Annotated in this window: 53 protein-coding genes and 1 riboswitch (1 of these 54 cut by a window edge); of the genes, 19 read left to right on the forward strand and 34 right to left on the reverse strand. The window is 43.0% G+C overall.

The window, feature by feature from the left end; genetic code table 11:
• Positions 1–839 (reverse strand): hypothetical protein (locus G511_RS24575; protein ID WP_036552416.1); only part of this gene is annotated, 839 nt, incomplete at its 3' end.
• 245 nt (positions 840–1,084) lie between these two features.
• Positions 1,085–1,214: riboswitch (TPP riboswitch) on the forward strand.
• A 55-nt stretch (positions 1,215–1,269) separates the two neighbouring features.
• Here G511_RS24575 and G511_RS0117925 point away from each other — a divergent pair.
• Entirely contained in the window at positions 1,270–3,321 is a 2,052-nt protein-coding gene (locus G511_RS0117925; protein WP_028470866.1) for a TonB-dependent receptor, read from the forward strand.
• Positions 3,322–3,378: 57 nt separating this feature from the next.
• Here G511_RS0117925 and G511_RS0117930 read toward each other — a convergent pair whose 3' ends face one another.
• From G511_RS0117930 to G511_RS0117955, 6 genes are all read right to left on the reverse strand, one after another.
• A complete protein-coding gene (locus tag G511_RS0117930; RefSeq protein ID WP_028470867.1) occupies positions 3,379–4,560 on the reverse strand; it encodes a thiolase family protein in 1,182 nt (393 codons plus the stop codon).
• A 78-nt stretch (positions 4,561–4,638) separates the two neighbouring features.
• Positions 4,639–5,565 (reverse strand): branched-chain amino acid ABC transporter permease, encoded by a 927-nt coding sequence (locus G511_RS0117935; RefSeq protein WP_028470868.1) that lies wholly within the window; start codon positions 5,563–5,565, stop codon positions 4,639–4,641.
• Between the two features lie 13 nt (positions 5,566–5,578).
• Entirely contained in the window at positions 5,579–6,466 is an 888-nt protein-coding gene (locus G511_RS0117940) for a branched-chain amino acid ABC transporter permease (RefSeq protein WP_028470869.1), read from the reverse strand.
• 117 nt (positions 6,467–6,583) lie between these two features.
• Entirely contained in the window at positions 6,584–7,786 is a 1,203-nt protein-coding gene (locus G511_RS0117945) for an ABC transporter substrate-binding protein (RefSeq protein WP_028470870.1), read from the reverse strand.
• 63 nt (positions 7,787–7,849) lie between these two features.
• Entirely contained in the window at positions 7,850–8,563 is a 714-nt protein-coding gene (locus tag G511_RS0117950; RefSeq protein WP_028470871.1) for an ABC transporter ATP-binding protein, read from the reverse strand.
• Positions 8,560–9,327, reverse strand: coding sequence for an ABC transporter ATP-binding protein (locus tag G511_RS0117955; RefSeq protein WP_028470872.1), 768 nt, complete (start codon positions 9,325–9,327; stop codon positions 8,560–8,562). Before G511_RS0117955 ends, G511_RS0117950 begins: the two co-directional genes overlap by 4 nt.
• 286 nt (positions 9,328–9,613) lie before the next feature.
• On the opposite strand from G511_RS0117955, the gene G511_RS0117960 reads away from it, so the two are divergent.
• From G511_RS0117960 to G511_RS0117995, 8 genes are all read left to right on the forward strand, one after another.
• A complete protein-coding gene (locus G511_RS0117960) occupies positions 9,614–10,030 on the forward strand; it encodes a MerR family transcriptional regulator (RefSeq protein ID WP_028470873.1) in 417 nt (138 codons plus the stop codon).
• Between the two features lie 42 nt (positions 10,031–10,072).
• Positions 10,073–11,239, forward strand: a complete 1,167-nt coding sequence (locus G511_RS0117965; protein WP_028470874.1) for an isovaleryl-CoA dehydrogenase — start codon at positions 10,073–10,075, stop codon at positions 11,237–11,239.
• Positions 11,240–11,326: 87 nt separating this feature from the next.
• The gene (locus G511_RS0117970; protein ID WP_028470875.1) at positions 11,327–12,934 is read left to right on the forward strand and encodes a carboxyl transferase domain-containing protein; all 1,608 of its coding nucleotides are present in this window, start codon (positions 11,327–11,329) and stop codon (positions 12,932–12,934) included.
• A 13-nt stretch (positions 12,935–12,947) separates the two neighbouring features.
• On the forward strand, positions 12,948–13,748 hold the full coding sequence (locus tag G511_RS0117975; protein ID WP_028470876.1) for an enoyl-CoA hydratase/isomerase family protein: 801 nt from the start codon (positions 12,948–12,950) through the stop codon (positions 13,746–13,748).
• A gap of 6 nt (positions 13,749–13,754) precedes the next feature.
• Positions 13,755–15,743 (forward strand): acetyl/propionyl/methylcrotonyl-CoA carboxylase subunit alpha, encoded by a 1,989-nt coding sequence (locus tag G511_RS0117980; RefSeq protein ID WP_028470877.1) that lies wholly within the window; start codon positions 13,755–13,757, stop codon positions 15,741–15,743.
• A 1-nt stretch (position 15,744) separates the two neighbouring features.
• Positions 15,745–16,650 (forward strand): hydroxymethylglutaryl-CoA lyase, encoded by a 906-nt coding sequence (locus G511_RS0117985; RefSeq protein ID WP_028470878.1) that lies wholly within the window; start codon positions 15,745–15,747, stop codon positions 16,648–16,650.
• Positions 16,651–16,677: 27 nt separating this feature from the next.
• Entirely contained in the window at positions 16,678–17,262 is a 585-nt protein-coding gene (locus G511_RS0117990; protein ID WP_028470879.1) for a peroxidase-related enzyme, read from the forward strand.
• A 46-nt stretch (positions 17,263–17,308) separates the two neighbouring features.
• The gene (locus G511_RS0117995; RefSeq protein WP_028470880.1) at positions 17,309–19,006 is read left to right on the forward strand and encodes an AMP-binding protein; all 1,698 of its coding nucleotides are present in this window, start codon (positions 17,309–17,311) and stop codon (positions 19,004–19,006) included.
• 637 nt (positions 19,007–19,643) lie between these two features.
• Here G511_RS0117995 and G511_RS0118000 read toward each other — a convergent pair.
• Positions 19,644–20,651: an AraC family transcriptional regulator gene (locus G511_RS0118000; protein WP_028470881.1), complete on the reverse strand. Its 1,008-nt coding sequence runs from the start codon at positions 20,649–20,651 to the stop codon at positions 19,644–19,646.
• A gap of 283 nt (positions 20,652–20,934) precedes the next feature.
• On the opposite strand from G511_RS0118000, the gene G511_RS0118005 reads away from it, so the two are divergent.
• The 3 genes from G511_RS0118005 (at position 20,935) to G511_RS0118015 (ending at position 24,689) form a co-directional block, all read left to right on the forward strand.
• On the forward strand, positions 20,935–22,092 hold the full coding sequence (locus tag G511_RS0118005; protein ID WP_028470882.1) for an acyl-CoA dehydrogenase family protein: 1,158 nt from the start codon (positions 20,935–20,937) through the stop codon (positions 22,090–22,092).
• 96 nt (positions 22,093–22,188) lie between these two features.
• On the forward strand, positions 22,189–22,956 hold the full coding sequence (locus tag G511_RS0118010) for a 3-hydroxyacyl-CoA dehydrogenase (RefSeq protein WP_028470883.1): 768 nt from the start codon (positions 22,189–22,191) through the stop codon (positions 22,954–22,956).
• A 92-nt stretch (positions 22,957–23,048) separates the two neighbouring features.
• Complete coding sequence (locus G511_RS0118015) at positions 23,049–24,689, forward strand: AMP-binding protein (protein ID WP_028470884.1); 1,641 nt, start codon at positions 23,049–23,051, stop codon at positions 24,687–24,689.
• An 84-nt stretch (positions 24,690–24,773) separates the two neighbouring features.
• Here the strand turns inward: G511_RS0118015 and G511_RS0118020 are convergent, their stop codons facing one another.
• The 7 genes from G511_RS0118020 to G511_RS0118055 all read right to left on the reverse strand — a co-directional run bounded on the left by G511_RS0118020 (position 24,774) and on the right by G511_RS0118055 (position 31,127).
• Positions 24,774–25,502 carry a hypothetical protein gene (locus tag G511_RS0118020; RefSeq protein WP_028470885.1) on the reverse strand — a complete coding sequence of 243 codons (729 nt, stop codon included), beginning with the start codon at positions 25,500–25,502 and terminating at the stop codon, positions 24,774–24,776.
• Positions 25,487–26,017, reverse strand: a complete 531-nt coding sequence (locus G511_RS0118025) for an RNA polymerase sigma factor (RefSeq protein ID WP_028470886.1) — start codon at positions 26,015–26,017, stop codon at positions 25,487–25,489. The genes G511_RS0118020 and G511_RS0118025 overlap by 16 nt, the downstream gene beginning before the upstream one ends.
• A gap of 55 nt (positions 26,018–26,072) precedes the next feature.
• The gene (locus G511_RS0118030; RefSeq protein ID WP_028470887.1) at positions 26,073–26,501 is read right to left on the reverse strand and encodes a COG4315 family predicted lipoprotein; all 429 of its coding nucleotides are present in this window, start codon (positions 26,499–26,501) and stop codon (positions 26,073–26,075) included.
• Positions 26,502–26,708: 207 nt separating this feature from the next.
• On the reverse strand, positions 26,709–27,914 hold the full coding sequence (gene nhaA / locus G511_RS0118035) for a Na+/H+ antiporter NhaA (RefSeq protein WP_028470888.1): 1,206 nt from the start codon (positions 27,912–27,914) through the stop codon (positions 26,709–26,711).
• A gap of 197 nt (positions 27,915–28,111) precedes the next feature.
• Positions 28,112–29,494 carry an ATP-dependent RNA helicase DbpA gene (gene dbpA / locus G511_RS0118040; RefSeq protein ID WP_028470889.1) on the reverse strand — a complete coding sequence of 461 codons (1,383 nt, stop codon included), beginning with the start codon at positions 29,492–29,494 and terminating at the stop codon, positions 28,112–28,114.
• A gap of 149 nt (positions 29,495–29,643) precedes the next feature.
• Complete coding sequence (locus tag G511_RS24020; protein WP_051222212.1) at positions 29,644–30,207, reverse strand: methyltransferase domain-containing protein; 564 nt, start codon at positions 30,205–30,207, stop codon at positions 29,644–29,646.
• A gap of 8 nt (positions 30,208–30,215) precedes the next feature.
• Positions 30,216–31,127 (reverse strand): LysR family transcriptional regulator, encoded by a 912-nt coding sequence (locus tag G511_RS0118055; RefSeq protein WP_028470890.1) that lies wholly within the window; start codon positions 31,125–31,127, stop codon positions 30,216–30,218.
• A 126-nt stretch (positions 31,128–31,253) separates the two neighbouring features.
• Here G511_RS0118055 and G511_RS0118060 point away from each other — a divergent pair, with 126 nt between their 5' ends.
• Genes G511_RS0118060 through G511_RS0118070 form a run of 3 tightly spaced genes read left to right on the forward strand, consistent with a single transcriptional unit; the run spans position 31,254 to position 33,755 of the window.
• On the forward strand, positions 31,254–31,865 hold the full coding sequence (locus G511_RS0118060) for an FMN-dependent NADH-azoreductase (RefSeq protein WP_028470891.1): 612 nt from the start codon (positions 31,254–31,256) through the stop codon (positions 31,863–31,865).
• Between the two features lie 40 nt (positions 31,866–31,905).
• Positions 31,906–32,898, forward strand: a complete 993-nt coding sequence (locus G511_RS0118065; protein WP_028470892.1) for a glutathione S-transferase family protein — start codon at positions 31,906–31,908, stop codon at positions 32,896–32,898.
• Positions 32,895–33,755 carry a pirin family protein gene (locus G511_RS0118070; protein WP_036552420.1) on the forward strand — a complete coding sequence of 287 codons (861 nt, stop codon included), beginning with the start codon at positions 32,895–32,897 and terminating at the stop codon, positions 33,753–33,755. Before G511_RS0118065 ends, G511_RS0118070 begins: the two co-directional genes overlap by 4 nt.
• A 28-nt stretch (positions 33,756–33,783) precedes the next feature.
• Here the strand turns inward: G511_RS0118070 and G511_RS0118075 are convergent, their stop codons facing one another.
• From G511_RS0118075 to dsbD, 8 genes are all read right to left on the reverse strand, one after another.
• Positions 33,784–34,182: a GFA family protein gene (locus tag G511_RS0118075; RefSeq protein ID WP_245574140.1), complete on the reverse strand. Its 399-nt coding sequence runs from the start codon at positions 34,180–34,182 to the stop codon at positions 33,784–33,786.
• Between the two features lie 14 nt (positions 34,183–34,196).
• Positions 34,197–34,790, reverse strand: coding sequence for a peptide-methionine (S)-S-oxide reductase MsrA (gene msrA / locus G511_RS0118080; RefSeq protein WP_028470895.1), 594 nt, complete (start codon positions 34,788–34,790; stop codon positions 34,197–34,199).
• 217 nt (positions 34,791–35,007) lie between these two features.
• Complete coding sequence (locus G511_RS0118085) at positions 35,008–35,532, reverse strand: NADPH-dependent FMN reductase (protein WP_028470896.1); 525 nt, start codon at positions 35,530–35,532, stop codon at positions 35,008–35,010.
• A gap of 130 nt (positions 35,533–35,662) precedes the next feature.
• Positions 35,663–36,799, reverse strand: a complete 1,137-nt coding sequence (locus tag G511_RS0118090; RefSeq protein WP_028470897.1) for a fatty acid desaturase — start codon at positions 36,797–36,799, stop codon at positions 35,663–35,665.
• A 221-nt stretch (positions 36,800–37,020) separates the two neighbouring features.
• Entirely contained in the window at positions 37,021–38,130 is a 1,110-nt protein-coding gene (locus G511_RS0118095) for a high-affinity branched-chain amino acid ABC transporter substrate-binding protein (RefSeq protein ID WP_084629156.1), read from the reverse strand.
• Positions 38,131–38,312: 182 nt separating this feature from the next.
• A complete protein-coding gene (locus tag G511_RS23340) occupies positions 38,313–38,813 on the reverse strand; it encodes a DUF1499 domain-containing protein (protein ID WP_051222214.1) in 501 nt (166 codons plus the stop codon).
• 74 nt (positions 38,814–38,887) lie between these two features.
• Positions 38,888–39,208, reverse strand: coding sequence for a hypothetical protein (locus G511_RS0118105; protein WP_028470899.1), 321 nt, complete (start codon positions 39,206–39,208; stop codon positions 38,888–38,890).
• A gap of 34 nt (positions 39,209–39,242) precedes the next feature.
• A complete protein-coding gene (gene dsbD / locus G511_RS23345) occupies positions 39,243–41,162 on the reverse strand; it encodes a protein-disulfide reductase DsbD (protein WP_425411412.1) in 1,920 nt (639 codons plus the stop codon).
• Between the two features lie 293 nt (positions 41,163–41,455).
• On the opposite strand from dsbD, the gene G511_RS0118115 reads away from it, so the two are divergent.
• Positions 41,456–42,523 (forward strand): 3-deoxy-7-phosphoheptulonate synthase, encoded by a 1,068-nt coding sequence (locus tag G511_RS0118115; RefSeq protein ID WP_028470900.1) that lies wholly within the window; start codon positions 41,456–41,458, stop codon positions 42,521–42,523.
• 318 nt (positions 42,524–42,841) lie between these two features.
• Here G511_RS0118115 and G511_RS0118120 read toward each other — a convergent pair whose 3' ends face one another.
• The gene (locus G511_RS0118120; protein ID WP_028470901.1) at positions 42,842–43,129 is read right to left on the reverse strand and encodes an antibiotic biosynthesis monooxygenase family protein; all 288 of its coding nucleotides are present in this window, start codon (positions 43,127–43,129) and stop codon (positions 42,842–42,844) included.
• 188 nt (positions 43,130–43,317) lie between these two features.
• On the opposite strand from G511_RS0118120, the gene G511_RS0118125 reads away from it, so the two are divergent.
• Positions 43,318–43,824 carry a disulfide bond formation protein B gene (locus G511_RS0118125; RefSeq protein WP_028470902.1) on the forward strand — a complete coding sequence of 169 codons (507 nt, stop codon included), beginning with the start codon at positions 43,318–43,320 and terminating at the stop codon, positions 43,822–43,824.
• 71 nt (positions 43,825–43,895) lie between these two features.
• Here the strand turns inward: G511_RS0118125 and G511_RS0118130 are convergent, their stop codons facing one another.
• The 6 genes from G511_RS0118130 to G511_RS23350 form a co-directional block, all read right to left on the reverse strand.
• Positions 43,896–44,849 carry a DUF3179 domain-containing protein gene (locus tag G511_RS0118130; protein ID WP_084629157.1) on the reverse strand — a complete coding sequence of 318 codons (954 nt, stop codon included), beginning with the start codon at positions 44,847–44,849 and terminating at the stop codon, positions 43,896–43,898.
• A gap of 86 nt (positions 44,850–44,935) precedes the next feature.
• Complete coding sequence (locus tag G511_RS0118135; RefSeq protein ID WP_036552423.1) at positions 44,936–45,391, reverse strand: GNAT family N-acetyltransferase; 456 nt, start codon at positions 45,389–45,391, stop codon at positions 44,936–44,938.
• Between the two features lie 15 nt (positions 45,392–45,406).
• Complete coding sequence (locus tag G511_RS0118140; protein WP_028470905.1) at positions 45,407–46,108, reverse strand: GNAT family N-acetyltransferase; 702 nt, start codon at positions 46,106–46,108, stop codon at positions 45,407–45,409.
• Between the two features lie 260 nt (positions 46,109–46,368).
• Positions 46,369–47,568: a M48 family metallopeptidase gene (locus G511_RS0118145; RefSeq protein WP_028470906.1), complete on the reverse strand. Its 1,200-nt coding sequence runs from the start codon at positions 47,566–47,568 to the stop codon at positions 46,369–46,371.
• A gap of 129 nt (positions 47,569–47,697) precedes the next feature.
• Positions 47,698–50,880: an efflux RND transporter permease subunit gene (locus tag G511_RS0118150; RefSeq protein WP_028470907.1), complete on the reverse strand. Its 3,183-nt coding sequence runs from the start codon at positions 50,878–50,880 to the stop codon at positions 47,698–47,700.
• Between the two features lie 4 nt (positions 50,881–50,884).
• Positions 50,885–51,940: an efflux RND transporter periplasmic adaptor subunit gene (locus G511_RS23350; RefSeq protein ID WP_051222217.1), complete on the reverse strand. Its 1,056-nt coding sequence runs from the start codon at positions 51,938–51,940 to the stop codon at positions 50,885–50,887.
• A gap of 255 nt (positions 51,941–52,195) precedes the next feature.
• On the opposite strand from G511_RS23350, the gene G511_RS24025 reads away from it, so the two are divergent.
• Positions 52,196–52,846 carry a CBS domain-containing protein gene (locus G511_RS24025; RefSeq protein WP_028470908.1) on the forward strand — a complete coding sequence of 217 codons (651 nt, stop codon included), beginning with the start codon at positions 52,196–52,198 and terminating at the stop codon, positions 52,844–52,846.
• A gap of 17 nt (positions 52,847–52,863) precedes the next feature.
• Here the strand turns inward: G511_RS24025 and G511_RS0118165 are convergent, their stop codons facing one another.
• The 3 genes from G511_RS0118165 to ypfJ form a co-directional block, all read right to left on the reverse strand.
• On the reverse strand, positions 52,864–53,397 hold the full coding sequence (locus G511_RS0118165; RefSeq protein ID WP_028470909.1) for a YaeQ family protein: 534 nt from the start codon (positions 53,395–53,397) through the stop codon (positions 52,864–52,866).
• A gap of 6 nt (positions 53,398–53,403) precedes the next feature.
• Positions 53,404–53,661 carry a TIGR02647 family protein gene (locus G511_RS0118170; RefSeq protein WP_028470910.1) on the reverse strand — a complete coding sequence of 86 codons (258 nt, stop codon included), beginning with the start codon at positions 53,659–53,661 and terminating at the stop codon, positions 53,404–53,406.
• 178 nt (positions 53,662–53,839) lie between these two features.
• On the reverse strand, positions 53,840–54,730 hold the full coding sequence (gene ypfJ / locus G511_RS0118175) for a KPN_02809 family neutral zinc metallopeptidase (protein WP_028470911.1): 891 nt from the start codon (positions 54,728–54,730) through the stop codon (positions 53,840–53,842).
• Positions 54,731–54,913: 183 nt separating this feature from the next.
• Between ypfJ and G511_RS0118180 the strand changes: the two genes are divergently transcribed.
• On the forward strand, positions 54,914–55,984 hold the full coding sequence (locus tag G511_RS0118180) for a nucleoid-associated protein (protein WP_028470912.1): 1,071 nt from the start codon (positions 54,914–54,916) through the stop codon (positions 55,982–55,984).
• A 668-nt stretch (positions 55,985–56,652) separates the two neighbouring features.
• Here G511_RS0118180 and clpX read toward each other — a convergent pair.
• Positions 56,653–57,671: the 3' portion of an ATP-dependent Clp protease ATP-binding subunit ClpX gene (gene clpX, locus G511_RS0118190; RefSeq protein ID WP_028470913.1), read on the reverse strand. The gene runs 268 nt beyond the window's last position; 1,019 of the gene's 1,287 nt are visible here — the last part of the coding sequence; its start codon lies beyond the right edge, outside the window; the stop codon is at positions 56,653–56,655.

The following is a 57,671-nucleotide window of genomic DNA, read 5'->3' on the forward strand; positions in this document are numbered from 1 at the left end:
GCTACTTCGGCTACTTCGGCTACTTCGGCTACTTCGGCTACTTCTGCTGCTTCTGCTACGGTCTTTATTTCCCTGCCATTTTCTGGAAGAAAAGATAGAAGGTCTTCGTTTTTCAAACCTAAATCAATAAGCCCGTACGGAGCAGAAGGCATAGCCACTTCTATTTGCTCCGATTGTTCTGCTTTATCTTCTAAACTCGTTTCTTTTACCAGTGAATCTAGCACAGTACTTTGGCTAGTAAACTCGGCCTTTGACCCGTCACTCTCAACAGGCGCTCCTTTTCCAGATAAGTAAACGAGTTGTTCAGCATACTTGGTGACAGCAATAAAGGCTGCGGAATCATTCTCAGCAACAGTAGAAATAAGCTTGTCTGCATTGCCTGCAATATAAGCATTATCAATAGCCGCTTTTTTTGCTGCTGATATTGCCTCTATAGCTTCAGAACGCTTACCAAGAAAGAACATCACAATAGACAAGTTATTGTAGGCTTCAGCCTTTAAAGGGTATTGACTGACAACGCTTTTCAATACAGATTCAGATTCTTGAAAGCGTTTATGTCCAAATAGTAACTGGCTACGCAACATAGCTGCATCATAATCATTCAACACCCTTTCTCGCTCACCTTCCTTAATAAGATCAAGGGAACGAATAAGATCTCCTTTTCGGGAGTGCTCGACTATCCTTTGCCTCCACTTCTCATACATCTCTGGCGTATAGGAGAGCACTTCAGGTTGACGATCATTTTTTGTAGTATTCCCTATAAGTAAATACACAATTGCAATAGCTATAAATGCAGCAATGGTCCATTTACCCGCCCTGACAGCCGAAACTGTATCCATTCTTGAAATCCAAATCAGATTAATAGTGACTTAATATTATCCCAAATGAAAATGAACATTCACTTAGTATTCAGTAATTTTTCATTTAAAATAAACATTCATTTTAATACTTCATCGCTACTTAATAAAACGCTATCACTCATCACTAATAACAACAAGGTCCATAACTTTAAATCACATCACATATTTGGCGCCTATCTTTTATTAATCTAAACGTTATAATCCAATCCAATTTACTAATTAAGTAAGTTCCTAAGGGGTGGCACAGAAATAGAGAGCAGTTTTAAGCTCTCTGCGCCTGAGACGCATATGGAATGCGGACCCTTTGAACCTGATCCGGATGATACCGGCGTAGGAATAGGAAAGTTTTACTTCTTCTTTATTTTCCCGCTTCTCAACCGGGTCTCTGAGCTTTTTCCCGGAGACTTGTATGAATTCAAAACAATCATTATTCGTTAGATCTACGCTTGCGGTTGCTATCCTGTCAGCTAACCATTCTTTTGCAGCTGATGGAAATAACTTTTCGCTACCTTCAATTGTTGTTACCTCTGGTTTTCGTGGTGCGGCTCTTCAAGACGTACCTACAAGCTTAACTGTTGTTGATGAGCAAATAATTCAAGAACGTAATGCAGACCATTTAGAAGACCTTATCAACCTTGCACCTAACGTAAATTCATCAAGTGGCGCATCACACGCAAAATACTTTCAGATTCGCGGTATAGGTGAGCGTAGTCAGTTCATAGGGCCTATCAACCCGTCAGTTGGTGTCATCATGGATGGCATTGATATGAGTAATATTGGTGGTGCCGCTACTATGCTAGATGCCCAGCAAGTCGAAGTGCTTCGCGGTCCTCAAGGAACACTTTATGGAGCAAATGCCCTTGCCGGCCTGATTAATATCCGCTCTAACGACCCAACCACAACTAGCACAGGCCACATAGAAACAACATTAGGCACATACAACACTAAACGCCTATCAGCCGCTGTAGGTGGCCCCATCAATGAGAGCGTCGGTTACCGCGTTGCATTTCAAAGTAACAAAAGTGATGGATTCACCGAAAACGATTATCTACACAAAGATAATACCAACAATATTGATGAAACCTTATTTCGTGGCAAGCTGCGCATTGAAGCAAGCGACGACCTAATGTTAGATTTAACAGCATTCTATGCCAATATCGATAACGGTTATGATGCATTTTCATTAGATAATAACCGCACAACATTATCTGATGAGCCTGGACACGATCGTCAAGAAACATCAGCCCTAGCAGCTAAAACTACCTGGACAGGGCATGATGCATTCACATTAGAAACATCATTGAGCTACTCAGATTCAAACCTAGAATATGGTTATGACGAAGATTGGACATACGCTGGGTTTCCGGGAGGCTATTCCTCAGTTGATAACTATGTTCGTGATAACAAAACACTTACCGCAGAAACCCGACTAATATCAGCCCCGGGGTCTGAATTCTTTAACGGAAGCACTCAATGGGCAACTGGCGTTTATTACTATAAGCGCCGTTCTGATTTGAATCGCAGGAATTTTGTTAGTGAATTTGAAAGCGCTCGCTTATCAGTCTATGGGCAACTAGAGTCATCATTGTCAGAGAAATATGTACTAACAACAGGCTTACGTGTTGAACATTCAGAATCTGAATACAGTGATAACGATGGTGCCTCTTCTAGCCCTGATGACCTACTCTTAGGTGGTCGAGTGGCACTGGAGTACCTGGCTGACCAAAACACTACTTATTATGGTTTGATCTCACGAGGATATAAAGTAGGCGGCTTTAATGCGGACAGCTCATTACCAGCAAACCTAAAAGAGTTTGATACAGAACACCTATGGAACTATGAAGTAGGTAGTAAAAAAAGCTGGTTAGAGAACAGCTTGCAAACTCAAATCTCTCTCTTTTTCCAACAGCGTGATGATGCTCAAATTAAAGGCAATCGTATCGTTAGTAATCCCGGTGGCGGCAGCAGCTTTATTGATTACGTCGATAATACTGACGAAGCATACAGCTACGGTTTAGAAGCAGAAGCTCGCTGGAAGCTAAATTCAACAGTATCTCTCTTCGGCTCACTTGGCTTACTTAATACTAAGCTAAAAGACAGCAGTGCCGCTTTTGATGGGCGCGATGCAGCACAGTCACCTAATTATCAATATACACTAGGTGCCAATTTCAATCATGGGAAAGGCTGGTTTTCAGGAGTGGATGTTGAAGGAAAAGATATCTACTACTTTTCTGACAGCCACGACCAAAAGTCTGAAGCTTATGCCTTGTTAAATGCTCGTGTGGGTTACAAAACCAAAGACTGGGATTTAACACTTTGGGGGCGCAACCTCACAGATCAGGACACATTCGTTCGTGGCTTCTATTTTGGCAATGACCCTCGTAACGGATATGCCGCTACAAAGTACACTCAACTAGGTGCGCCACGCCAAATCGGTATCACGGCAAAATTGAACTTCTAAATAGAACAAACTAAAACGCCGCTAAAAAGCGGCGTTTTTTTACTATAAATAAAACGACTAAAGCATCTCAACCGCAACAGCTGTCGCTTCACCACCACCAATACACAATGATGCAACACCTTTAGACTTACCCGCATTTTTAAGTGCGTACAATAAAGTAACCAAAATGCGCGAGCCACTCGATCCAATAGGATGACCTAGCGCACAAGCCCCACCATTCACATTTACTTTATCTGCATCCAACCCAAGCTCCGAGATAGCCAGCATAGAGACAACTGCGAATGCTTCGTTAATTTCGTAAAGATCAACATCACCTTTACTCCAACCCGCTTTCTTAAGGACTTTTTCAACAGCACCGATAGGCGCAATAGTAAACTCTGCAGGAAGCTGTGCATGCGTTGAATGTGCAGCTATGCGAGCCAATGGCTTTAAACCACGCGCAATAGCATCAGATTCTTTCATCAAGACTAATGCTGAACCACCATCAGAAATTGAACTTGAATTAGCCGCTGTAATTGTGCCGTCTTTCTTAAAGGCAGGGTTTAATGAGCGAATTTTATCCATTCGCGCATTACCAGGCTGTTCATCAGTATCTACTACGACTTCTCCTTTACGGGACTTAATCGTAACTGCCGTAATTTCATCTTTAAATGCGCCAGACTCAATTGCAGCCAATGCTTTGTTTAGCGAACCTATAGCGAAGTCATCCATCGCTTCGCGGGTAACATTAAAATCATCAGCGCTCTTTTGTGCAAAAGCCCCCATTAGACCACCTTCATAAGCATCTTCAAGTCCATCAAAGAACATATGATCAATAACTTGAGAATGCCCCATACGCATACCAGCCCGCGCTTTAGGTAACAAGTAAGGTGATTGGCTCATGTTTTCCATGCCACCCGCTACCATGACATCAACCTGACCTGCCATGATCTGGTCATGTGCCAACATAACGGCTTTCATACCAGAACCGCACATTTTATTGATAGTTGTAGCACCTGCAGCATCAGGGATACCAGCAGCACGCGATGCCTGACGCGCAGGAGCTTGCCCTAAGCCTGCAGGCAACACACACCCCATGATAACTTCATCAACCTCTGAGCCTTTAAGACCCGATCGCTCTACTGCTGCTTTAATAGCCGCAGCACAAAGGTCTGGAGATCGAACATCACTTAAGCTACCCATCATGCCGCCCATTGGAGTTCTTGCCGCACTAACAATGACTACTGAATCCTGACTCATAACTAAACCTCAGTTTACGTAAACGTTAACTTTGTTAAATAAAAAAGCCCCGCTTTATCAGCAGGGCTATGACTTGGGTTAACCGAAGTTGCGTTTAACAATCTTCTGAATCTCACCAACAATACCACTACGAAAAGCTAGTACACAGACAATAAATATCAGACCCATGATAATGTGAACATAATTCCCAAGCTCACCACCTGACAAGAAGTTCTGAATACCAACTACAACCGCGGCACCAACGACTGGCCCAAAAATAGTACCCATGCCACCTAATAGTGTCATTAATACCACTTCTCCAGACATGTGCCAATGCACATCTGTGAGCGAAGCTAGTTGGAAAACTAACGTTTTTGTAGAACCCGCTAACCCAGCCAAAGCAGCAGATATTACAAAAGCTGCCCACTTATAATCGTTAACATTATAACCTAGTGATGTTGCACGTGGTTCATTATCACGAATAGCCTTTAAAATCTGACCAAACGGCGAATGCACCGTACGGTTGATTAACCAAAAACCGAATAAGAAAACCGCAAGGACGAAATAGTACATATTAAGGTTATCAGACAGATCTATAAGACCGAATAAGTGTCCACGAGGAATACCCTGCAAACCATCTTCACCGCCGGTGAATGGTGCTTGCAAGAACACGAAGAACATTAGCTGTGCCAATGCCAGTGTTACCATCGCAAAGTAAATACCTTCACGCTTTACTGATAACTTACCGTAAAAAGCACCTAACAATGCTGCAGCCGCTGTTCCGGCAAGAATTCCAAGCTCTGGAGTAAGCCCGGTATTCATCATGAGGTAACCCGTCACATAGCCGCCTGTTCCTAAAAACACTGCGTGACCAAAAGACAGCAAGCCTACAAAGCCTAGCAACAAATTGAATGCACAAGCAAACAAAGCAAAACACAACACCTTCATCAACAGAACAGGATAAAAGACGAATGGTGCAACTAGAGCGAGCCCCAGCAAAACAATATTGAACTTAGATATTTTCATAACTGGATCCTCCTCAGGCTTCTTTACCAAATAAGCCAGCAGGCTTGATTAACAATACAATTACCATGACAAGGAAAATCACTGTGTTAGAAGCTTCTGGGTAAAAGTATTTTGTTAAACCTTCAACAATACCCATGCCTAAACCGGTAATAATGGCACCACCAATTGATCCCATGCCGCCGATAACAACAATGGCAAATACTACAATCAATATATTCGACCCCATATCTGGCGATACCGAATAAACAGGAGCAGCCATTACACCAGCAAAACCTGCTAGCGCCACACCAAAACCGAACGTTAAGGTAACCATTAATGGCACGTTAATTCCAAACGCTTGCATCAGTGCTGGGTTTTCAGTACCTGCACGCAAATAAGCACCCAATTTTGTTTTTTCAATCATCCACCATGTACCAACACATACGATCAATGAAGCAATAATGATCCAAGCACGGTAATTAGGAAGATACATAAATGGCAGTTTAGTACCGCCTTTCAAGGCATCAGGAATCGCATAAGAAAGACCTGAAGATCCAAACATATGCGTAAACATACCCTGCAAAACAAGTGCCACACCGAAGGTGAGCAATAAAGAATATAAGTGATCTTCGTTTGCGATAGGTCGAATTAAGAAGCGCTCCATAAGAACACCCAAGAGGCCGACCACTAACGGCACAACAATGAGGGCTGCCCAATAACCAATGCCGAAGTACTGCAGTGCTAAATATGCAGCAAAAGCGCCGAGCATATAGATAGCACCTTGTGCGAAGTTGATGATCTTCAGCAACCCAAAGATAATCGCCAGCCCCAAACTCAGCAGAGCGTAAAAAGATCCATTGATTAAGCCAACCAAAAGCTGACCAAATAAGCCAAACAGGTTGATTCCCATAAACGTCGCCATATATCTACCTCTAAAATTCGACCTGAATTACGAACAGATGCGAACACGCGCCCGCTCCCCGCCTTAACTTCTCAGTTATGACGGGGCTCAGTGATGTCACTGATGGGCTATTTTTTATTATTTAAAGTCACATGCAGCTAATACAGGCGCAAATGCCTTATCACCTGGAATAACACTTTCGATCTTAAAGATATCGTCTTCAGATTTACGCTCAGATTCTTTAGTGATTCTCACTAAGTACATATCGTGAACCATACGACCATCAGAACGTAATGTTGCGTTTTTAGCGAAGAAGTCATCTGGTTTAGTAGATTTCATAAGCTTCATTACAGTATCAGAATCATCAGTACCTGCCGCCTTAACTGCATTCAAGTAATGCATTGTTGCAGAGTAAGCACCCGCATGTGGCATTGCAGGAATTACACCTTGACGCTCTTTAAAGCGCGCGCTCCACTCACGTGATTCTTCATCACGATCCCAGTAGAACCCGGTCGTAGTCAACATACCACCAGCAATAGCTGGATCCAATGCCTTAGCATTTGGTGTGAATACCAACAAACCAGCGACATCCATCATTTCAGTTAGACCGAACTCAGCCGCTGTTTTAAGTGAGTTTACAAAGTCAGCACCCGCATTTGCTAAACCGACAACTTCAGCACCCGATGCTTGAGCCTGCAAAATGTAAGATGAGAAATCTGTTGTTCCTAGTGGCGCACGCACCGCACCTACAACTTCACCACCTTCTGCCTTGATTACTTTAGAAGCAATACCTTCTAGGGCATGACCAAATGCATAATCAGCAGTGATAAAGAACCACTTTTTCTTACCCTGTTGAACAATTGGCTTAACCGTACCGTTTGCCAATGCTACAACGTTGTATGTCCAGTGAGCATTGTAAGGAGAGCATGCTTTCGTTGTAAAAGCGTTACTTGCAGACGCTGCGATTAAGGCGATTTTTTTGTTGTCAGTAGTAACCTTAGTTACAGCACCCGTTACACTTGATGCAACCAAACCAGTAACCACATCAACTTCTTTGCTTTCGATCCATTCACGTACAATAGCTGAACCTACATCAGGCTTATTCTGATCATCAGCAGAAACGATTTCTATTTTCTTACCTAAAACAGTACCACCAAAATCTTCTACCGCCATCTCAACGGCAGTAAGACAACCTTTACCGCAGACATCAGCATAAACACCACCCATATCTGCCAACACACCAATTTTAACTTTGTCGTCCGACAAGTCAGCATGTGCAGCAGTTGAGGTCAAAGCTACTGCCATGGCAGCAGAAAGAAGTGTTTTATTCATTAGTTTCATCGTTACTCTCCTGGTTAGAGCGTTTTTTATTGTTATAGCTTTAAATAGTTATCTGACAAAAAATCAGACACCCAAATAGGTATTCAAAAGTTCCGTTTTAGCTTCCAGTTCATGTGCATGTACTTCTTCAACAATATGACCATGCTCCATGACATAGTGGCGATCCGCGATGGGTGCCGCAAAACGGAAGTTCTGTTCGACCAACAAGATGGTTAAGCCTCGCCCTTTTAACTGCATTAACACTTCTGCTAATTTTTGGACGATAACGGGAGCCAGACCTTCAGTAATCTCATCAAGTAACAAAATGTTTGCCCCTGTGCGTAAAATCCGCGCTAGAGCCAACATCTGCTGCTCCCCTCCTGATAAACGCGTTCCTTGGCTGTAACGACGCTCATATAGGTTAGGAAACATCTCATAAATTTCTTCAACACTGACACCATCAGAACGCACTGCTGGCGGCAACATTAAGTTTTCTTCTACATTCAAGCTGGAGAAAATCCCCCGCTCTTCTGGACAAAAACCCATACCTAGATGCGCAATTTTATGCGCTGGCATATCGATAGTTTCTGTCCCATTAATAACAATAGATCCCGTACGGCGACCTACCATGCTCATAATGGCTTTTAATGTTGTTGAGCGACCCGCGCCATTTCTTCCTAGCAAGGTAACAAGCTCACCCTGCCCGATAGACATGTCAATTCCGTGAAGGATATGAGACTCGCCATAGAAAGCATGCAAATCATTTATACGAATTTTTTCAGGACGGGTAGTACTCATGCCTGTACCTCATCTGCAGCCACACCTAGATACGCTTCCTGAACTCGTGGATCAGCAGAAACTGTTTCATAGTTACCTTCGGTTAGAATAGCGCCACGCTGTAGCACCGTTATCTGATCTGCAAGCTTGGAAACAACGTGAAGGTTGTGTTCAACCATGAGAATCGTACGGTCCTTTGAGACGCGCTTAATCAGGTTTGCAACAACGTCTACATCTTCGTGCCCCATTCCCTGCGTCGGCTCATCTAGTAGCATTAACTCAGGCTCAAGAGCCAAAGTAGTGGCGATCTCTAGAGCACGTTTACGGCCATAAGAAAGATCGACAGTTTTCGCATCTGCAAAATCACCCAAACCTACTGACTCAAGTAGCTCTACAGCCCTATCATCGAGCTTATTTAGGATCTTATCTGATTTCCAAAAATGAAAGCTATTACCCTCCTTACGCTGCAATGCAACACGCACATTTTCGAGTACGCTTAAATGCGGAAATACAGCTGAAATCTGAAATGAACGCACGACACCTTTACGTGCAATCGCTGCAGATTGCATTGAGGTAATATCATTTCCGTTGAACAATATTGTGCCTGACGTAGGCGTCAGAAATTTTGTTAATAGGTTAAAGACGGTAGTCTTACCAGCCCCATTTGGGCCGATCAGCGCATGGATATTACCGCGCTGAATCTTAAGACTCACATCATCTACGGCCGTAAAGCCTTTAAATTCTTTTATGAGATTCTGGGTCTCCAGAACGTAATCTGCACTCATTGCGGTACTATGCCTCTTGTTCTTATTGTGCATCTTTCGCTGCGCTGTAAGCTTACTTGTACGTAAGCGCTGTATAGAAATTAGCAATTTCCCCTACTGGAAGCCAAGTAGTACTTTGGTCTAAGGAATGCCTCCAAACCCCCATTAACGAGTACTATTTCTATTTAAAACAAACACTTAACAAATATAAAAATAATCATGTATACTTCGTCTACAACCTTTTGCTGCTTTACGTTTACGTAAACTTCCGCTACATTAATTCTAAATACGGCGCGACATAAGAAACATGGATAAAAAATCGACTTACTCAATAAGCGAATTGGCAACCGAATTTGATATCACCACTAGAAGTATTCGGTTTTACGAAGATCAAGGCTTGCTCTCACCTCGCCGTCGAGGGCAAACCCGCATCTATAGCCGGCAAGACAGAGTACGTCTTAAATTAATTTTACGCGGCAAGCGGTTAGGTTTTTCGCTGGCTGAAACGCGAGAGCTATTTGACCTTTGGGATGAAACCTTATCAGGCAGCGAGAAACAACTAACACTCCTGCGCGATAAGATCCTTGAACGTAAAGCGGCCCTTGAACAACAACTCAACGATATCGCAATGGTTCGTCTAGAACTCGAAAGTGCTGAAACCCGTTGTACTGATGCACTGAAGGAACTAGCGAGCAAAAAAAAACAAAAAGCGAACCTGGACTGACCAATATCAGACAGGGATAAGCTATCACTAAGGATGTCACTGATGATTTCACAATACACAGAGCTGAACTTCGGACTTGGCGAAACAATTGATATGCTGCGCGAGCAGATTAATAGCTTTGCAGCTAAAGAAATTGCTCCTCGCGCAGAACAGATTGATGCAGATAATGAGTTCCCAAATGATTTATGGCGCAAATTTGGCGACATGGGTTTACTCGGCATCACAGTCGACGAAGAGTACGGCGGCGTTGGCATGGGCTATCTTTCCCATATCATCGCAATGGAAGAGATTAGTCGCGCCTCTGCATCTGTAGGCCTCTCCTACGGCGCGCACTCAAACCTCTGTGTTAATCAGATTCATCGCAATGGTACTGAAGAACAAAAGCACAAATACCTGCCTAAGCTTGTTAGTGGTGAACATATCGGTGCTTTAGCAATGTCAGAACCCAACGCAGGTTCCGATGTTGTATCAATGAAGCTTAGTGCTCGTGACAATGGTGATCACTACCTCCTAAACGGTAACAAAATGTGGATCACTAATGGTCCAGATGCAAACACCTATGTCATTTACGCTAAAACTGATACTAAAGCGGGCCCTCGCGGCATTACTGCTTTTATCGTAGAGCGAGACTATCCAGGTTTTTCTCGTCACCAAAAACTCGACAAGCTTGGCATGCGCGGCTCTAACACTTGCGAGCTTGTTTTCCAAGACTGCCCTGTTCCTAAAGAAAATATCCTTGGCGAACTAAACGGCGGCGTTAAAGTACTTATGAGTGGTCTAGATTATGAGCGTTTAGTTCTGTCTGGCGGCCCATTGGGAATTATGCAAGCGGCTATGGATATCTGTGTTCCTTACATTCGTGATCGCCAACAGTTTGGCCAACCTATTGGTGAATTTGAACTGGTACAGGGCAAGATTGCCGACATGTACACACTGATGAATGCCTCTAAGTCTTATGTTTATCTTAATGGCATGGCTGCTGAGCGCGGTGAAACTTCACGTAAAGATGCTGCGGGTTGTATTTTGTTTACGGCAGAAATGGCCACTAAAATTGCACTGGATGCTATCCAGTTGTTAGGTGGCAACGGCTACATCAACGAATTCCCAACAGGTCGTCTGTTGCGTGATGCGAAGCTTTATGAAATCGGCGCGGGTACTTCAGAAATCCGCCGTATGCTAATTGGCCGCGAACTTTACCTTAATAAGTAAGCATTCAATTTTTAGCAGCACTCCATCAAATCACAACTAATACAGATTCAGGTGATCATGCATCCCTGAATCTGGTGAGGACAGGATATGTCGATAATCCAATCCAAAGTAAATACCCGCGCGGAAGATTTCGTATCTCGTAAAGAGTCGATGCAAACAGCTGTATCAGACCTTCGCGATAAAGTAAGCACCATAGAACAAGGTGGCGGCCCATCATACCAAGAACGCCATACTGCCCGTGGAAAACTACTTCCAAGAGACCGTATCAATACATTAATCGATCCAGGCTCCGCTTTTCTTGAGCTATCGCAAATGGCAGCTTATAAAGTGTATGAAGATAACATCCCTGCTGCGGGTATTATCACCGGCATTGGTCGTGTATCTGGCCAAGAATGTATGATCATTGCAAACGATGCGACAGTTAAAGGCGGGACTTATTTCCCTCTAACTGTTAAAAAGCACCTCAGAGCGCAAGAGATTGCTGAGCAAAACCACTTGCCGTGTATTTACCTTGTAGATTCAGGTGGTGCAAACCTTCCACAACAAGATGATGTTTTCCCTGACCGTGACCATTTTGGTCGTATCTTTTTCAATCAGGCTCGCATGTCATCTAAAGGCATCCCTCAGATCGCTGTCGTTATGGGTTTATGTACCGCAGGTGGTGCTTATGTACCAGCTATGGCTGATGAATCTATTATCGTTCGCGATCAAGGTACGATCTTCCTAGCAGGTCCTCCGCTTGTTAAAGCAGCGACTGGTGAAGTAGTGAGTGCTGAGGACCTCGGCGGCGCGGATGTACATTGTAAAGTTTCAGGCGTTGCTGATCACTATGCAGAGAATGACCAACATGCGCTACAGATTGCACGCACGTGCGTTGCTAACCTGAACCGTAAAAAAGAGATCAACATAAACATCAAACCTTCGGTAGAGCCTCTCTACCCTGCTGAAGAGCTTTACGGCATTGTTGGTACTGATCTTAAAAAACCATTTGATGTGCGTGACGTGATTGCGCGTATAGCTGATGGTTCTGAATTTGATGAGTTCAAAAAGAACTACGGCACCACACTGGTAACAGGTTTTGCTCACATCTATGGCTACCCAGTCGGCATCATTGCCAATAATGGTATTTTATTCAGTGAGTCAGCACAAAAAGGCGCTCACTTTATTGAATTATGCTGCCAACGCAAAATTCCGCTACTGTTCTTGCAAAACATTACCGGCTTCATGGTTGGACAAAAATATGAAGCTGAAGGTATCGCTAAGCATGGAGCTAAGCTGGTAACTGCTGTTGCTTGTGCTGAAGTGCCTAAGCTAACTGTTTTGATCGGCGGCTCGTTCGGTGCAGGTAACTACGGCATGTGTGGCCGTGCTTATAGCCCTAACTTCCTTTGGATGTGGCCAAATGCACGTATTTCGGTCATGGGTGGCGAACAAGCGGCTGGCGTAATGGCAACCGTAACGCGCGATGGTAAAGAGCGTAAAGGTGAGAACTGGTCAGCCGAACAAGAAGCTGATTTCAAGCAACCTATTATCGACACGTACGAACATCAAGGCCATCCGTATTATGCATCGGCTCGCCTTTGGGATGACGGTGTCATTGATCCTGCGCAAACCCGAGCAGTTATCGGCATGGGACTTTCTGCCGCTCTGAATAAGCCTGTAGGCGAAACCCGCTTCGGCATATTCAGAATGTAATGGAGTGATTCATATGTCTGATAATAATAGTCGCGTCATACTGAATATTAGCTCAGAAGGAATAGCGCAACTCACATTAAATCGCCCTGAAGTGCATAACGCTTTTGATGACGATGTTATAGAGCAGCTCATTACCCAACTTGAAAGCGTTGCGAACAATGATGATGTTCGTGCATTGGTATTGCGTTCAAACGGCAAAAACTTCTCTGCCGGTGCCGATCTTGCGTGGATGAAACGCATGGCTAAGAACTCTCACCAAGAGAACTTAGAAGACGCTGGGCGTTTAGCTAAGCTGATGGAACTTCTGAATGACCTGAACAAGCCGACAATCGGTTTGGTTCAAGGTGCCGCTTACGGTGGCGCCGTAGGTCTTGCAGCGTGCTGCGATATCGTTATTGCCTCTGAGGAAGCACAGTTTTGCCTTAGCGAAGTCAAAATTGGCCTGATACCTGCCGTGATTAGCCCTTACGTTGTGCGAGCAATAGGCGAGCGCCAATCACGTCGCTACTTTATGACGGCAGAAGCATTTTCTGCAACCACAGCCCAAAATTTTGGGTTGGTTCATGAAGTAGTTGCATCACCAGAGCTATTTGATGATGCCTGTGCACGTATTACTCGCACACTCAGCAAGAACAGCCCTCAAGGAATGCGGGCAGCGAAAGAGCTTATCTTTGCTGTCAGCCATAAAGTTATTGAACAAACAGTAATCCAGGATACGGCAAACCGTATTGCAGACATTCGTGTTAGCAGTGAAGGACAGGAAGGCTTAAGCGCTTTTCTAGAAAAACGTAAACCTAACTGGATTCAGGAGTAAGTCACTATGTTCAGCAAGATTTTGATTGCAAACCGTGGCGAGATCGCCTGTCGTGTTATTCAGACAGCACATCGCCTTGGCATTCGCTGCGTTGCCGTTTATTCAGAAGCCGACCGTAATGCGCGCCATGTAGCCATGGCAGATGAAGCCTTTTTATTAGGCCCCGCCCCAAGTAGCGAAAGTTATTTACGTGCCGACAAAATTTTAGATATCGCCTTAAAATCGGGTGCTCAAGCAATACATCCGGGTTACGGTTTTTTGTCAGAAAATACCGAATTTGCCAATGCATGTGAAGCTAACAATATTGCTTTTATTGGCCCACCCGCTTCTGCTATTGCATCGATGGGATCTAAATCTGCCGCTAAAGAGATCATGCTTGAGGCTGATGTGCCTTTGGTACCGGGTTATCATGGTGCAGATCAAGACCCAGCACTATTGAAAGCCGAAGCTGAAAAATGCGGCTTCCCTCTTCTACTAAAAGCCATTGCAGGTGGTGGTGGTAAAGGGATGCGTGTAGTAAATCACATCGGTGAATTCGAAGAAGCCTTAGCGGCCGCTCAGCGTGAGTCTCAAAATGCATTCGGCAACCCCGATATGCTCATCGAGCGCTATTTGACTCAACCACGCCATGTTGAAATTCAGGTGTTTTGTGACAAACAAGGTAACGGCGTTTACTTAGCTGAACGTGATTGCTCTGTTCAACGCCGCCACCAAAAAGTTATTGAAGAAGCACCAGCACCGGGCCTATCAACAGAAACCCGCAAAGCGATGGGTGAAACCGCTGTTGCTGCTGCAAAAGCTATCAATTATGTTGGCGCAGGTACGGTTGAGTTCTTATATGACGTAGATGGCTCTTTCTATTTCATGGAAATGAATACCCGACTACAGGTAGAACACCCTGTTACCGAGATGATTACAGGCCAAGATTTAGTTGAATGGCAGCTACGCATCGCAGATGGCGAGCCTCTGCCATTACAGCAGGATGACATCCAAATTCGCGGTCATGCATTAGAAGCACGTATCTATGCAGAAGACCCTGACAATGACTTTTTACCAGTAACCGGCACATTGCAGTACCTTCGTACACCCGATGAAAACGCTCATATCCGCGTCGATACCGGCGTTATCGAAGGCGATGACGTTAGCGTTTATTATGATCCTATGATTGCCAAACTTATCGTTTGGGATGAAGACCGCGAGCAAGCGATCAACCGTATGGTTCATGCGCTTGAGTCTTACCGTATCGGTGGAATGAAAACAAACATCCGCTTTCTTCGCCAGTTAGCTGACAGCAAGCCTTTCCGCGATGAAGAGTTGGATACAGGCTTTATCGAAAAACATAATGACTTACTTTTTCAAACAGCTAAAACCGACATTCAAAGCCAGTTAGCACTGGCGACTAGCTATGTTCTTGAGACAGAGCGACAGGCACAGCCCGTAAAAGGTGATCCAGACTCTCCTTTCAACTTACAAACCAGCTGGCGTTTGAATGCTAACTATTCTCGCCCAATGGAGTGGGTTGTTGGGGATGAGCATCATCAGGTGAGCATTATTGAACAGCCAAACGGCTATGAAATCACCGTTGATAATGTCTCCTTTAAAGTATCTGCAATCTTACGTGACGACCATTTGCGCGCCGTTATTAATGGACACCGCCTGAGTATTCATGGTCATCTTGCTGGCGATGATATGACGCTGTTTCGTGAAGGCAATCAATTCCAGTGCACATTGTTCCGTCACACGTTTGAAGAGAGCGATCAATCCGGCGGTGGCTCACTTACAGCACCGATGAACGGCGCTATCGTGGCTGTTTTGGCAGAGCCTGGTCAGAACGTTTCTGAAGGCGATACATTGGTTATTATGGAAGCTATGAAAATGGAACATAGCATTCGCGCTCCTCACGATGGCGTTGTCAGCGAGATATTCTTTGCTGTCGGCGACCTCGTATCGGATGGCGCGGCATTAGTCGCCGTTACGCCTTCTGAGGAGGCGTAACATGGGGCTTCCTAGCAAAGCACGTATCGTTGAAGTTGGTCCACGTGATGGGCTACAAAACGAATCAGGCCCGGTGATTGAAACATCGATTAAGATAGAACTTATTAATCGTCTTGCACAAGCCGGCATTAACCACATAGAAGCCGCCAGCTTTGTCTCACCTAAATGGGTACCGCAAATGGGCGATGCTGCCGAGGTTATGGCAGGCATTACTCGCAAAGCAGGAGTGGCTTACGCCGCTCTCACTCCCAACATGAGAGGAGCTGAAGGGGCAATTGTTGCACGCGCAGACGAAGTCGCTATTTTTAGCGCTGCATCTGAGTCATTCACGCGTAAAAACATAAACTGCTCTATTGCTGAAAGCATCGAGCGCTTTATTCCGGTTGTTGAAGCGGCTCAGAAAAACAACGTTCGCATACGCGGTTACGTTTCAACAGTCCTTGGCTGCCCTTATGAAGGGGAGATTGACCCCGCCCAAGTAGCAGCAGTTGCACGTGAGCTACTCGATATGGGGTGTTACGAAATATCTCTTGGTGACACCATTGGTGTTGGCACGCCTGTCAAAGCCAGAAAAATGCTCGCACGAGTAGCTAACGAAGTTCCTATTAACCAACTTGCAGCACACTTTCATGATACTTATGGCCAGGCGTTAGCCAACCTATATGCTGTTATGCAAGACGGTGTGAGCGTCATTGATACCTCGGTTGCAGGTTTAGGTGGTTGTCCTTATGCCAAAGGCGCTTCAGGCAATGTTGCCACAGAAGATGTGGTATACATGCTCAATGGCTTAGGTATAGATGCCGGTATTGATCTAGATAAGCTAGTTCCCATTGGCAATTGGATCACACAACAAATCGGACGTACTAACGGCTCCAAAGTCGGTCTCGCCATGGCTTGTGGTGAATAAATAACAATAAAAATGAGGCATAGCAACATGAGTCAACCTAAGCAGATTACCGCACTTGACCTGCCAATTCCGGAGAAAGATCAACTACCGGAAGAGTTTCAGAAGTACTTCAATAAATGTGAAGAAAAACTAGGCATGGTTCCAAACGTTCTGACTGCATACAGTCAAAACATCGCTCAACTAGATGTATTTGCCCGTTTTTATAACGAGCTAATGTTTGGTGAAAGCGAACTTACCCCGCTGGAAAAAGAGATGATAGCGGTTGTAGTCTCTGCTCAGAACCATTGTTACTACTGCCTTACTGCGCATGGTGCCGCTGTTCGCGAATACTCAGGTGACCCTGTTTTAGGCGAGCTTATGGTAATGAATTATCGTGCTGCTCAGCTGAGCCCTCGCCAACGCGCCATGCTCGATTTTGCTGATAAATTAACACATCAACCTGATCAGATTCTTGAAGCAGACCGACAAGCATTACGTGATACCGGTTTCAGTGACCAAGGGATCTGGGACATATCCAACATTACAGGTTTCTACAACATGACTAACCGTGTTGCCAGTGCCGTGGAGATGCAGCCTAACCTGCAATACCACACTAGCCACCGCGGTTCTTAGACTTTATGGACTACCTGATAAAAACAAGATTGCAGGGATTTTTACTATGACTATTAAATTGCCAAGTTACACCAGCGGCACTTCCAGCAAACCACTTTTGGGCATGACCATTGGTGACAAGTTTGACGAAATAGCAGCAACCTTCCCAGACAACGATGCACTCATCGTTCGCCACCAAGGGCTGCGTTACACCTATAGCCAACTTAAAGAAGTAGTTGACCAAGCAGCACGTGCTTTTCTTGCTATCGGAGTAAAGCGTGGCGACCGTATTGCTATGTGGGCACCTAACTGCGCTGAGTGGACTATTACTCAGTTTGCTACCGCCAAAGTAGGCGCCATTCTGGTTAACATTAATCCAGCGTATCGCTTGCATGAACTTGAGTACGCCCTCAACCAGTCAGAAGCTCGCTTTATCGTAACGGCCAATACATTTAAAAGTTCCAACTATACAGAGATGCTGTTTGAACTAGCACCTGAGCTTAAAGCATCTGCACAAGGTAAGCTTAAATCTATGAAGCTCCCCTCTCTTGAAGGTGTCATTAACCTGTCTGATGAAAACTTCTCAGGCATGTGGAGCTGGGCTAATTTCACCGCTATGGCAGAAAACGCTAGCGCAGAACAAGTTCAAGAAGTGCAAGGCCAATTGCAGTTTGATGATGCCATCAATATTCAATACACATCTGGTACAACAGGTTTTCCTAAAGGCGCTGCACTGACTCATCACAATATTCTGAATAACGGATATTTTGTGGGTGAAAGCATGAACCTAACTGAAAATGACCGGATGGTTATTCCTGTACCTCTTTATCACTGCTTCGGCATGGTAATGGGTAACCTAGGTTGCATGACTCATGGTTCAGCCATGATTTATCCAGACGAAGCCTTTGACCCAAAAACCGTTCTTGAAACCGTAGCACAAGAAAGAGCAACGGCTTTATACGGCGTACCTACCATGTTTATCTCTGAGCTTGATCACCCAGAATTTGAGAGCTTTGATCTTAGTACATTGCGCACAGGCATCATGGCAGGCTCCATCTGCCCAGCTGAAGTGATGAAAGCCGTTAATACTAAAATGAACATGAAAGAAGTTCAGATCGCTTACGGCATGACAGAAACCAGCCCTGTTTCTACTCAGACAGCTGCTAATGATCCATTTGATAAGCAGGTAACGACAGTAGGTCGCACTCAGCCACACCTTGAAACAAAACTGATTGACCCTGCTACCGGCAACATCGTAGGCCGCGGTGAAATTGGCGAGCTTTGTACGCGAGGTTACAGTGTTATGCTCAAATACTGGAACAACCAAGAAGCGACTGAGAAGGCAATTGATGCTGGCGGTTGGATGCACACTGAAGATTTGGCAACAATGGATGAAGAAGGTTACATTCAAATTGTTGGCCGTATCAAAGACATGGTTATCCGTGGCGGTGAAAACGTTTATCCAAAAGAGATCGAAGAGTTTCTTTATACCCACCCTGATATTTCAGACATTCAGGTAACCGGTGTTCCAGATAAAAAATATGGTGAAGAACTGATCGCCTGGATCAAGCTACACCCAAGCGCAGATGCAGATACCGTAACAGAAGACCAACTACGTGCATTTTGTAAAGGAAAAATCACTCACTTCAAAATCCCACGTTACTTTAAATTTGTAGATGAATTTCCTATGACAGTAACAGGGAAAATTCAGAAATTTAAAATGCGTGAAATATCTATCGCTGAGCTAGGTTTAGACGACATCTAAAGCCGGTGTTCCGCCCTATTTCAGGACGGGACAAGGTTAACAAAAAAGGCCAGCTACAAATGTAGTTGGCCTTTTTTATAGAATTTCACTACCGTTAAGAACTTAGAGAACTCCAGCAATGCGGCACATGCGTTAAACGCACGACTGTCTCACACACAACGCACTTGTAGAGCGTATCATTAAAATTATGATGCTCTTCAACTAGATCTAGGTGCGCACTCGTTTGCTGGGTTTGTATCAACTTTTCACACTGCTCACAATTCTGCACTTTGCTACTCACTCACATACCTTTTCTAATAATTAATAGTGTTTTATAAACACTCCTTTATCGCAGCGTGGAACAATAACAACCATTAAATGACTGCTTGTGTAAAACTTCCTTTGCAATGAGACTTGTTCGTTTTAAACAAGCCAACCAATCATATCTCCGCTTTCAGTGAATGTGAATATAAACTGAATGATAATTCAGTGAGAGTCTTTTTGGTATGGAATTATTTTTGATTGATACAGATCAACAATCTTAGATCGTCATGACTAGTTTTATTAACCCCGCCAAGGTTAAAAGTAACTGTATGAACGCTCAGAAATCAATGAACTTACCGCATTGATCGATGCGTAATTACAATCCACCACTACCTCAGCTGCTCTTTTTATCTACATACGCTCTAGGCGTGTAACCCGTCCAAGTTTTAAACGCTCGTGTAAATGAACGTGGTTCGCTAAAGCCTAATAAGCGTGCTATTTCTGAAACAGGAAGCTTTTGTGAACACAATTTTTCAATCGCCAAGTCACGACGGATATCATCCTTTATCAAAGGATAAGAAGTACCTTCAGTTTTTAGTTTACGCCGCAATGTTTGGCCGCTGATATTGAACTTAACCGCTAGCTCTTCAAATGAAGGGCACGTCAGAATTTCTGTTTCTTGGTAAAGAAGCACCGAACGAATACGCGCTTCATAGCTTTTCTCTTCGCCCGGTATTGTAATTAGGTCTGCGGGGGAGTTTTTAAGAAACCGAGATAGATCACGTTGCGTGCGTACAGGCGTATTAACTAAGTATTCAGCACTGAAGCAAAACTTTAACTCGGTACGATTAAATTGATGCCTACAAGGAAATAGAAACTTTAACTCCCTAAAGTTATCAGGCTTTTCATAGGGGAAATCTACATGAATCAATGGAATTTTTTTACCAATAACCCAACTAGCAAAACGGTGCCAAATAACAAGCCAGAACTCATGATAAAAATGATCTGGGTCTAATTCTGGTCGCAAAAATTTTGCTTTAAACTCAACGATATCGCCTCTATTCGTCAGCTGCATCTGAATATCGTCAGTAAACAGGTTATAGAAATTAACTCCTTGCTCCAAAACTGCCTGCAATGACTCATAGTGCAAAACATGGCAAGCCATTAAAGCAAATACACCCTGCTTACACGGTGTCTGCGTACATCCTAAAAATTCATCATTCAACTTATCCCACGTTAGTTTTACAAGCTGGGTTACTTGTTCACCATATGCTCTAGCTTCAGGTGTTTGCAATAACTCAGGAGCAATACCTATCTCGCTAAGCAACGCATCTATAGAAAGACCTTTCCTCTGGCTACAATTAAGCAACGCTTTTACATAATGTATATCAACAGTAGCCATACTCCCCCCTACGACCAAAGCATTATCATGAAACACAAATAGATCAATAACCTTAAACTTAAGGCTTATACTCAACCTAAATGTAACATAATGTGACTTTTATAGTAAATTAATGTCATTTTATGTCTACGGGTTTTTCACTATATTATCTATTTGTTTGTGCAATTTGTGGATACACTCAATCATTGAGCAGCGCCAAACGAATAACACTTTCTAATTAAAATAATTCAGAAAGTGAAGCCTAGCGCTAACGGGTTTCCTTTTATATAAAGAGAGAGAAGTGATGGATCTTACCCTGACTGAAGACCAAGCCATGATTCAGGATATGGCTCGTAAGTTTGCTCAAAGTGAACTATCCCCTGTTGCAGAAAAACTCGATCAAGAAGGTGATCGTGACCTATTTCTAGCAAACCTTAAACAGCTAGCTGAACTTGGCTTCATGGGCCTTAACATTGATGCTCAATATGGCGGCACAGAGGCAGGCACTGTTGTGTTCAGCCTCGCAATTACTGAGATTGCTAGAGCCTGTGCATCCACCGCTGCAACTATGTCGGTTAACAATATGGTTGCTGAAGTTATTCAAGCGGTCGCATCTGAAGAACAGAAAAACACCTATTTGCCTAGGCTTTGTAGCGGCGAATACCCAGCAGGAGGGTTTTGTTTAACTGAAACAACGGCAGGCTCAGACCCTTCTAACATGAAGACTACGGCTGTTCTTGATGGCGACGAATGGGTCATCAACGGCGCTAAACAATTTATTACTAGTGGTGATATTGCTGGTGTCTTTGTTGTATGGGCAGTCACCGATAGCAGCCTACCGAAAGGCAAAGGTATCTCCTGCTTTTTAGTGGAAAGCACCGCGCCTGGCCTTGAAGTCTCTAAAGCAGAAAAAAAATTGGGACAACACGCCTCTCCTACCAACGAAGTTCTCTTTACTGACTGCCGCATTCCTAAAAATGCGCTAATGGGCAAACTCAACCAAGGTTTTAAAATTGCTGTGGGAGAGCTAGCTGGCGGACGTATCGGTATTGGCTCTGTTGCATTGGGCATTGGCTTAGCAGCTATGGATTATGCGCGTGCTTACACAACAGAGCGCCAGCAGTTCGGACAGCCTATTTCCAATTTCCAGGGTCTGCAGTGGATGATGGCAGATGCTTATACTGAATTAGAAGCAGCCCGTCTGTTATTAATGAACGCTGCTGACAAAAAAGCTAAGGGTCTACCATTTTCAAAAGAAGCCTCGATGGCAAAATTGTTTGCTTCTGAAAAAGCTAACAAAGCCTGCTACACAGGTTTGCAGCTATTAGGTGGTTACGGCTATATCAAGGATTACCCACTAGAACGCTACACACGTGATGCTCGTATCACGTCACTTTATGAAGGCACCAGCGAAATCCAGCGCGTTATCATCTCGCGCGAATTGTTACGCGAAATTAGCTAAAAGTACATATAGGCGAGGGAGCTCTTCACTTTACTGGTTCCCTTAACCCATTTTCTGTATTGGCCATGAATGCCAACACAAACATAGAGAACAAATATGGATCTTAATAATAAAGTTGTTGTTGTTACCGGTGGCGCATCGGGCCTTGGTTTGATCACATGTCAGCAGCTCGTAAAACAAGGTGCCAAAGTTGTTGCGTTTGACCTAAATGAAGACGCAGACAAAGCGCTGGAAACACAGCTAGAAGGAAAAGCAATTTTTGCTAAAGTTGATGTGACTGACGTGGCATCAACTGAAGCAGGTATCGCAGCAGCCGTTGAAGCTTTCGGTAGCATTGATGTGTGTATCAATTGCGCAGGTATTGCACCGGGCGGAAAAACAGTTGGTCGCAAAGGCGCCCTTCCTTTGGAGAAATTTTCTCAGGTCATCAACATTAACTTGATCGGTACATTTAATGTTTTGCGCCTTGCTGCAGAGCAGATGGCAAAAAATGAACCTAATGCTGACGGGGAGCGCGGTGTCATTATTAATACGGCATCAGTAGCAGCCTTTGATGGGCAAGTGGGCCAATCTGCTTACAGTGCCAGTAAAGCCGGTGTTGTTGGCATGACATTGCCATTAGCTCGAGATCTAGCGCCACTCGGTATCCGCGTAATGACAATTGCTCCAGGTATTTTTGATACCCCAATGATGAAAGCAATGACAGACGAAGTGCGTGACCCTCTTATCCAAATGGTTCAAAGCCCTAAACGCTTTGGCGAGCCTGAGGAGTACGCATCGTTAGCGATTCATATCATCAACAACGGATATCTAAACGGAGAAGTCATTCGTCTGGATGGCTCAATTCGTATGGAACCAAAGTAACAGAATACGTTAAAGAACCTCCTAGGCCAAGAAAGGCCGGCGTTGTAATACGCATAAAGATATAAATATAAATACAGAGACGAGGTGTAGCAATGCAAAAACCAACTTATGAAGAATTGGTTAAACAATTCTCCGCGGCCGATATTGATAATCAATTTTCAGGAAGCTTAGAAACTGGTATTAACGTTTGTGTTGAGATCTGTGATCGTTATGCTGACACGGATAAAATCGCTTTGCGCTATGAGCGAGCAGATGGATCAAGTGGCGAGCTTAGCTTTAAAGAGCTTAAACGCCGCTCCTCTCAATTTGCTAACTACCTTACGTCACAGGGAATAGGTAAAGGCGATCGCGTTGCCTGCTTATTACCACGCACACCAGAACTACTGATCACTGTACTGGGCACATTAAAAGCCGGTGGTGTGTACCAACCATTATTTACAGCATTTGGTTCAGGTGCTATTGAGTACCGCCTTACCAAAGCTGACACTAAGCTGATTGTAACCAACACTGAGCAATGGCCAAAACTAGCTGACGTTAGTATTTTACCTAAAACATTGATAGTTGCAGATGCTGGCAGCCAGTTTGCTTCAGATGCTGATGCATTGTTTAGCGTTGCACAAGATGCCCAGTCTGACAACTTTGAACCGGTTCTAATCACGAAAGAAGAACCTTTCCTACAGATGTTCACATCAGGAACAACAGGTAAATCCAAAGGTGTTACAGTGCCTGCTAAAGCCCTGATCTCTTTCTGGAACTACATGAGCTACGCGATAGAAGTACTACCAGAAGACAGGTACTGGAATGTAGCTGATCCGGGTTGGGCTTACGGATTATATTATGCTGTTGTAGGGCCACTACTACTTGGCTGTACAACGCACTTTAATGAGCAGGGCTTCACTGCAGATAATACATTTGAGTTTTTGCAAAACTATAAAATTACGAACTTAGCTGCAGCACCAACAGCCTACCGTTTATTAATGGCCAACACGGAATTGCGTGCTAACTACGATATCAATCTAAGAGCAGCCAGCAGTGCTGGTGAACCATTGAATCCAGAAGTGGTTTCATGGATGGATGAGATATTCGACTGCAAAGTGTGTGATCAATACGGGCAAACAGAAACGGGCATGGTCTCTGCTAACTTCCATGCAGTTACACATGAATACCGTACTGCTTGCATGGGTTACCCTCTCCCAGGATACCGTATGGTTGCGTTGGATTCAGACCTCAACGAAGTCGGTGCAGGGCAAACAGGAGAACTCGCTATTGATGTTGAGCAATCACCACAGTTTTTCTTCCAAGGATATACTTGGGAAGAGAAAAACCCTTTCAAAGGTAAGTACTACCTAACCGGTGATATCGTTATCAGTAATGGTGATGGCTCTCACTCATACACAGGCCGCGATGACGATATTATCGCCTCAGCAGGGTACCGAATCGGACCTGCCGATGTTGAAAGTACTCTACTAGAGCACCCTGCTGTTACTGAGAGTGCTGTTGTTGGTAAACCAGACGAAAAAAGAGGCAGCATTGTTAAAGCTTATGTTGTTATCCGCTCTGAATACGAAGAAGGTTCTGAGCTCGTCGAAGAACTACAGCAGTTTGTTCGTAAGCGCTTATCGACGCATTCATTCCCACGTGAGATCGAGTTTGTAGAAGACCTGCCAAAAACACCAAGCGGAAAACTGCAACGCTTTTTACTCCGCCAACGTGCCGTTGATGAAGTAGCGTAATAGTAGCTTGCATAGGGAGTCGGCCGCTGCAGACTCCCTATTCTAAACACTTTAATTTTTAAGCCTGCATTAACAACCCAGAAACTAACTTTCTTGCCACTGTTCCAACTGTAAACACTGCCCTTGATAGACAATTTTTCCGCCTAAGCTAATCTGTAGTTCGGCACTGTTTTTTATCTTCATCCACGCTTCTTTCGTTAATACGTTATCTGCTGTTAAGGAAGATAAACGCCCTATTTCAAAGCGATTTCCTGTGTCACGCTCAATAGACCACAGCAGTAATTCATCCTGATTAAACTGGGCGCGTTCTTGCTCAGACTGCGACTGCTCCCACTGCAACCTCAAAACAGACTGACCCGGTTTTTTACCTTGGTAAGCCGTTAACACAAAAGCCGTTGTTTGAGGCTGTTCAGGTGTGCTCATCACAGCGAGATAACCCGGCGTATTCTGATGCGACACTACAGGCTCTTGTAATTGCTGCCATAGCAATAAACTCACAGCACAGAACATTACAAAAGATACAACACCAGCATAACGCCATATTGAGGCCAACCAACTAGAAGGCGATGATACCTGCTCGGTTTGTCTCTCTATGGCCTTCCATACACGCTGAGGAGGGTTTTCATCGGCAACTGAGTGCATTAGCGTAGCCAGGTGTGCTTGCCATTTATACACGACTTTTTCAAACTCTTGATCATGTTTAATTAAAACCTCCACTCGCTTTTTAACACGACTCGACAAATGCCCTAGCACGTACTGTTGCGCTAAGTGTTCCTGAATATCTTTGCGGCGATATCTCATGTATTCAGACATGCTTCAAGCTCCTTCATACCACGCCTGATCCACGATTTTAGTGTCCCTAAAGGCTGCTTAAACTGATCTGATAACTCTTTGTGAGTCAAACCATAAATGTACGAAAGGATAATGGCCTGACGAGGCTCTTGTTTTAGCTTTCCTAAACAGCGCCGCATGTCATAACTGTCTTGCCAAAGATGATTACTCTCTTGGATTTCTTCAACCCACTCAATATCTTCAAGGCTAAGCGGGTAACGCTTCATCTGGCGCAGCTTATCCAGCGCCGTATTTCGAGTCACTTGGCATAACCACGGCCACGCCTCCCCCATGGATGGGTTGTGCTGAGCGGCATTTTGCCAAATTTTTATATAAGCATCTTGAAGCACATCAGCCGCTAGCTCTTTATCGCCTAGCATCTTAATGAGTAAGCCATAAAGCTTGCTGCTGGTGTGCTCGTATAGCTTTTTAAAAGCGGGTGAATGCTTGAGCTTCACCTGAGCCATCAGAATATCTACTTCGTGATTCCAGCTCACAGTGTTTCCTTCGTATCAAAAATGGCAAGTGGGCTATGCCCACTCGCCTATAAAATTACTTTGCTACCGGGACAATATGCCAAACACCTTTAATACCATCACCTGTGGTATCTCCTGGCTTTTTATCACCAACCCATAAGTAGAGAGGCTGATTTTTATAACGTACCTGTAATGACCCATCTTTGCGCGCTACAGTTGAGAAGACCTTTGCATCAATCTCAGACTTGCTCTGCAAAGGTGGCCATTTTTGCTCACATGGCCCGTAACATTTAGAAACACCCTGAGAGTCTTTATCAAAAGTATACAAGGTCATCCCTTGCGTATCTGCCAATATACTTCCTGCTGATGTCTGCTGTGTAATAACACCCACTTTAGAGGAAGAGTAGCTCTGGCTTTCATCACTGCTTTGGTACGCATTAGCACACCCTACAACCAACAAACTCATGGATATAATTGCAGCACCGGCCAATTGTTGCTTAATCATTCGTTAACTCCTTCGTATATAAAATATGATCTTCAATATAGAAACGAATGAAGGAGTACTTTTGGATGCAAAGTATTTATTTTTATATTGCTGTAACTCGCAAACAATGACAACACAACTCCGACGCTTAGCTAGCATGCAAAGTCTTTCCCATATACAAAAAGACCCTCATCCTATGGACAAGAGGCTTATAAATAATGGTAAGCGTTAAACGCGCTTTTTCGCGGGTAGGCAATGATTAAGAACTGCAAAACCAACAATGCCTGAAACAAGAGAACCTAGAATAATTCCAATACGCTGATCAAACAGCTGGTTTATTACTGTTTCATCAAATGCGAGCGAACCGATAAACAAACTCATCGTAAAACCCACACCACAAAGAACGGCTGTTCCATATAGGCCACTCCATGACATGCCCTTTGGTAAACGGGTCCAATTAAGCTTAATAGCCAACCAGCAACATCCAAAAACACCAATTTGTTTACCAAGAAATAGCCCCAACGCTATTCCCAGTGGAACAGAGTGCATGACTTGTGCTGAGCCTATACCGGTAAAATTAATACCCGCATTAGCAAATGCAAAGATAGGCAAAATAAAGAAAGCGACGGCAAAGTGCAAATCATGCTCCATACTTTTTAGCGGGGAATAATCACTATTAGGGCGAGACTTCATGGGAACAAACATAGCCACTATTACGCCGGACAAGGTAGCATGAATCCCAGATTTCAACATAGCCACCCACATAATAATACCAATTAGAATAAAAGCTGTTTTGGACTCAACACCCTGTTTGTTGAAGATCGCTAATAAAGGCAAGCAAGCGATAACAATTAACAACGCTATACCTGAAATATTATCAGTATAGAAAATGGCGATTATAAGAATTGCACCCACATCATCAAAAATGGCTAATGATGTTAAGAAAATCTTAATACTAATCGGTACTCTGGAACCTAATAAAGTCAGAATACCTAATGCGAATGCAATATCTGTTGCTGCTGGAATAGCCCAGCCTTTCATTGCGGTTGTGTCGCCTATATTAAAAAAAGTATAAATAAGGGCAGGAACAGCCATCCCCCCAATCGCACCAATACCAGGCAAGATGATGTTGCATTTATCGGCAAGCTCGCCTTCAATTAACTCACGCTTGAGCTCCAACCCAACCAGAAAAAAGAAAATGGCCATGAGGCCATCGTTAACCCATAAGAGTAATGGTTTTGCTATATGCAGAGCGCCGACTCTGATTTCAACAGGGGTCGATATTAAAAGGTCGTAATAGTTTTGATAGGGGCTGTTAGCTAATATCATGGCGAACACAGCAGCTAGCATCAAGGTAATGCCACCGGCTGATTCTAATTTAAAAAAACTAGATAAAGATGAACCATGCGTCAATAAATCTGGATAATTCGGCATAACTTCCTTTACTTTCAAACACCTACCATCGCTAACAAAAATAGCCTTCAAGAAAATCTAGGCATATTATCTGTTAGATATGTATAACCGAATGAGGGTAGTTATATTCAACCACCCTCATTTAGCTGTTCGAATTAGATAAAGAAAATTAACTTTAGTTCAGTAGTTTACTATGGCTAACCAGCAAGCTCATGCGCTTAGAGGCGTCTAGCGCGGTATGAACGACCTTTCATTTTTCCTTCACTGATCTTTTTCAATGCTGCTTTTGCTACATCCTGCTGAACCGCAACATACGATTTATTATCCATAATCTGGATTTTACCAACCTGCTTACCATCAATCCCATTTTCACCGGTTAGCGCGCCCAGAATATCGCCCGCTCTGATTTTTTGCTTTTTACCACCATCAATCTGTATGGTCGACATTTCTGGTTTGAAAACAGGTTTATCCAACGCACTATCAGAAGGTAAGGACTCAACAGTAATGCGCTGTCCTATGTAATCTTCTAAGCGCGCAACCCTATGGGTTTCATTATCACTAAATAAAGTGCACGCTAAGCCCTTACGCCCAGCACGTCCAGTACGGCCAATCCTGTGGACATAAACCTCAATATCACGAGCAATTTGGTAATTGATGACGGCATCAAGCGCCTCAATATCTAAGCCTCGTGATGCAACATCCGTGGCAACCAATATCGAAACACTTTTATTGGCAAAACGAACTAATGTTTGGTCACGATCTCGTTGTTCTAAGTCACCATGAAGCGCAACAGCACTAAACCCATAATTACAAAGCTCATTTGCAACCTCTTGTGTCTCAATACGCGTATTACAAAAGACTACAGTCGATTCTGGGCGGTTTTTCAGTAGAAGCAAGCGTAAAGCAAGCATACGCTCGGCATCATCTTTCACTTTAAATAGGTGCTGCTTAATACTTGAGTCATCATGAGTAGAGGTTACTTGAACCATCTCAGGTTCAGTCATTATGCGTTTAGCAATCGACTCGATTTTTTTAGGGAATGTTGCACTAAATAATAAGGTTTGGCGCTCCAAAGGAATCTGATCAATCACAGCATCCAGCGCATCCTGAAACCCCATCTCGAGCATACGATCCGCTTCATCCAGCACCAGTGTTTCGACATGTTCCAGGTTAAGTGTTTTGCGATTAATATGGTCTTCAATACGCCCAGGTGTGCCCACAATAATATGCGCGCCATGCTCTAGCGAGCCGATCTGCGGGCCTAAGGGAGTACCACCACACAGTGTTAGCACTTTGATATTATGGATAGTACGTGCCAGTGTGCGCACTTCTTTAGCGACTTGATCAGCTAGCTCACGTGTAGGGCAAAGTACCAACGCCTGAATTCTAAAACGCTTAACATTCAGCTTTTCTAGCATCCCTAAAACAAAAGCAGCGGTTTTACCTGAACCTGTTTTCCCCTGAGCAATAACATCCTTACCCGCCAAGATATGTGGCAAGCTTTGCTCTTGGATTGGCGTCATTGATGTATAACCAATAGAATCCAAGTTTTGAAGTAGCGCAGGTTTTAATTTTAGGGTCGAAAAATCTAGAGAGCTCAATGTGTTGTCCTGTACGTGGTCTGTTTCAAAGTAAAGATGACCAAAAAGGCGCACATAATAGCAGATCTACGGCTATTACGCTGATTTATAAACGCTGCTTTACGCCAAGTAACTCTATTTATTTGGTGTAAAACACAACACTTAACACACTAGGCATCACGCACGAATAAATACTCATCCATAAAATCACCATCGCGCTCTAATGAACGGTAATATTCAACACGAAAATTAGCTGCCACTTCTAGATATTCACCGGGTAGTAAACAAAAACGTTCAGAGAAGCCTTTCTCTTGATGCTGTCGCACATTAAAACTATTGAGCATTAACTTACCTTGCAAAGTAAGTAAGTCAGGTAAGCAAGAAAACAACGCCGGCGACGGCCTAAAACGATTGATCACTATATTGTCGTACTGGCCTAATTGTTTTAATGCAAGCACATCATCAAGGTCACATTGGAGTGTACGTATCGTTAATTGCTGCGCTTTCGCACTGATTGCTAAGCGTTTTAGCCCTTCTTCAGCGATATCTACAGCAGTAACCGCAAAGCCTTGCTGCGCTAAAAATAAAGAAGAACCTCCATCGCCTGACGCCAAGTCTAATACTGTACCGGGTTTTAGTTGCTGCCACCCCTCTGTTATTGCACCAGGTACAGATGCAAGTGCTCCTGTTTTTTCTGCGTAACGGCGATTCCATTTTTCACGTACTGATGACATATCAACCCTTATGATATTTGCGAGTTTGCAAAGGCATATACTTGTTTTACTTTCTGATTAATCAAGGCTCCTAGCTGCAGGGTAGCAGGCCCAGCATAACTACCTTCACGGTAAATAAGATAAAGCTCAACCGAGCGCTCTGAGCCTGACGCTAAAGGCAGTGCCTTTAACTTTCCACTATCTAACTCATTCTTGATCTTTAATGCAGGATACCAAGCATAGCCAAGCCCGATTACAGCACTCCGTATAGAGGTACCTATATGGCTGAGTGTCAAACGTTGCTGCGCTCCCAGCCAACCTGAGTCTGTACCACGACTTCCCGAATCCTTCACCACCAGCTGCCTATGCAAACGTAAGTCTTGATAATCTAGAGTACGGTTTAACTGGTGTAGAGGATGATTTGGAGCGGCAACTGCATGAAAAGTCACTTGCATTAAAGGATCTCCTAAAAACCCTGGCGGTACATAACCACTAATAACAATATCAGCTTCTTTATTGATTAAAGCTTCATCAGATCCGCTTAATACCGTTTCTTTTAGCTCAATTCTTGTCATTGGGTTTTCAGTCATGAAATCTTGTATTGCATCCAATAACACCCATTGAGGGAACAAGGTATCAACCACTATTTTTATTTCAGCTTCTATACCCGAAGAAAACTGCTGGGCCATAGACTCCATTTGCTGCGCTTCTTCTAACAATACTTTAGCACGCCGATATAAGGTCCTGCCGGCGGGAGTCAGTGCCGCTTTACGCCCCTCAATCTTAAACGCTTGGATGCTTAGGCTAGTTTCAAGTTTTTGAATGGCATAACTAATAGATGACTGACTTTTTCCCATTGATTCAGCCGCCATCGCATAGCCACCATTATCGACAACAGCCACTAAAGCTTGCCACTGCTCTAAGGTAACGAGTGTATTCATCTCATTCACATCTATTTTTTAGATAATAATGCGCTAATTATACCTATTTATAATCTTTTTAATGAATATAAAATCAATTCCATTAAACAAAACACTTTTAATGTAAAAATAAATAGGTATACCCGAATGACAACACTACTACATATCAAGAGCAGCCTTTTTGGTGAAGATGGAAAATCTAATCTGCTAGCAACTGAGTTTATTGAACAATGGCAAAACAAACAGGGCACTGAAAAAAGTAACGGCCAAGTAGTTGTGCGTGATGTCATTAGCAACAGCACTTCTCACCTTGATGCTTCTATCATAACGGCTTTCATGACACCTGAAGCCGAGAGAACTGTAGAGCAGCAAACCATAGCATGCCACTCTGATACGCTGATTAATGAAATCCGCGAAGCTGACATAATCGTTATCGGTGTGCCCATGTACAATTTTGGTATTCCATCACAGATGAAGGCTTATCTGGATCACATTGCACGCGCTGGAATCACGTTTAAATATACTGATACTGGCCCAGTTGGCTTATTGGAAGACAAACCTGTTTACCTATTTGCAACACGTGGTGGCATGTATCGTGATTCGGGCATAGATTTTCAGGTTCCATTTATGACGCAATTTCTTAATTTTATCGGCCTCAGCAGTATCGATACCATCTATGCAGAAGGCCTTAATATGGGTGCCGTTGCTGAAAACTCCTTAGCTGCTGCTAAAACTCAAATTAGTGCCGCTGTAAATTAAGCAGCATTAAACTTTACAAGAAATAGCGAGGAGTAATCTGATGGGACTGTTAATTAATGGCCAATGGCACGATCAGTGGTATGACACTAAAACTAATGATGGCGAGTTTATTCGCCATGAGTCGCAGTTCCGACATTGGATTGCCAAACCTAGCTCAGAAAAAAATACAGATAATACAAATACTGATACCCCTTTTATAGCAGAAGCGGGACGTTATCACTTGTATGTTTCTTTAGCATGCCCTTGGGCACACCGCACATTAATTATGCGAGCGTTAAAAGGATTAGAGAATATTGTTAGCGTTGATATTGTCCATCCATTAATGCAAGACAACGGTTGGACCTTTACTAATGATACAGCGACAACAACAGGAGACTCGCAACTCTCATCCGATTATCTTTATCAGCTTTACACGCATGAGCAAGCCAATTATAGCGGCCGAGTAACGGTACCTATTCTCTGGGATAAGCAACAGCAGCGCATTGTTAGTAATGAATCATCAGAAATAATACGTATGTTCAACAGTGCTTTTAATGACGTGGGCGCAATACAGACAGACTACTACCCTCCTGCCCTTCGCTCTGAAATTAATCAGCTAAACAACTGGATATATGAGAGCGTTAACAACGGCGTTTATCGCGCCGGTTTTGCCACCAGCCAACAAGCATACGATAACGCAGTAACGCTGTTATTTGCCGCGCTTGATGATTTAAATGAACGCCTTAGCACACAACGATATTTAATAGGCAAGCAGCTAACAGAAGCAGACATACGTCTATTTACAACACTCATACGGTTTGATCCTGTCTATGTAAGCCACTTTAAATGCGACCGTAAGCGTATTGCCGACTACCCGGCACTTTCTGGATACGTAAGAGATATCTATCAAATAAATGGCATTGCAGAAACCGTCTGCTTTGATCATATCAAACAGCACTACTTCACCAGCCACAAAATGATTAATCCAACAGGCATCATTCCTGTTGGACCAGAGCTTGACCTCAACGCCCCCCACCGGAGGGATATCCTATGAGCACCTCAACACAACAAAGAACGATTGCACGTATTATTCCGGCCGTTGATAGCCAAGATGGTGCAGGTGTAAAACTTAAACGTAGTGTAGGAAAAAACGCAGCCTCACGTATTGACCCTTTTTTGATGCTCGATGCTTTTTCATCTGCCAACCCTGACGACTACATTGCAGGCTTCCCTCCTCATCCACACCGCGGCTTTGAAACCGTCACCTACATGTTAGATGGCCACATGATCCATAAAGATCACATGGGCAATGAAGGAGACTTGCGTACAGGTGGTGTTCAATGGATGACCGCTGGCCGAGGCGTTATTCACGAAGAGCGCCCTCAAATGACAGAAGGCTTAATGCGCGGCTTTCAATTATGGATTAACTTACCGGCCAGCGAAAAAATGAAACCGGCCGCTTACCAGAATATAGAACCTCAAGAAGTACCGGTCATAACACTTAATAATGGCAGCACTCTTAAAGTCATTGCTGGCGAATATCAGTTAGAAGATAAGCTTGCTACTGGGCCTATTGCTGCGGGTAGCACACAAGTTACCTACCTTGATATTCACATACCAAAAGGCGAGCACCTGAGCCTACCTGTTAGCAGCAGCTTAAGTACCTTCATTTATCTGTTTGAAGGCCAAGCAGGAATCAACAAACAAGCGCTAAGCAAGAATAACGCAGCCATTTTAGGCTCAGGAAACAACGTTACTATTCACGCAGCAGAAATGGGGGCAAGGATGTTGTTAATAGCAGGCAAGGCAATAGGCGAACCTATCGCGCAATATGGCCCATTTGTGATGAATACTATGAAGGAAGTTGATCAAGCAATTGAAGATTACCAAAACAATACACTAACAAATTAGCAATTAACCAATAATATCAAGCTCGCAGCTAATCCGTTTGCCACTCTTCATAGGCTGGAACATCTTTATATTCCAACCATGATTTATCATGCGATAGCCAGATATGGGACTGCGGCTTTACGCCTGGATCATTATCTAAGGTTGCCACACGAAGAATCACATGAGGAGCACCCTCTCGCTCAGCCATAAGGTGGGAGCCACACTGAGAGCAGAAATGTCGGTGTTTTCCTTTAGATGATTCAAAAGAGGCCCTCACCTCTTCGCCTCTAATCCATCTAAAATGTTCTCTCATTACGCCTGCTGTGGCTACAAATGCTGCAGCATGCGCTTTTTGACACGTAGAGCAATGGCAATGACTTATCGGCATATCCAGCGAATCAACTTCGTACACTACCGCCTTGCATAAACAGCTTCCTTTCATCGCCATTGCTTTGCTCCTTATTAATGGGTTGCTTTATCACCCCAAATTGCTTTTAAGCGCTTATCACGACCGCAGTTCCAACGGTACGCCTTATATCGAAGAGGATTGTTTTTGTAGTAATCCTGATGATAGCTCTCTCTTCCATGAATAGGGTAAAAGGTAGATGCATCTAAAATTGGTGTCACTACGGTTTGTTCTGGAAACTGCGCTACAACTTCTTTTCTTGAAGCTTCAGCCAGTGCTCTTTCAGTACTACTAGCTACAAAAATAGCGCTCAGATAACTCGGCCCTTTATCGCAAAACTGCCCTCGCGAATCAAATGGATCAACATTAACCCAGTAATGCGCTAGCAGCTCTTTATAAGTCACTTTCTTTGGATCATAGGTAATCTCAACGGCCTCGTAGTGGCCTTTATGATTACCATTATACGTTGGGTTTTTAAGTGTTCCGCCAGTAAAGCCAGAAACAACTTCAGACACACCCTCTAGCTTTTCAAAGTCAGATTCCATACACCAAAAGCAGCCGCCTGCTAAAACGGCTTTATCTGCATAAACATTTGCGCCATAAGAAAGCAGGCCCGCAACAACAGCAAGTAACATCAATTTATTCTTCATGTAACATCTCTCAGCAAAGTTCTTTACAAAAAACCGCAACATCTAACGATATAGTGATTCGGACAACAGTTTGCTTGAATTGTTACAACCCCAGTGACAAAAGTAATAGCACTGGGTTATAAAGCATCACTCATTTTGTACTGATTCAACTTCTTGAGTCTTAAAACCTGCAGGCATAACGATCTCCCGTAACCTTTTCGTTAAATAGCTCTCGATATCAGACCAATTTAGCCATCGCTGACTGCAACGCCAATTTTATTTCTTCATTATTGATAGATGATTTTTCCATATCAAAATTCTCATAAAAACTTGGCACTGAGCAACTCGCTTTTACTTCACCCGCAAAAAATGGAGCTGAATTCAGCGCCTGAGCTAACACGCCCGCTCCCCCTCTTGCACCTGGAGAGGTAGATAAAAGCACCATAGATTTATTCTGAAAAACCTTCGGATTAATACGAGAACACCAATCAAATAGATTTTTGTACGCCGCACTGTAAGAGCCATTGTGCTCTGCAAAAGAGATGACCAAAGCATCACAACCAGCAATTTTTTCTAAAAACGCCTGCGCTAAAGCCGGCTTACCCAGTTCAGTTTCTTTATCTTCACTAAACAAAGGGAGCTCGTAATCGTTCAAATCTAAAACATCAACATGGCTTGATTCAATCAAGCTACTCGCATAAGCGACTAATTTTTTATTAATGGATTTTTTACTACTACTGGCGGCAAAAGCTACTATTTTCATAATGTACTCATCTTTATTAAAGGGTAGAAACACTAGTGGTTACATAAAGTGTAATACACGACCTAAATCGCACTAATAAGATTAATCTCACTGGCATATCCTTGATCGTATATTAAACAATCACATCGAGCTAACCAAGCTCATATGATTTCACGGCATAGGAATCTGATTGGCTTATATGAGAAAACACATTATCAATGATTTCAATGGTGCCCCATATCTCTGTGTATGTTGATTTTCCTGTCTCTGTTATTTGTTTATGAATATGTATTTCTCGTTGCATCGCACTATCTGCCCACTGCTTACTTCCACAGAACCTATGATGCCAGTCATGCGATGGTACAGTGCCTTGAAAAACAGCAATACGCACCGGTAACTCAATAAGAACATTACGTAATATCCATAAAAAACAATCAAAGACATAAAGCCCAATATTAGAGCTATTCTCAGGAAATGGCGTCCCACAATAACGGCCATTTGTTAGTTGAATATGGCTTTGTTTTGAAGTGAGTGTAGTTGGAATCCAGATATGCTCACAGATTAATTGAAGCAATGCAGCTATCTGACAAAGCAACAGCATCGGGACTATATATGCCCAAAACACCAGCCAAAATCCCGCATACACAGCCACCGAACATAAAACCAAGACCCACAAAACACTCATCACTTTTCTCACATTAGTACTGTGGAAAAAGTTATCTATAAATCGACTTTTCAATGACTGATAATGAAAAACTGGGCTTATGCATAATAGCAAAAGATGAACCCATAACTGTGCCTTGCTCTTTCCTGGGTCAAAACCTAGATCAATCACTCTTTGAGCATCACAATCTTCTAAAGAGCCAAAATGCTTTCCGTGGTGCTTTAGATGATCCATTCGATAATACTGACAGCTCTGCACAAAAAATACCGTCGTCAGTAATTCCCCAAATAAAAAATCTAGCTTTCTATTTTTGAAAAAGACACCATGAGACATCATATGAATATTTGTGGTAATCATATAACGAGAACCAGCCACCAGAGATAATAATGAAACAAGTAAAAGTGCAATGTTATTATTAATAGTAAAAGCATACACACCTAAAATACCTACTATCAAATAAAGCATCGCCATAATAAAATGTGTAGAACCGTTAGGAATAAATAAACGTTTTCTATTTAATATTTCTTTTCCCGAAAAAAGAACCCATAAAAAAATAAAAGGATAATTATCAAACCGATGCGCATTGGTCGAAAAGTCCCCTCCAACATTTTTATATTCATCCATAATAACTCTCCGAGTATACCTGCAATTTTTTATTATTTAACACAAAGATTTAAATTATATATAACTCTATAGAAAATACATTTTAATCTTGTAAAAAAACAGTAAAAGCTCAAGAAAATCAAAAGATAAGTAGTAGGGAGAAGGTTAGTTAACGCCACACGCTAAATACATGCGGCGCCTCTTGTTCACTCTTAAAATACTGGGCAAATAACAATGCTTATCTATTTACGAATAAGCGTTCCTGTTCCATCTGCATGCCACTGATAAACGCCAAAATAAAAACCATTAAGATCACCCTTATCGTCCCAACTGATAGGACCAATGACGGTATCAATAGTCTCCGCTCGCAAAGCGGCAGCTACTTTCTGAGTATCTTGCATACCTACACGTTGAATGGCATCTGCAAACGCTTGAACAGCAGCATAGCTTGTCCAGATAAAAGGGCCTTTAGGATCAACGCCTTTATTCTTTAGTAACTCAACAACCCCATGGTTTTTGTCCATCAGGTCATAACGCTCTGGCAGTGTTACAAGTAAGCCTTCAACAGCCTCACCTGCAAGATAAGCAATATCTTTATTACCGAGACCTTCTGGTCCCATATAAACGGGGTTAAAACCAACATCTTTTGCTTGGCGCATAATAAGCGCTAATTCCGGGTGATAACCACCATAATAGACAAAATCAACATTATGCCGCTTAAGCTTGCCTATCAACGCAGAAAAATCTTTTTCGCCATGGTTTACGCCATCTGTACTCACTATATTAATGCCATTAGTTAGCAAGTGGTTTCGCACTATTGTCGCAACGCCTTTCCCGTACTGTTGCTTATCGTGAATAATAGCAACACGCTGGGGTTTAACTATCTCAGAGATATAACCAGCAGCAGTTTTCCCCTGCTCAGAATCCAAACCAATAGTGCGGAATACATTTTGATAACCACGTCGGGTAATGCCTGGATTAGTTGAACCAGTAATTACTAATACATCTTCATCCTGATAAACATCGGTAGCCGGCTGGGTCGAGCTAGAACAAAGGTGCCCAACAACATACTTAACACCATCTTTAATGACACGATTTGCCACAGAAACAGCTTGCTTGGGCTCACACGCATCATCGTACTCTATTACTTTAATTAAATGACCGTTAACACCACCCGCTTTGTTCAGCATTTCAATTGCAGCGTAAGCACCCTGTAATTGCATCTGCCCATACGGTGAAACCGGACCAGAGAACGGCCCAGCAATACCTATTTTGAGCACATCACTCGATTGAGCAGGTAGGCTCATTGCTGCAAGTAATACAGTTATAGAGAGTTTTTTTATTAGCTTCATGATGGTTTCCTAAAGCGTGATAAGCAGGCGGATAGTGCCTGCTTACATTATTAATTAGGATGCTTGTGGCTTCCCAGTTAAATGATTCAATCAACGCAAAGGATAATGTACTTATAACGAGTAAAAAGCACTGATTTAACGCAATTCTCTTTGATTATTAGAATCTGAAGTATCACCAGTGTTTATTGTAAACGGCGTACGATGGCATCACTTAGCTGCATAACCCTTTTTCGATTAACCCCTAAATCACTATAGCCTGCCCGTGAAGCCGAGCGAAAATGTAGTAGGTTATTTTTCGGATCATAACGTGTTTCAACATCATCAATAAAACCAAATAAAGAAGAGTGAAAGGTAGCTGCTAAATACAATGAATCTGAATGAAGCCCTTGATTTTCTTGAAGCCTACCACCCGCATCGGTGATCACTTCTTTTATTGTTGAAATAATCTCTACTGAAGATAAGTTTGCACGCACACCTGCTTCACTCAAATCAATAGGCTGTATGAAATGTGACGTATCTTCAGGGTATTCACTACATACACAATTGGGCTTCTGTATGCACGCAGCCAACTTAGTATCTACCAATCCGAGTGGCTGGTTGTTTTTCGTAAGATAACTTAATACAAAGAAACCGATAATAACTGCAGAGATAACTACAACGATTAACGTTAATAAAAGTTTCATCGTGTAACATCCTTATCGCTGACATATAGCTGCTGATTTAAAAGAGGCTGATGGCTTCCCATCAGCACACAAAACTACTTTGCAAATTTATAATATTCACGGTTCAAATAAGCGGCCACATCGCTAACATCTTCAGGGAACCAGCCTACATCAAGGTTGGTATTGCACCCTTCAACTCTACTTTCAAGTTTTGCATAGGTGGTAGCTTTACGGTCTTCACGCTGATAAATCTCAGTGCCATGACAGGTTTCGCAATTAGCATCAGTATACTGCTCACCGCTGATAGTTCGCTCTATCTCTACTTCTTGATACAGCTCTAACCCGCTATCGGCATTACCCGCAAACACCGACGATGAGCTCAATATCAAAGCAACGCTTAAAGAACTTATTTTCATATTTCCTCCCTGTGGCCCGCAGCCATTCTTATTTTTATGACCCTGTTAGCCTTGTCAAATGACTAACGAAGTCAGATGGATCTATAACACCAATTAATGTCAGCTCCGAGCGTAGCACACCCGATTGATTATAAAAAATAAGCGCCGGAGGACCAATGACCTTATAGGCTTTATTAAGTGATTTGGAATCAGCATCATTCGCTGTCACATCAACCTTAATGCGCACAAAGCCAGATAGCGCTTGCTGTACTTTCGCATCGGCAAAAGTGACATGCTCAAGCTCAATACACGAAATACACCAATCAGCATAAAAATCCAACATGACAGGCTTACCGGTTATTTTCGCTTGCTTTAAAAGTGGCTCTAATTCACTTATTGATGTCACTGTAACAAAGCTTAATTTATTAACTTGAGAATTAGCAGAAGAATTAGAAGCTAAGCCTTTTAGCGGATAAATTAAACTGTTACCACCTGAGAACACTCCAACCAATAAAGCCGACCCATAGAGTAATAGCATTACTCCAACACCTTTCCATAGCTTTAACCAACCCTTGGCATCAGGTGGAATTCCATCAACAGCCCGCATATATATTGCAGCAATAATAAGGATGATCGCTGTCAAAGTCATGGTGACGGATACGGGCACTACACGGTCGAGCATCCACACAGCCATCAATAACAAAGCCACACCAAACCCGGCTTTGATAGAATCCATCCAACGCCCAGCTTTAGGTAATAGTTTCCCTGCAGAGGCACCTATCAACAAAATCGGAACTCCCATTCCCATACTTAGTGTGAACAAGGCAAGTCCACCCATAACAGGGTCTCCGGTCTGGCCTATATAAATAAGAGCACCGGCTAAAGGCGCTGCCATACATGGACCAACAATCAGCGCTGATAACAGCCCCATAACGGCAACGCCGGTTACCGTTCCGCCTTGTTGATGATGGCTAGTTTTATTCAATTTGCTTTGCCATGCATTTGGCAACTGAAGCTCATAAAAGCCAAACATAGACAACGAAAGCATGACAAATACCAGGCTGAAAAAACCAATAATCCACGCGTTCTGAAAAGCCGCTTGTAAATTTTCGCCAAACAAGCCAGCTAGGACGCCAGCCACAGTATAAGTAACAGACACAGCCAGCACATATACCATCGACAAAAACATCGCCCTTCGTGTCGTTATTCTATGACCGTGCCCTGCAATAATGCTGGAGATAATAGGAATCATAGGAAACACACATGGCGTTAACGACAAAGCCAAACCTGCCAAGAAAAAAGCCCCTAGCGTAAGTAACAGATTATCGCCCGAAATAAGACTAGCAAATTGATCCTGTTCACTCAAAAACCCAGCCTGACTATTAAGCGCTACTTGAGAGACACCATTATTAGCCTGCCCCAAGGAACGACTATTTTCAGATACTGTTTCAGAAGAAGCATCAGCGGGTATAGACGCTATTTTCACAATCTCGGCTGGAATATTAGTAAGCGCCAAATCTGTAGTTACTGGCGGATAACAGATGCCTCCTTCCCAACACCCCTGATAGGTGATTTTCAAGCTTCCGTCAGTTGGGGTTCCTGTTACGCTGCGAACTTGTAAGGTGACATCTGCACTTTTATGAAACACCTCAACGGTACCAAATAAAGGATCATCTTTTGTATCTGTTGCACCGTTGATATGACTAATAATTTCTAGCGTTTTAGAGGGAACAACTTTTATACGATCTCGATATAAATAATAGTCATCTGGAATATCCCAACGTAAAAAAACCTGACCATTATCACCTACTTCAGGCACAAAGATGTATGCTTTCTCAACGGGTAAAGGGCCATCGCCTGCCTGCCCTGCTGAACTTTTCTTATCGAAAAACCCGGCATTGGCAAATGAAACACTCATCGCCAGAACACAAATAATTGTGAGGGTTTTAATTACTATTTTTATTGCGCTCGGCACCCTGAGGCACTCCTGAATTGTCATTTAATATGCTATGGACTACAGGTGATCAGTTGAGTTCGCTTTAAGAGGATGATTTAGAAACTAAATTATTCCTGAGCAGAAAACATACGACAACATTTAATTAACATTGTAACACTACTCTTTGGTCATATCCTTTTAGGTTTTGAGACAAGTAGCCTGTAAAAACCCTTATATAAGTCATGACTTTATGGTAAAAAGATGCGTACTTATGATTATGCTGTACGGCCAAGATATCGGCTTGTACTGAACTGCTTCAGGAAAAATGTACCATGACTGATAACCGCGTAGAAAACCTTAATATCGAATCCCATTCGGTCCTGATCACACCCGAAGACCTTAAAAACAAATTACCGATCAGTGAAGCTGCTGCAGTGGCTGTTATGAATGGCCGTAAAGTCATTCGTGATATTTTAGACGGGACAGACAAACGCCTTTTCGTTGTGATCGGCCCATGCTCTATTCATGATGTTGATGCTGCAATTGAGTACGGTAAGCGACTTAAAGAACTATCGGAACAAGTTAAAGATTCTATATATATAGTCATGCGTGTTTATTTTGAAAAACCACGTACAACAGTTGGCTGGAAAGGCTTAATCAACGACCCGCACCTAAATGACTCTTTCGATATCGAAGAAGGGCTACATATTGCGCGTAAGTTAATGTTAGACCTCTCTGAAATGGGGCTCCCGTTAGCTACTGAAGCTCTAGATCCAATCTCTCCACAATATATGCAGGATCTGATTTCATGGTCTGCTATTGGTGCTCGCACAACTGAGTCCCAGACACACCGTGAAATGTCTTCGGGTCTTTCATGCGCTGTTGGCTTCAAAAATGGTACTGACGGCGGCCTAACCGTTGCGACAAACGCACTAAACTCTGTCCAACATCCGCACAATTTTTTAGGTATAAATCCCGACGGCCAGGTGTCAATCATCCGTACTAAAGGTAACCAGTACGGGCATATTGTTCTTCGTGGCGGTGACGGCAAACCTAACTATGATTCAGTGAATGTTGCTATGTGTGAACAGGCACTAGAAAAATCAGGCCTTAAGAAAAACATTATGATTGATTGTAGTCATGCCAATTCAAGTAAAGATGCCGCCCTGCAACCACTGGTTGCTGAAAATGCTGCAAATCAGATTCTTGAAGGTAATAAATCAATTGTCGGTTTGATGATTGAGTCCAACCTTGAGTGGGGCAATCAGTCTATTCCTGAAAACTTGGACGATCTTAAATACGGCGTATCTGTTACTGATGCTTGTATCGACTGGCCAGCAACTGAAAAGTGCTTGCTAGAGATGAACAAAAAGCTAAAAGACGCACTAGCAAAACGATAGAACACACCACTACCTAAAGGGCTCCGCTTAACCAAGCCGAGCCCTTTTTAGTGTATAGGCTCAACTAACGAGATAATGGCAATGCAACACCGATTGCTACAAACTTCCCAGCACAACATTGATTGAAGCGCTTTCCTTACTTCACTAACCACGGCTTTACACGATATAAAATTCGTGCCACAAAATATTCAACAACAAACTCTATAACTGAAAAAATTAGCGCCAATAATCCATTCGGCCCCGAAAAAAGAGACAAACAGGTAACGGCTATTAAGTAGACCAGCCATGTCTGAAGCTCCATTGCTAACACGTCTTAACTTAAAACGAATACTCACGCGAAATATGTGCGACTTGCACAGTATACGACTCATACCAACGCTCACGGCCCAGCTGCTGCGCTATCTTATGTTCAGCATGCGATTTCCAAGCGCGAATACTTTCCTCATTAGGCCAGTAGGATAATGCAATCTCATTGGCGCCTTCTGTTACTGCTGTAAATTCTATACAGCCAAATTGCTCTATTGCTATATCTCGCATTTTATTGGCAACAGAAAAATATTCACTATCTAACTCGCGTGTTTTTGCACGAAATATGACTACATACACAATCAAAATACCTCGGTGTAATTATCTAATCTAAGTGTTAGTAGGTCATTCAAGGCCATAAAACATATAAAACCTTGAGTAATTAACTATACAGGCCTCAACTTTCATCTATTCTGTCGTATCTGTTAAACTTTTTTTATATTTAGTCGTCCTATATTATCTCAGCCTCTTAGAAGGATCTATTTTACATGCTTTCTGTTTTTCGATGTATTAACCGCTCTGCCCTATTCTGGCTAGCGATGATTGTTCTTTGTATTAGCATGGAATCTATCGCTCTTTATTACCAATACGTATTAGATTATGGCCCCTGCGTACTTTGTGTACATATTCGTGCGTGGGTGTTTGCGCTATTAATTATCTCTATTATTGGTTTTATACTGCGTAAAACACGCTTGGGACTCATTATATCTAACCTAGTCGCTCTTGCATTTTCTATAGGTATGCTAGAGCGAGCTTATACAACTCTAGGAATCGAGCGAGGCTTTGTTGATGGAAGCTGCACGCTAAGCTCGGGCTTTCCTTCGTGGCTAGCGCTAGACAAGTGGATACCATATGCATTCGAGCCTTGGGAAGCCTGTGGCTACACTCCAGAGTTACTATTTGGCATCACTATGGCCGAAGGCTTAATTGTACTATCCGCTGGGCTATTGATTGTGATGTTATTAATGCTGCTAACAAGTCTATCAAAACGCTAATCCTCCCCCTTTAATTGTCCGCCCACCTCCCCCTCGCAACCCACTGCGTTGCGAAAGGGAGATAGCTTGCTCTACGGCAAGACAAATACTTGCGTATCAGGGTGGAAGGTATACCAAGCAAACCAAAACGCATTAACAGCTGGTTGAGGTACACCTCCCGCTTGCAAGCGAATTTCTCCTGTACGTGAAAGCGCATCAAACTGAATCTCTAAATCAACACCATTAAATTTATCTGCAATACGATTATCACCATGTTTTGCCAGTTCAGCAAAAGGGTACGCTTTAAATTTTCCCGCGACTTCCACCCCCAATACCCGTTCTTTGGGGTGGTAAGCCCTACTTAAAAATTCAACAGGAAAATAGATTCTAGAGATACCATCATACTGAGCATACGGGCTTCTCGAATAGTCACGTATATGGCCAGTGTCACGGCTCAACACCTGACCATCGCTATAACGTTTTTGCCAAGCCACCCACGTCATCTGGTGCAATACTAGCATCTGCAACTTGGACCCTTGCATCGGCCCACTTACTGACTCTGTCATTAACTGCGACCACAATGATTGAGTTTGCCGGTCATAAAGCAATACATCACTGTTATATAAAAGCCCAGACACACCAAACTCTAATACCCTGCCATCAACCTTCGCAGAGAACGCCATGCCAGTGCCACACAGAGGACAGTAACTCACCACCACAGGCGAGCCTGAGATATTGTCATTTACAATTTCATGCCAGTTTAAAATAGCAATGGGGTAGGCTCGTGTCACACCATTGATACTCAAACTGAGTACTTGGTCATCTCCCTTTAGCCAACTGACCTGCTCAACAGAAATAAATTGGGGTGAGTCAATTGAAGGGATGCCATCTTTAATAGGGCCTCCGGGTAGTATCTTTTCTGCTGGAATAGATGAACGGGTTAAATCAAAACCATTATTTGCTAGAGCGGGCGCTGAGAAAAAACTGACACACGCCAGTATTAGGAACATAGCAAAAATAAAAGGGGCAAGGCTAATACGCATCATACTGAAGCTCCACGATGTTATTAGCCTTTTGAGTATCAGATAAAATAATAATTCAGTTTTCAAGAAATAGAGTTAGAAAAGAAACCTCAATCACATATTAGCTGATACGTTTGCCAGTACGTTTTACTTGCTAACTTGTCATAAACCGCACGTGCCCGATAATTATTCTCAGCAGTAATCCATCTAACATGCGGCCAGCTATGTTCTTTGGCTGAAGCACTAAGCCCACTAAAAAGCTGCTCAACAACACCTTCTCCACGTACGCTAGAATCAACATACAAATCATCGAGGAACCCTACCGATTTACCACGCAAAGGTGATGGCATTTCTCGAAAATGCATCAATCCCAACGCATGCCCCTGATCATCTTTTGCTATCAATGCGAAGAATTGTTTATTTTCATCAAAAATCCACGACCAAACTGTATCTAAGATAGGTTGATCCATCGGTACTTCATAAAAAAGAGCATAGTTTTTGTATAGCGTCTCCCATTGATCTCTATCTTCAACATTTAACGGCGCAACTGATATTGAGCTTTGCATATCATTTTTCCCTTTTTAACAGTCTTGTAAAGAACGCTTTTGAAGCCCTTGCTCATCAAAATTCGCAGTATCTAACCAATGTTCAAAAGCGAGTTTTAACGCAGGCCATTCTTTATCCAAAATAGAAAACCAGGCCGTATCGCGGTTACGCCCTTTATAGATAGTCGCTTGACGAAATATCCCTTCAAACTTAAAACCCAAACGAAGCGCTGATTTTTTAGAACCTTGATTACATGAGTCACATTTCCATTCATAACGCCTATAACCCAACTCATCAAATACATGCCTCATCATTAAATACATTGCTTCAGTTGCCAACACTGTTTTTTGAAGCTTCGGTGAAAAATGTATATGCCCTACTTCGATCACACCATTCAAAGGATCAATACGTAAAAAGCTAGCTAAACCAATGGCAAAAGAAGACGTGTTATCAATAACAGAAAAGAAAAGAGGATCATCACCTTCACAGATAGCATCTAGCCATACTTTAAAATCAGCAAATTTTTTAAAAGGCCCGTATGGCAAGTAGGTCCAATTAGCTTCTTGCGTATCTTCAATAAAAGCCTCATACAGTTGCTCTGCATGCAAAGCAGGATCCAACGGCTCAAGCCGACAATACTTACCGTTAATAACCATACGTTCAGGCAAAGCACACGGCTGCCAATGGTCAAGTTTATCGCCTAATGGCTGGCCTAATTCATTCGTACGTATTTCCATATCGGATCTACCTTTTTTTGCGCATACACATAAGTAATAAACCCACCGCGAAAGCCAGCTATTTAAAGATAGCAAGCTCTACACGAGACAAGTTCGATTAAGATATAGAATAGGAACATAACTGGATCAAGAACAGACCCAATAATTGGCTATTTAACAGTACCACTTTTAAAGAAATAGCACCCTTATTAGAAAAATAAAGATGCGCTTTAATAAGCAAGATAATAGCGCTCTCATACAGAGCGCTCATTTTTGCGCTATCAGTCTAGTTCTGGGTTCTCATTTAATAACTGCTCAATAAAAAAGGCTGGTACTTCGAGTCGATGAGCAATCTCACGTAATACAACAATCTCAGCATGATGAGCTTTATTTTCAGCCTTTGCCATGACGCATAAATCTCTCAATACTTGCATACGTTTTGGTAAGGCATTGTATTTAACCACTTGGTCAACACGTTTAGGCAGCTCTTCACGTAATTTTTCAAGATTGAAGTTTTCTTTGTATTTATACTGGCCAAAGAATTGCTCAAAAATGGCTATCTCTTCTTTAGAAATATCTCCATTGGCATTGGCAACCAATAAACATCCAGCAAATAGTAAATGCCGCATTGCTAATGAAGCATCCGTTTTAGACTCCAAATAGCTAGGCTCCATTAAAGCCATAATGCCTTCTACACCCAGTTCTAACGTCTCAACATTCACACCCATAGGTATCATATGCTGTGAATGATGAAATAATTGCAAGGCTTTCACACGAAGCGGGCTAAACGGATGCGTCATAAACCAATCTTCCATTGGAGCACCAGCCCCAGGAGCGCCATCCTCTAGCTGCATATCATCCATCTGTTTAAGGAAGTCACCCAAATTAAAACGCACTACTGAGCTTGTCACACCAGAAGATAGCTTAAATAGAGACCGAGCAACGGCGTGTAAATTGTGAGTACAAAAAGCACCGGCGCGATCAGCTGAGATTTCAGCAAAACGCGACCAACTCGTGAGTTTTAATGCTAAATCTGGCGATATAGGCGTCCCACCTTTTAGCAGATGACCCACAGGAATATCATGATGCCCATAAATGAAATGCCCGAGCTCGTGCCCCATCACAAAACGCAGTTCTTCTTCATCAAAGCTATCTAAAAGACTTGAAGAAAACATGATAAACAAGCGCCCTTCCTCAGGTTTTACACAGGCAGCATTAAAGTGAGGGCTTGAATAAGCGTAAAGTTCAACTGGCAAGTCCACACCTAGTTTAGCAATACAATCCTTAGCTATACGTGTAAGACTAGGCGCCATAGCAGGGCTTAATCTAACCGACGTAGAAAGTAACTTCCGTCTTACTCCATTAACTCCTTGAGCTTGTGCCTGAGCAATTTTTTTATTAATGGCGATAACTTCTGGCGCTTGCATTAAATGAGCTGCTAGTGCCAAATCATGTTGTGAGCGAATCGCGTCTGCATTCATTATGATTATTCTTTTTTAGTGTGAGGACGAGTGCAACATTTTGATAAATGCTGCACTTTCATTTCCCTCTATACTAAAGTAATAAAGATGAACGTAAAGCAGATGCTTGATAAAGAAGTAGTTTCTCGCTTATCGACGGCGCAACAAGCTGTAATACAACAGAGGAATAACTACCAAGGTCAACAAGGTAGAAACCAACAAACCAAAAATCAAACTAACTGCCAAGCCATTAAAAATCGGATCATCCAATATAAAGAATGCGCCCATCATCGCCGCCACAGCCGTTAATATAATGGGTTTAGCTCTAACGCTGGCGGCGCTAACAACCGCTTCTTCTAGCGCTATTCCGCGCGCTATCAGGTGATTAATAAAGTCCACCAGCAATATTGAGTTACGTACAATAATACCTGCCAATGCAATCATCCCAATCATTGATGTTGCCGTAAACTGCGAATTTAACAGTGCGTGCCCCGGCATAATACCTATCATGGTGAGTGGAATGGGTGCCATGATCACGAGCGGAACCATATATGAGCCAAACTGCGCCACGACTAACAAATAAATAAGAATCAAGCCTACAGAGTAAGCGGCGCCCATGTCACGAAATGTCTCATAAGTGATTTGCCACTCACCATCCCATTTGACGGAATAGTCGTATTGATGTTCAGGCTGACTAATGAATGCTTGTCCCATTGCCTCAATCTGCCCCACCATATCAAACATGCCATAGAGAGGACTATCCTGCTGGCCAGCCATGTCACCCGTAATATACACAACAGGCAACAAATCTTTATGATAGATATTTTTTTCCCATACTCTGCTCTGAACTATCACAACTTCCGATAGAGGTATTAATTTACCTGAACGGCTCCTCAACTTAATATCCAATAGAGCATTGGCATCAGCCTTACCTGCAATAGGCAACTCTAACCGAACCGGTATAGGATATTTCGCATGCCCCGTATGAAGATAAGTAACATCCTCCCCGTCCAACGCTGCAGCAATGCTTGAGACAACATCCGCTTGATTAATGCCTAATCGCGCAGCTTTACTACGGTCTATTTCAAATACAACTCTATCTGCGTTTACTTCAATACTCGTATCTATATCAACTAAGCCGCTGGTTTTCTTAAATAAGGCTTCAAGCTCGCGTGCTTTCGCAATTTGCCCTTTATAATCAGGCCCATAAACCTCAGCTACGAGTGGCGCCATTACAGGCGGACCCGGCGGCACTTCAATCACTTTAACCGATGCAGAAAACTGCTCAGCAATTTTTGTTAACTGCGGACGTACAGAGAGGGCAATATCATGACTCGAACGATCGCGTTGTGTTTTATCAGCGAGATTAACCTGAAGGTCACCTTGGTTAGCAGCTTGGCGTAAATAGTATTGGCGAACTAGCCCATTAAACCCAATCGGTGAAGCGGTACCCGCATAAGCTTGAATATTTTCTACTTCATCAACATTAAGCAGCGAGCTAGCCAACTCAAACAGCACCCGGTTGGTCTGTTCAAGTGTCGTACCCTCAGGCATATCAACAACCACTTGAAACTCACTTTTATTATCAAAGGGCAACATTTTTAAGATAACTAGCTGCACAACACCTAAACCAATAGCCCCTGCAATTAGGCCTATCAATGAAAAACCGAGTAAATAGCGGTTTAATCGTTTACCCGTACCTAAAAATGGTGTCATTAATCGTTTAAAAATACCATACAATCTCGATTCGGCTACATGGGCCTTATCACTAGTTTTAACTGATGTATGGTTTTGCTGTGTGCTGACATTATGCTTAAGAAGTTTGTAACAAAGCCAAGGGGTAAACGTGAAAGCTATAATCAAAGACAACAGCATCCCCATTGATGCATTAATAGGTATAGGGCTCATATAAGGCCCCATTAAGCCGCTGACGAACGCCATTGGTAATAATGCTGCAATAACAGTAAATGTCGCCAGAATCGTCGGCCCGCCGACTTCATCTACAGCGATAGGGATCGCTTCAAGCAGAGTTTTCTCATCTAACGCCATATGGCGGTGAATGTTTTCAACAACAACAATGGCATCGTCGACCAGAATCCCTATAGAGAAGATAAGTGCAAATAACGAAACACGGTTTAAGGTAAAACCCCACGCCCATGACGCAAAAAGTGTCACCATTAATGTCAGTATAACAGCGGCTCCGACAACAATTGCCTCACGTCGCCCCAACGCTAAAAAAACCAGAGCAATCACTGACAAGGTCGCAAATATAAGCTTTTGAATTAATTTATTGGCTTTATCATTAGCCGTTTTTCCGTAGTTCCGGGTTATCGTAACCTCAACACCTTGCGGTATTACGTGACCCTTTAGATGCTTCACTCTTTCCAAAACATGATTGGCAATATCTACCGCATTCTCACCTGGCTTTTTACTGACGGTTAACGTGACAGCAGGTTGATTTGCCTTAGCGCCCTTTTCTGCAAACCACACGTACTGCTTATTTTCAGCTGCAAATTGTTTGATCTCAGCAATATCTTGCAAATACACAGGCCTACCATCGACCATGCCGACAACCAGTTCGATGAGGTCATCACGTGTCGAAAAAAAAGTGCCTGCAGTAACCGGTGTATGTTTATTATCGCCAACAAAAGCACCTGCTTTTACAGCAATATTACTCATCATTAGCGCTTCTTTAAGCTCAACAATTGAAATATTACGTGCTGCCATTTTCTGCGGATCCAACAGAACACCTACTACTTGTTCAGGGCCGCCAATCGTCTCTATATCTCGCGTGCCAGGTACGCGTTTAAGTTCAGCTTCTAAGGCATGCGCTACTTGCCGAAGCTCATAAGCTCCGCGGGACATATCAGTGCTGTGCAGGGTTAATGCAACAATAGGAACATCATCAATCCCTTTAGGTTTAACAATAATAGGACCTACGCCCAAATTAGCAGGTCGCCAATCCACATTTGAATAAACAGCATTGTAGAGCCGCACTAGAGCCTCTGTTCGCTCAACACCGACCTTGTATTGCACGGTGAGAACAGCCAGCCCTGGACTCGATACAGAATACACATGCTCCATATCTTTGATTTCACTCAGCACCTGCTCTAACGGTGTACTAACAAGCGCTTCAACGTCAGCAACAGAAGCGCCAGGAAAAGGAACCATGACATTGGCCATGGTGACGTTAATTTGCGGCTCTTCTTCACGCGGCGTCACTAGTGCGGCAAAAACGCCCATGAGCAAACCAACTAATGCAAGCAAGGGAGTAAGTTGAGAGCGCATAAAGCGATTTGCTATGGCGCCAGAAAAACCTAAAGGTTTATCCATTTTCTTATCTCACCTCTTCAATAGAGGCAGTAACTGTCAAGATACCTGCAGCTATGGGATCTGTTGCAATAGCTTCGCCCACCATTAGCCCAGAGAGCACTTCAACTTGATGAGCAAAGTGACTCCCAACTCGTACTTGACGCAGCTGGGGCAATACGCCTTCTCCTGAAGCACCAAGAACATAAACACCCGCGACTTCAGAACGATAAACAACACTTGATGCCGGCACGAGCAAACGCGCCTTTTCACCCGTTTGCACCGCAACTTTGACTAGTTTCCCTGGATATAAACCGTTTTCTGCTGCAGGCAAATTAAGCCTCATTCGCACGGTTCCGGTGGCCGCATCAGCAACCGGAAAAAAGAATACTTTTAAAGGTAAAACCGTAGACCCATTGTCTAATACAACATTAACTAACGGTTTTTCTCTAATAATTGCAGCTATCGATTGGGGTAAATCTGCGTAAACACGCAGGTAATGTGGATCAAAACCGCTCAACAGCGCCATACCGGGTTGCACAGCTTCGCCCACTTCAACATGACGCCCACTGACGACGCCACTATAAACAGCTTTTATCTCGGTATATGACACTTGCTGTCGCGCACGATTAAGAGCCGCATGCGCACTAGTGAAACGAGCTTTAGCGCTGTTGTAGCTAGCAATAGCTGCATCATAGTCCGCCTTAGACAATAGCTTTTTTGCATAAAGTGCTTTTACACGTTCATATTGCTGAGTCTGCGCTTTACGCTGCGCTCCGGCTTCACTTAGACTTGCCTTTGTCTGGTTAAGGGATTCTTTTTGGTCAATACCTACTAGCGTTAAGATAACACTGCCCGCTGGCACATGATCACCAACTTCGACCATAACTTGATCAACTACACCACTTGTTTGGGCAGATACTGTAGCTTTAGATACAGCCTCAACGCTTCCTTCTAAAAGACGCTGCAGCGGCATTATTGTTTTCGCAACCGTAATTGAGTTTAACTCTTGCGCTTTCAGATATTCAGGGGCTAAAGCCATAAAAGATACAAGCAAAATAAAAGACGCCACTGAACGGAACATATAACACCCCAATGAGTAAGTTCTCTCTATTTTAGCATATTCTAATATAATGCCAACTCTCTAATTTAACTAGATATCTCGTCGCTTTAACCGGACACTATTCTGCAACCGTTCAGGTTCAAGTAAGTATTCTCTTATATTTGCAATTTCAAATTGAATGTTTGCTCAAGAATATTGACTAACTAGCTATACGGTCAGAATAAAGTAAAATAACTATTCGCCGATAAAGTACATATAGTAGTTCGGAGAAATTAAATGGCGTTGTTAATTTATGACAACGGGAATCTTGTAAAGAACCCGTCAGCAGCTCAATTTCCACAGCGCGGTGTTGCAGCCACCTCAAGGAGTACTGCGGCCAAAAATTCGTTACAGAACAATACTGTTGGCAACCCTCAGATTACAACACAAGCAACCTCGGTAAGCTCTCCACTTACCAGTGGAACACGCTCCACCCTTGTATCATCACGCCTTTATGAAGAAACGGGGCGCAAATCAGATACCCTGCAAGATCGTAGACGACTAATAGCTCTTCACATAATGAATGCACCCGTTGTTACCGTGGGTCAATTCGACACCATTAAATTTGCTTGGGATTTAATGCAGAAAGAGAATATTAATCATCTCATCATAACGAATGCCCATGGACATCCATTAGGGGCTGTTACAGGTGAACACCTGCTGCGTTCTGGCTCTGATTCCAGTGGTTTTGTTGGCAATTTACTGAGCAGTGCATTGATTGCCGTAAGCCCAGAAACATTAGTGCGCGAAATAGCACTGATCTTCATGGAGCAAAAAGTGAGTTGCGTACCGGTAGTTGATCAAGAACATAAAGTTGTTGGTATTGTTTGTCGCAGCGACTTACTGAGCTTACTGGTTAGCGGTCCAAACTTGGAGCAGCGGGTATAGCACAAGCAATAGTGACCTTATAATAGTCGCGTGAATCCTAACGTTAACTGTTGCTCATCTTTGTTAAGATAAATCTCATTATCTGTGATCGTCATAGTGATAGACACTGTACGCTCTAAAAGATCGGAAAGTTTTGAAGATTGCTCTGTATTAAACTGCCATACCGCTACCCGAGGAAGGTCTTTAAAAGCTTCTTGAGCGCGGCTCCACCAAATATCAGCCTCTCGCCCAAAAGCATATAAAGAAACCTTAGGAGATCGACTAACAGCCTTGCGAATACGCTCTGGGGTTGCTTGCCCTACCTCGATCCAATGATTTACCTGCCCGTCTAAAGAGCACTCCCATACATCGGGTTCGTCAGTAGCGGATAGTCCACGGCTAAACTGAAGGTCATCATGAAAATTCAAACCAAAAGCCATCAGTCGAATCATCATTCGTTCTTGAGTTTCAGAGGGGTGTAGTGCAAGTGTAAGCTTGCAGCTGGTATAGATATCACGATTCATATCAACCAGCTGCAACTCAACCTTATAGATGGTTGGTTTATGTGCCATAAATGTTTAAGACGTGGTGTCCAACTGGACCGGTGTTGTTAAAATCAACATAAGGTTTTGTGAATGTTCAGCAGCATCATGACCTAAATCTGTTAAATAACCGCCATCTTCCTGAGAAATTAAATCTTTATCAAATAAACGTTTAGCAGCAGCGACCACTTGAGGTCCTGCGCTGTGGTGCACTTTAATACCTTCTTGTGTTGTACCCAAGTTAAAGTGATTTAATAAATTCAGTTCATCAACCAATTCAGCGTTGTACGGCATTGTTTATTTCCTTACATCATTTTCTATGCCAGCAGCATAGAGCTTATCAGCCTTCCCGTACAGCCCCACAGCAAAAAGATAATCTCCATAAAGAAATAAAGTGATTGAAATCAAGCCCCTAATAATCAATTAAACAAGAAGCCAACCATCTTTAGATCAAAATAAATCTCATCAAAAATTAACCAAAAGTATTGCAACTTTGAACATCACCACGTTTAAAGCCTTCATTAAACCACTTTACACGCTGGGCTGATGTTCCATGCGTAAAAGAGTCCGGCACAACATAACCTTGAGTTCGTTTTTGAATAGCATCATCACCAATCTTACTCGCGGCATTCATTGCTTCATCGATATCACCTGGCTCAACGATATTCCTAACACGATTAGCATGGTGCGCCCAAATACCTGCCAAGCAATCAGCTTGTAATTCAAGCTTTACAGACAACGCATTGGCTTGAGGTTTTGGCATACCACGCTGCATTTTATGAACCTTTTGCAAAATCCCAAATTGCTGCTGCACATGATGGCCTACCTCATGTGCGATCACATAGGCTTGAGCGAAATCCCCAGGGGCACTAAACGCATGCTTTAACTCTTCATAGAAACTAAGATCGATATATACCTTCTGATCTCCTGGGCAATAAAACGGCCCCATCGCCGATTGAGCCATCCCACAAGCAGATTTTACAGAGCCACGGAACAATACTAAACGTGGTTTTTGATACTGCTCACCCATTTGCTGGAATAGCGGGTTCCAGGTATCTTCAGTATCAGCTAATACGACAGAGACAAAATCGGCCATTTCATCAGTAGGTGCAGACGTTTGGTAATTGCGATCTGCGGTTTGGCTTTGAGTCTGCGATGGCACGCCACCACCGCCTAACAGCATATTGAGAACAGTGCTGGGATCCCCCCCCATCAGCATAATAACAACGGCAACAACGAGAATACCTATTCCGCCCTTTTTACCACCGCCAATGCGAAAGCCTCTGTTAGAGCGCCCTGAACTCGCCTGCTCAGTTCGCCGATCTTCTATATTTGAACTACGACGACCACTTTTCCAGCGCATTGACCTTCTCCAACAAATTTATTCCAAGTAAGTATGATGCAAAAAAGGCATGTACTACACCTTAATTAAAGCCTTATCCAGCATACTATTCCAATGCGATATCTGACTAGATGCAAGATAACCCTGACAATAGCGCTTCTTTCACATAAAATTAAATTTTTGATTATAGATCTGGGAATACTTGTGGAATTAAAGCACCTGGTAATTAGAGAATTACATAAAGAAGAAGACCAGGCCACTGTCATCAGTGAGCGTGGCGGTAGCGTTAACACCCAGCACCCTGTTGTACCTGACATGGTGCTCTCTTTGAATAACGCCTTAGCTCGTCGCTCAACGCTCACCCATGGCTCTTTTAATAAAGAAAATCCAAATGGTTATCCGTTCATCCAAGCATTCGAGAATTACCTATCCCAAGAGCAATCATCTTCTGATTTTCTAACGCTTTCAGACTTGGGGATTACTCAGCTTGCTGCGGCAATGGATTCACCGTCATCTCACTCAGCGGTCGGCGGATATATTATTTTCGCCCATTATCAGCAAGAACGTTATGAGTTTTTATTAGTCGCATTGGTACGTAATCGCTCAGCTATTTCCTTAAACGACCAACTCAGCCCTACTGAGGTTAATGAAGTCGATCTTGATAAACTACATCAAGCTGCAAAATTTAATATAACGTCATATAAAAAAGGTAAAGACAGTTACTTGAGCTTTATGGGCACAAAAGAAAAAGGTGATATTACTCATTATTTTTCTAATGCTTTTGGCTGCACCGACGTTACTCCATCTAAAAAATCTACCGGGGACCTCATTCGTGCTACGCGTGATTTCTGTACACAAAATGGCATGTACGACGAAAGAGAACAGGTTGTCGAAGATGTAGTCAGCTACTTAAGCCGCCAAAGATCTGAAAAGAACACTGCCAACCTGCCTGAAATTGAACAGATCTTTGATCAACATATTCCTACAGAAAAAACTGAAGAGATCACTGGGAAATTTGGCCGCTTTGCAAACAGTGAACGATACCAGGTCAGCCAAGAATTTCAGCCACACACACACACACTGAATGCTCACACCAAACTAAAAGCTAAAGCAGATAACTGGCAAGTAGATTTCGCTAAACGCTCACTTGGAATAGTCGGCTCTGGCAGTGATATTGAATTTGATGAAGAAAAGCAAACTTTGGTGTTACGCCGTATGCCAAGCCGAGTTGTCGAACAGATCAAGCGAACTCTAGAAGGTGATGACGAGGACTAGCCTACACTCCAACAAGACAGGAGCCACTCCCAGCCAAACAAACGGTTTCAGCGGAGTGGCCAACACATTTTAGATGACGTTTTTCTTACCTATTTCAAACACCCCATGCAGCTCATAAATATAAATTAATAAACCATACTGATCTAAAACCATATCAAGCATCTTACCTAATTACGCCTTGAACCGAGCAATACTGCACATTTGTTCAATATTGTACTAAAAGTGCTCTATAAAACATTAGTCATCCGAAAACATTTTTTCAAACAAAAAACATACTAAAAATATTACACTAACACCGGGTGATTTTTTCAAACGTTAGCCATTCGCGGAGCTAACGATGGATTATGGGATTGGGACTTAGAAACCAATGCTGATCCCAAGCAACTTGTAGCATCGGCGCAGATCGTTATCCAAATGATAAAGAGAGATCACAATCTTGGATACAAAATTATCGCGGAAGGTGTTTTAAGTACAGAGCAGCTCAGCATTCTTAAAAACTTGGCTGCGATAACGCTCAAGATTACCTGCTTAGTAAACCGATAGACGCTGAAGGCATTTCAACTTTATTAAAAAAGCTGAAAATGAATTAAAAAAGCCACTCAACCTTAGGAGAGTGGCTTTATACTCAACGACACAATCAAATAAGATTCGTCATTGCTAAATCAATACTACTTGTTTTCTACAGCCGCTTTTTGCTCTGGAGCTTCATAAATCAATATTGGTTCAGATGTACCATCAATAACACCTTCATCAATAACAACTTTGCTAACATTTTCCATTGAAGGTAGTTGATACATAATATCAAGCAATGTTCCTTCAAGGATTGAACGCAAGCCACGTGCACCTGTTTTACGCTCTAATGCATGTTTAGCAATCGCATGAAGTGCTTCTTTTCGGAAATCAACTTCAGCGCCTTCCATCTCAAATAACTTTGTATATTGGCGCACAAGGCTATTTTTCGGTTCAGTCAGAATCTGCATCAACGCTTCTTCATCCAACTCCCCAAGTGTAGCGATCATTGGTAAACGACCAACAAACTCAGGAATCAGACCAAACTTAACGAGATCTTCAGCTTCTATATCCAACAATGTGTCAGTAATCGACTTAGTATCATCTTTACTTTTCACACTTGCATTGAAGCCGATTGAGCTTTTTTCAGAGCGATCACGAATAATCTGCTCTAAACCCGCAAATGCACCACCACAAATGAACAAGATATTTGACGTATCAACCTGCAGAAATTCCTGCTGCGGATGCTTACGCCCACCTTGTGGCGGTACTGAAGCGACAGTCCCTTCGATCAGCTTAAGCAAGGCTTGCTGCACACCTTCACCCGAAACATCGCGAGTAATAGATGGGTTATCTGATTTGCGTGAGATCTTGTCAATCTCATCAATGTAAACGATACCTAGTTGTGCTCGTTCAATATCGTAATCGCATTTTTGCAACAGTTTTTGGATAATGTTTTCTACATCTTCTCCAACATAACCCGCTTCAGTCAGCGTAGTTGCATCAGCAATAGTAAAAGGCACATTCAGTAAGCGCGCTAATGTTTGGGCCAATAGTGTTTTACCACTACCGGTTGGACCAATAAGCAAAATATTACTTTTGCTTAATTCAATCTCTTTATTCGCCGTACTACTTTGAAAACGCAAACGCTTGTAATGATTGTAGACAGCAACGGCCA

This window comes from Neptunomonas japonica DSM 18939 (genome assembly GCF_000422765.1).
GTDB lineage: Bacteria > Pseudomonadota > Gammaproteobacteria > Pseudomonadales > Balneatricaceae > Neptunomonas > Neptunomonas japonica.

Coding starts and splice junctions, on each gene's coding strand:
- G511_RS0117925 (WP_028470866.1), top strand. CDS start 1,270: ATGAATTCAAAACAATCATTATTCGTTAGATCTACGCTTGCGGTTGCT.
- G511_RS0117930 (WP_028470867.1), bottom strand. CDS start 4,560: ATGAGTCAGGATTCAGTAGTCATTGTTAGTGCGGCAAGAACTCCAATG.
- G511_RS0117935 (WP_028470868.1), bottom strand. CDS start 5,565: ATGAAAATATCTAAGTTCAATATTGTTTTGCTGGGGCTCGCTCTAGTT.
- G511_RS0117940 (WP_028470869.1), bottom strand. CDS start 6,466: ATGGCGACGTTTATGGGAATCAACCTGTTTGGCTTATTTGGTCAGCTT.
- G511_RS0117945 (WP_028470870.1), bottom strand. CDS start 7,786: ATGAAACTAATGAATAAAACACTTCTTTCTGCTGCCATGGCAGTAGCT.
- G511_RS0117950 (WP_028470871.1), bottom strand. CDS start 8,563: ATGAGTACTACCCGTCCTGAAAAAATTCGTATAAATGATTTGCATGCT.
- G511_RS0117955 (WP_028470872.1), bottom strand. CDS start 9,327: ATGAGTGCAGATTACGTTCTGGAGACCCAGAATCTCATAAAAGAATTT.
- G511_RS0117960 (WP_028470873.1), top strand. CDS start 9,614: ATGGATAAAAAATCGACTTACTCAATAAGCGAATTGGCAACCGAATTT.
- G511_RS0117965 (WP_028470874.1), top strand. CDS start 10,073: ATGATTTCACAATACACAGAGCTGAACTTCGGACTTGGCGAAACAATT.
- G511_RS0117970 (WP_028470875.1), top strand. CDS start 11,327: ATGTCGATAATCCAATCCAAAGTAAATACCCGCGCGGAAGATTTCGTA.
- G511_RS0117975 (WP_028470876.1), top strand. CDS start 12,948: ATGTCTGATAATAATAGTCGCGTCATACTGAATATTAGCTCAGAAGGA.
- G511_RS0117980 (WP_028470877.1), top strand. CDS start 13,755: ATGTTCAGCAAGATTTTGATTGCAAACCGTGGCGAGATCGCCTGTCGT.
- G511_RS0117985 (WP_028470878.1), top strand. CDS start 15,745: ATGGGGCTTCCTAGCAAAGCACGTATCGTTGAAGTTGGTCCACGTGAT.
- G511_RS0117990 (WP_028470879.1), top strand. CDS start 16,678: ATGAGTCAACCTAAGCAGATTACCGCACTTGACCTGCCAATTCCGGAG.
- G511_RS0117995 (WP_028470880.1), top strand. CDS start 17,309: ATGACTATTAAATTGCCAAGTTACACCAGCGGCACTTCCAGCAAACCA.
- G511_RS0118000 (WP_028470881.1), bottom strand. CDS start 20,651: ATGGCTACTGTTGATATACATTATGTAAAAGCGTTGCTTAATTGTAGC.
- G511_RS0118005 (WP_028470882.1), top strand. CDS start 20,935: ATGGATCTTACCCTGACTGAAGACCAAGCCATGATTCAGGATATGGCT.
- G511_RS0118010 (WP_028470883.1), top strand. CDS start 22,189: ATGGATCTTAATAATAAAGTTGTTGTTGTTACCGGTGGCGCATCGGGC.
- G511_RS0118015 (WP_028470884.1), top strand. CDS start 23,049: ATGCAAAAACCAACTTATGAAGAATTGGTTAAACAATTCTCCGCGGCC.
- G511_RS0118020 (WP_028470885.1), bottom strand. CDS start 25,502: ATGTCTGAATACATGAGATATCGCCGCAAAGATATTCAGGAACACTTA.
- G511_RS0118030 (WP_028470887.1), bottom strand. CDS start 26,501: ATGATTAAGCAACAATTGGCCGGTGCTGCAATTATATCCATGAGTTTG.
- nhaA (WP_028470888.1), bottom strand. CDS start 27,914: ATGCCGAATTATCCAGATTTATTGACGCATGGTTCATCTTTATCTAGT.
- G511_RS24020 (WP_051222212.1), bottom strand. CDS start 30,207: ATGTCATCAGTACGTGAAAAATGGAATCGCCGTTACGCAGAAAAAACA.
- G511_RS0118055 (WP_028470890.1), bottom strand. CDS start 31,127: ATGAATACACTCGTTACCTTAGAGCAGTGGCAAGCTTTAGTGGCTGTT.
- G511_RS0118060 (WP_028470891.1), top strand. CDS start 31,254: ATGACAACACTACTACATATCAAGAGCAGCCTTTTTGGTGAAGATGGA.
- G511_RS0118065 (WP_028470892.1), top strand. CDS start 31,906: ATGGGACTGTTAATTAATGGCCAATGGCACGATCAGTGGTATGACACT.
- G511_RS0118070 (WP_036552420.1), top strand. CDS start 32,895: ATGAGCACCTCAACACAACAAAGAACGATTGCACGTATTATTCCGGCC.
- G511_RS0118075 (WP_245574140.1), bottom strand. CDS start 34,182: ATGGCGATGAAAGGAAGCTGTTTATGCAAGGCGGTAGTGTACGAAGTT.
- msrA (WP_028470895.1), bottom strand. CDS start 34,790: ATGAAGAATAAATTGATGTTACTTGCTGTTGTTGCGGGCCTGCTTTCT.
- G511_RS0118085 (WP_028470896.1), bottom strand. CDS start 35,532: ATGAAAATAGTAGCTTTTGCCGCCAGTAGTAGTAAAAAATCCATTAAT.
- G511_RS0118090 (WP_028470897.1), bottom strand. CDS start 36,799: ATGGATGAATATAAAAATGTTGGAGGGGACTTTTCGACCAATGCGCAT.
- G511_RS0118095 (WP_084629156.1), bottom strand. CDS start 38,130: ATGAAGCTAATAAAAAAACTCTCTATAACTGTATTACTTGCAGCAATG.
- G511_RS23340 (WP_051222214.1), bottom strand. CDS start 38,813: ATGAAACTTTTATTAACGTTAATCGTTGTAGTTATCTCTGCAGTTATT.
- G511_RS0118105 (WP_028470899.1), bottom strand. CDS start 39,208: ATGAAAATAAGTTCTTTAAGCGTTGCTTTGATATTGAGCTCATCGTCG.
- G511_RS0118115 (WP_028470900.1), top strand. CDS start 41,456: ATGACTGATAACCGCGTAGAAAACCTTAATATCGAATCCCATTCGGTC.
- G511_RS0118125 (WP_028470902.1), top strand. CDS start 43,318: ATGCTTTCTGTTTTTCGATGTATTAACCGCTCTGCCCTATTCTGGCTA.
- G511_RS0118130 (WP_084629157.1), bottom strand. CDS start 44,849: ATGATGCGTATTAGCCTTGCCCCTTTTATTTTTGCTATGTTCCTAATA.
- G511_RS0118135 (WP_036552423.1), bottom strand. CDS start 45,391: ATGCAAAGCTCAATATCAGTTGCGCCGTTAAATGTTGAAGATAGAGAT.
- G511_RS0118140 (WP_028470905.1), bottom strand. CDS start 46,108: ATGGAAATACGTACGAATGAATTAGGCCAGCCATTAGGCGATAAACTT.
- G511_RS0118145 (WP_028470906.1), bottom strand. CDS start 47,568: ATGAATGCAGACGCGATTCGCTCACAACATGATTTGGCACTAGCAGCT.
- G511_RS0118150 (WP_028470907.1), bottom strand. CDS start 50,880: ATGGATAAACCTTTAGGTTTTTCTGGCGCCATAGCAAATCGCTTTATG.
- G511_RS23350 (WP_051222217.1), bottom strand. CDS start 51,940: ATGTTCCGTTCAGTGGCGTCTTTTATTTTGCTTGTATCTTTTATGGCT.
- G511_RS24025 (WP_028470908.1), top strand. CDS start 52,196: ATGGCGTTGTTAATTTATGACAACGGGAATCTTGTAAAGAACCCGTCA.
- G511_RS0118165 (WP_028470909.1), bottom strand. CDS start 53,397: ATGGCACATAAACCAACCATCTATAAGGTTGAGTTGCAGCTGGTTGAT.
- G511_RS0118170 (WP_028470910.1), bottom strand. CDS start 53,661: ATGCCGTACAACGCTGAATTGGTTGATGAACTGAATTTATTAAATCAC.
- ypfJ (WP_028470911.1), bottom strand. CDS start 54,730: ATGCGCTGGAAAAGTGGTCGTCGTAGTTCAAATATAGAAGATCGGCGA.